We start from the raw sequence: 57,671 nt of genomic DNA on the forward strand, positions 1-57,671 counted from the left end.
GTACAAAAGCAAAAGCACATATTATGGATAAAATTCCAGAAAGTGGTTTATATAATATTGCTAGGCAAGAAGCTTTAGAAGCGATTCATCTCATAGAAAATTTAGTTGAGACCATTGGTTGGAAACTAGATTATACTGCACTGCAAATAGAAGGTAAGCAAGACACACAGTTGTTAGAAAAATAAAGTTTTATGTAGTTATATCTTATGAATATAGAAGATTTTAGAAATTACTGTATTAATAAAAAGGCTGTCACAGAACACTTCCCTTTTGACAATGATACATTAGTATTTAAAGTCTTAGGTAAAATGTTTGCATTAGCCTCTTTAAAGCGATGGGAAAACGGTGAGGGCTTTATTAATCTTAAATGCAATCCAGATTACGCACAAGAACTTCGTGTTGAATATGAGAGTATAAAACCAGGTTATCATATGCATAAAAAACTATGGAATAGTGTGTACATACAAACAGGTGAACTCTCTCAAAATTTTATAAAAGAATTAATAGACCATTCCTATGATATGGTACTTAAAGGAATGCCTAAACGCCTGAGAGATAGTCTTTAGTGTTTTTTAATTTAACACTCTTTTTATTTAAAGAATAATTCTCTCCATTCATCGCTCCAAAAAGTTCACTCGCCGAAAAATAAAAATATCACTTGTAATATAAAGTAATTTTGTAGTGTAATTATTTAATCCTCAATACTATGACTACTTTATTTGTTTTGACAATATTCTTTTTAGGACACCTATGCGTTTTCTTTTGCTTTAAATCTAGCATTCAAAAGCAAAAAATAACTAATGACTATTTAAATAGAAAAGAGTTAACTAAAAATCGCATTTCTGAATTAGAAAATACAGCAATAGACAATAAACGTTTATTACTTAATAAAAACCTTAAACAATTAGAATTTATATCTGAATTTGAAATGTATTTAGAAGACAAAACTCTAGAGAAATGCTCTTTAGAATTTCTTCAAGAATTTAATAAAATTAAGTTAGAAGCTCAATTATCTACACTTAAGGCTACAAACTTGTTAAGCAGTGATTTTAGATTAGTTGCTTAAGTGAATTTTGGCCATTTTACCATTCGTCGATACTAAACTACCATCCGACGATAGATAATACCTCCTAACCGAATTAAATAATTACATGAAAATGATTGGTATATTTTTGTATAATATTTTAAATGATTATCCATGAAGACCCTTAACATTTTACTGATTGAAGATGATATGATTGAAGTAATGAAATTCAATAGAGCAATTAATTCACTTCAACTAAACCATAAGATTACAGAAGCCAATAATGGAGAAGATGCTTTAAAACTTTTAGAGCAAAAAGACAATCTTCCAGATATCATTTTATTAGACCTTAATATGCCTAAAATTAACGGTATAGAATTCTTAAAAATACTTAAGAATGATGAGCGTTTGAGGTATATACCAACAATGATTCTTACAACATCTAGTAATAAACGCGATTTATTGTCTTGTTTTGAAATAGGTATAGCAGGATATATGCTAAAACCGTTAAAATATGAAGATTATGTTTCCAAAATTGAAAAATTATTAGCATATTGGAGCATGAATGAGTTAATTACGGCATAATGAAAGGCATAATCTTTACAGAATTCTTAGATTTAGTTGAAGAAAAGTTTGGCTTGGCAATGGTTGATGAGATTATTGAACAATCCAAACTAGAATCAAACGGAATTTATACTGCTGTAGGGACTTATGAGTTTTCAGAAATGTTACAATTAATTTCGCACTTAAGCGAAAACACAAATATCTCTGTAGACGATTTGCTTATGGTCTACTCAGAGCACCTTTTTAAGGCGTTAATTAAAACGCACCCAAATTTAGTTGAGCACTACAAAGACCCAATGAATTTATTGGCTTCTATAGAAAATCATATACACGTAGAAGTACAAAAAATTTATCCAGAAGCCCAATTACCTACGTTTGTACTCGAAGAAAAAACCGATGATAAAATGACATTGGTCTATAAATCTGAAAGAGCCTTATATATGTTAGGTAAAGGATTGATGTTAGAAACTTTTAAATTGTTTAAAACACCTGTTGAAATTTCTTTTGAAAAAATAAATGATTCAGGTACAGAAGTAAGATTTTTTATTGAGAAAAAATAATGAGTCAAGAAGACATAGAAGTCTATAAAAGAGCTTTAAAAAGAGAAAAAGCTGCTCGTAAAGCTGCAGAAGAAATTCTTGAGCAAAAATCTTCTGAGTTATATGATATATCGCAAGAGTTAAAACAATCTAATTCTAAACTACACAAATTAGTAAAAGAACGCACCACTGAGCTAGAAGGTGTGTTTGAGAATATTATAGACGCCTATATTGTTATGGATTTATGGGGCAATGTTCTAAAAATGAACAAGGCCGCAGAAGATATGCTAGGTTATACTGCAGAAAACCAAGAATTTAACCTTTTTTCTATTACATCTAAGGACGAAATAGACAACATAATGAGCACCTTTGAGCTCTTAATGTCTGAGGGTAATGTAACAGATTTTAAAGTAAAACTTAAAACAAAAAAAGGTAAGTATTTAACAACACAGGTTAATGCTAGCTTAATATACAATGAAGATAATAAACCTGTTGCAGCCCAAGGTATTATTAGAGATATAACCATAGAAAACAAGTATAGACAAGCTATTGAGGCCGAAAAACAAAAGTACAGTCGTATTATTGCAAATATGCATCTAGGTCTAGTTGAATTAGATAGAGATGAAAGAATTGTAATGTCTAATCAAAGCTTCTGTAAAATGATTGGCTACACAGAAGAAGAATTATTAGGCCAAGTTGCAAAAGAATTTTTACCCTCAGAAGAAGATAAAGAATTAGTACACCAAAAAACTTTAGAACGTAGAGCAGGAAAAAGCACTGCATATGAGGCTAGAGTAAAAACCAAAAGTGGAGACATAAGATATTGGTTAATTAGTGGTGCACCCAATTATGGTTTAAATGGAGAAATGATTGGATCTATAGGTATTAGCTTTGATATTACAGATCTTAAAAATCTTCAGCTTCAAAAAGAAAACTTATTACTCAAACTAGAAAAAAGTAACGATGAGTTACACGAATATGCACATATAGTGTCACACGATTTAAAATCTCCTTTAAGAAGTATAAATGCGCTAGTTAATTGGTTGAAAGAAGATAATAAAGGTAAATTAGATGAGGTAAGTATGCAAAACTTTGCCCACATTGAAACTACCTTAGAAAAAATGGAGCAACTCATTACAGACATACTAGAATACTCTAGTGTAGGAGCGGAAGATAAAGAGAAAACAGACGTTAATTTAGACGAAGTTCTACAAGAACTTATTAAAATTCTTTATATACCAGAGCATATTAAAGTTAACATTATCAGTGAATTACCCGTAGTAAAAGGAGATGGAACTAAGTTGCAGCAACTATTCCAAAATTTAATAAGTAACGCGGTTAAATTTATAGATAAACCACAAGGTTTAATAGAAATAAATGTAAAAGAACAAAAAGAATATTTTGAGTTTTCTATAAAAGACAATGGGATAGGAATAGAAAAACAATTTCACGATAAAATTTTTAAGATTTTTCATTCTTTAAATAAAAGAAAAGATTCATCTGGTATTGGATTGTCAATAGTTAAAAAAATTGTGGATTTGCACGAAGGTGAAATTTGGTTAGAGAGTGAGCCAAATATAGGTACCAAATTTTATTTTACCCTTAAAAAATAATTATGAAAACAGTACAATTAATAAAACATAATAATGAAGATTGGACCTATTTAGGTGAAAATCAAAAATTAAATAACCCATTAGTGTTGGTTTTTGGTAACCGTTTTATGTTAGAAGATGCTAATATTTACAACGAAATAAAATCATTATTTCCAGATGGTCATATCGTTTTTGGATCGGCATGTGCAGAAATTTCATCAAGAACTGTTAATGAAAATAGCATAACGATTACGGCTATGGAATTTGAAAAAAGTAGTTTTATAATTAAAACTAGTAATGTTTTAAATACAGATTTAGACAGTTATAAAACAGGTTTAGATATAATAAATCAATTACCAGAAGAAAACTTAAAGTATGTATTTGTAGTATCAGAAGGGAGTTTTATCAACGGAAGCCAACTTACCAATGGTATGAGTTCAAAAAACAAAGACAATTTGCTAATAACAGGAGGCTTATGTGGCGATGATACACGTTTTGAAAAAACACTAGCATCTTACAATGAAAACCCAAAAGAAGGTGAAATAGTAGCCATTGGTTTTTATGGAGATTCCTTAGAAATTTCGTTTTCAATACATGGAGGATGGACACCTTTTGGCCCAGAACGAATAGTAACAAAATCTAAAGGAAACATTCTTTATGAATTAGACAACCAGCCAGCCTTAGACTTATATAAAAAATATTTAGGAGATAAAGCAAAAGACCTTCCTGGAGCAGCATTATTGTACCCTTTAAACGTAAAATCTGTAGATGAAAAACAATCTATAGTAAGATCTATTTTAAATATAGATGAACAAGAAAATTCTGTAATTTTAGCAGGAGACATTAAAGAAAACTCTCAAGTACAACTCATGATGACCAATGTAGATAACATTGCAAATGCATCAGAGCGTGCAGCAAGACAAGCCTTAGAATATAGAGAACACAAACCAGAGGTTGCTATACTAGTAAGTTGTATAGGAAGAAAATTAGTTTTAGATCAACGTGTTGAAGAAGAAATAGATGAGGTTATAGAAATTTTAGGAGAAAATACAACAATAAGTGGTTTTTATTCTTACGGTGAAATAGCACCATTTCATGGAGAAATGTCATGTCAACTACACAACCAAACCATGACAATAACCCTAATTAGTGAATAATGAATTCTTTACTTAAACGGCAAATACGTAAATATTTAAGTGAAGAACTAAAAACTGACAAAAATTTAGAAACTTTTCTCAAAGCTGTTGATCGTTCCTACAATAATTTCGATGAACAATCCGCTATGATTCAAAGAGCTATGTCAATTAGCTCTGAGGAACTATATGCCGCAAATACAAGATTACAAAAAGAAGCAAAAGAACAAAAAGAGCTAATAGAGAAACTTAGAGATGTAATTAACACACTAAAGTTTTATAATTTAAAAGAAGAAGAAAAAGCAGATGCAGTTGCCTTAAAAAGTACAGATTTAGTAGATTTCATAGATAATCAAACCAAAGAGATTATTGAAATGAATAAACAAAAAGAAAAACTTTTAAATGAATTGGCTTATCAAAACCAAGAGCTTAGCGATTACGCACATATGGTTTCTCACGATCTAAAATCTCCACTGCGTAGTATAGACACATTAACCACTTGGTTAAAGGAAGATTACAATAATGCCTTTGATACTAATGGAAATAAAACACTAGATTTAATAAGGACTAATGTAGGTAAAATGGAAGCCTTAATTAATGGAATCTTAGAATACTCAACCATAGGCAAAAACCAATTAGAAATATACGATGTAGACTTAAATAATCTTATCAATAATATCCTAAACATAATAGAAACACCTCAACACATTAGTATTAAAAAGTCTAAATTACCAATTGTTAAAGGTGACAAATATAGATTACAACAACTTTTTCAAAATCTTATAGTAAATGCAATCACCTATAACGATAAAGAAAAAGGACTTATAGAAATTTCAGTAAAAGATAAAGCTAAATTTTGGGAATTTGCCATAAAAGATAATGGTAAAGGAATCGATAAAGTTTATTTTGAAAAAATATTTAAAACGTTCGAAAAATTAGAACACAATATTGAATCAACAGGTATTGGCCTCTCAATAGTAAAGAAAATTGTAGATTTATACGGCGGAAAAATTTGGTTAACCTCAAAATTGCACCAAGGCACCACATTCTTCTTTACCTTAAAAAAACAACCCAATGGAACAACCTAATCTTTCTTACATTCACAGTATGTCTGGTGGAGATAAAGCCTTTGAGCAAAAGTTAATCACCATAATTAAAAAAGAATTTCCAGAAGAGAAATCCATCTATTTTACTAATATTGAAGCTAAAAATTATACACTTACTGCAGAGAACGTTCATAAACTTAAACATAAAATTAGTATTTTAGGCCTCGTAAAAAGTTATGATGTAGCGGTAGATTATGAAAATAATCTTATAGACGGTAATACTGAGGGGAGAATTGAGTTTGAAGCTATTCTTCAAATCATGACAGAATTTTTAGAGACTATATAAGATTTTTATGAATTGTATTATAATTGATGATGAGGCAACAGCTAGGGCTATTATAGGCCAGTTATGTTCAACAGTACCAAGTATAAATGTATTAGAGGAATTTCCAAACGCACTCCAAGCCATAAAATATTTAAATCATAACGAGGTAGATTTAATATTTCTAGATATTCACATGCCAGATTTTACAGGCTTCGATTTTATTGACACTATTAAAAATCCACCAAAAATAGTCCTTACAACATCTGATCCTAATTTTGCAATTCAAGCATTTGGGTACGACTGTATTGTAGATTATTTAGTAAAACCAATTACACCAGAACGTTTTAAAAAAGCTATAGATAAAGCAGAGGCAATTAAGTCAACTAAAACAGTGTCAACAGACAGTAAATCATCAGGGCAGGTAGAAACATCCTCTGGTAACGATTTGTATGTAAATATAGACCGACGTTTAATAAAAATTGATATACCAAGTATTTACTTGGTAGAAGCAAAAGGCGATTATATACAAGTAAAAACCGAAGATAAAAATTATACAGTGCATTCAACACTAAAAAAGATTGAAGAAAAACTTCCAAAAGATTTATTCTTAAAAATTCACCGTTCTTATATTATTAATGTTGATAAAATTATTGATATAGAAGATAATAGTGTACTTATTAAAAAAGATGTAATTCCGGTAAGTCGCTCTAACCGACCAGAATTAATGAAACGTCTTAATTTACTGTAAGTTACAGTTTAATAAAATTAATAAACTCCTTTGTATACAGCTTATACAGGTGTTTTTTATAAAAATTATTAATGTAAGTGAATTCTATTCGTCTATATTTAATCGTATTTCATCTTGCTATAAGTATCATTCAACGAAATAATATTCAATCACTTTATAATACATGTATCTTTGCTGTATAATCATCTGATTAATGGTTATTGATTTATGTTAAATTTAAGGTAGTAAGTTCGCTTGCTACCTTTTTTTTTGCGCCTGTTTTATCTTAATCCGTTTGTGTCTATATAATTGCCATTGGTCTATAGACTCCTTTGTATTAATCGAATAACTTAAAAACCAGTGTCTAAACCTCATAATTTTGTCATGAATAAAAAAATCCCTCATGAAAAAATTATCCCTTATTTTAATAATTATGATTTCTAGTCTTTTAATATTTTCTTGTTCAGTAGAAGATGAAAATTTAATTCTAGATAGCTATAATACAGAATCAATTATGGTAGAATACAAAACCATAGATTTTGAAATATTAGACTTAATTAATATGTATAGAACCACCATTAACTTAGAACCATTAACATTGCTTAATGAAGCCACTAGAGAATCTATTGTACATAACCAATACATGATTAATGAAGGAACAGTAAGTCATGATTTCTTTTATGTAAGATTTCAAAATTTAGTTGAAGCGGTAGAGGCTAAAAAAGTGTTAGAGAATGTCGGTTATGGATTTTGTAATGCAGAATCGGTTGTTAATGCTTGGTTAAATAGCGATGGTCACCGAGCAAACATAGAAAACCCAAATATAACAGAAATTGGTATTTCATCTTCTCAAGATACACATGGAAAATACTATTTCACAAACATTTTTGTAAAACTATAGAATGCTATAAAATTCCGTTTATAATCATTTAAATATTATCGTCTTAAAATAGAATAATGCATAACCCTAAATTAATGCCTGTAGTAATGAAAGGTAAGAGAAAAATCTCTTACCTTTTTTTGTGTTTAAAAAAAAATCTTACAGTTAAAAACCGTTTGACGATACTTAGGCGTCATTGAAGGGCTTTTTTTGTAGGTTTTGACGAAAAATTATTCTTAACGCTTGATAATCAGATATATTTGTTCCGTAATCAAATTTAATGTAGATATGAACCAAATTACCCAAATCAAAAAACACATCTTAATTATGTTATTGGCATTTTTAAGTATTGGAGCACAAGCTCAAAATGATCCATTTAATTGCGATTATAACGCTTATTTATTTCAGTATAATGACGTTTATGCAATTGATTTAGCTTCAGGAAATTCTTACCAAGTAGCTGCTGATGTTACTCCAGGTAGTATTAATGCGGCAGCATACAATCCTGCTGATGGATATATTTGGGGATCTTTAAGCACGCCTGCAAAAACTATTGTAAGAATAGGAAATGATTTTGCAACAACAACTTATTACATAGATGAATTACCTGATAGCAATCGCTATGTTGGTGATGTAAGTTCAACTGGTATTTATTATTTAAAAGGTGGAGGAACAACTTATTATAAAGTAGACTTAAACCCTGAATCTGAAAATTATACACAATTTCAGGCAACAGGTACTTTATCTCAAAACATCAATATACATGATTGGGCTTTTAATGCTGTAGATGGGCAAATTTATGCCGTAGCTAAGAGTTCAAATATTTTATATCGTATTAACCCAGATAATGGGCAAACAACAGCATTGGGTGAAGTACCAATTTTATCTGGATTAAACTATACTTATGGCGCTGTTTACTTTGATAATGAAGGACGTTTCTACATTTCTGCAAACCAAACAGGTACTATTTATGTAATTCAATCTGTACAGACTATTACAACAGCAGCAGATATTGATTCTAACTTATTTGCTTTTGGGCCATCAAGTGCAAGTAACGATGGTGCTCGTTGCCCAACAGCTCCTGTTTTACAAGAAATTTGTGATAATGGTATTGATGATGATGGCGATGGATTAATAGATTGTGAAGATCCTTCATGTTCAGGTTTTGGCATGTGCGAGGTGATTGTTGCACCAACATCGAGCTCTAATAATGGTGGTTTAGAAAGTAATAATAGATTGTCAGAACAAATAAATGCTCGTAATTTTAAAAGAGCAAAAACAGGATATAAATTTGATGTCTCTACTGCACCAAGAGCATTAAGAACAGCAAGTTATGGTAGTAAATCTGCTAATTCAGGATTTACATTACAAGATTTTATTCCTTTAACAACTATTAACGAAGATGAAGCTGTAGAAGCATCGCCTTCAGATTTAATTGGTATTACAAACGCTACAGAAATTTATGCGGTAGATTACTTAAAAAATAGTAGTCCTGTAGCGTCAGTATTAGCCTTAAAAACGGATAATGGCGTTTATGAACATACTAAATATATTTGCGATCGTTTATTAGGTGGAGAATTAGTTAATGTCTCTACAATAGATATTAATGATCAGTCTTTTATTAAAGCGATTATTAAAAATGAAGACGGCACATTTGAGTTTGTCTTAAGCTTATCGGCAAAAGTGGTAAATAATGATGCTAATTTTGCTATAGAAAGCCATTGGAATTTAGATCAGTACGAACAGAATGTTACGTTTTACAATTTTCAAATTTGGTCTAATTCTATTGATGATTTATACTTACTTGGTGAAGAGGTTTTAAATTTATTAAATATTGAAAAACCAATTTCAACATACAGTCTATCTACACCACCAACAGTATTTGTAAAAAGTGGAGGCTATTCAGATGGAGGGTTAGATTTACAAATTGTAAACACCAACGGTACTCAAAGTGTTGTATTTGATGCAGGTTATAGAACAACAGAAACAGAACCTTTTCAAAACTTAAACTCTACTATTAATTTAAATGGTAATTATATTACAAATATTAGAGTAGAAACAGGAAATCTTTTTGATATTGGTTTTAGAATTGGTGATGGTATTGCAACTCCAGATGATTTATTTATGTCAGACGGTCCTTGGGGAATTGATGATTCTCAATCTGGTACTAATGTAAGTTTATACGAAGTAGCCACCAATACTAACACTTTTGAAGCTACAGATTTTCCAATAGAAAGAAATGTTACTTTAAATGCAACAACAGATTCTTACGTTGCCGCTTATAGAGCTTTAACGCCTAGATTTCAAGCCGTAGATGTTTCAGATTATGACATGTTTAAATTTAGTGCTCAAGGTACTGGTGATTTAGAAATCACTTTTGTAAAAGAAAGCATAAGTAATTGGGAACAGCAGTTTAAGACTACTGTAGCATTAACAAGTGTATTACAAGAGTTTTCTATCGCTATTGAAGATTTAGAAAACAATACCTTAGATATACCAGAATTAAATGATGTAGTTACAATTGTATTTACAATGGTAGCTGAAAACGGAACTATGACAACTAAGAATTTCAATTTAAGTCAATTACGTTTTTCTCAAGATGGAGCATTATCGGTTGATGATTATAACTCAGATTTAGGTACCTTAACAGTATATCCTAATCCAATGCATACAACAGCAACAATTAATTTTACCACAGTACAAAATGAAACTGTACAATTTGTAATGTATGATCAGTTAGGTAAACTGGTTTATTCTAAAACTTATGATGCCGTTGCTGGTTTAAATAATATTAATGTAAGTAAAGAAAATTTAAGTTCTGGCTTATATTTTTGTAAAATCGTAAGTAGTCAGACTAATTTTAGTCCTCTAAAATTAATTATTAAGTAAACTCATAATCTATACCTTATAGTAAAAAGGCAAAAGCGAGAGCTTTTGCCTTTTCTTTTTTTAACATTTAATTCTAATAATTCAATTAAACCTTACATAATTTGTTAAGTCTAAAAGCTTATTAACTAAACCATACTAAAATTTCAATGCCAATTCAGAAAATAGTGCAAATACTGTTTTTAGTTTTATTAGTAGCATCTTGCTTAAGTTGTAATAATACAAAAGAGAAGTCTATAGCAACTGAAAACAGTAATGTTAATGATGTTATAGAAGTATATGATTTTAATAGTTTAGAACCTCGCTTATATACGGATTCTAATAAAACATATTTGGTTAACTTTTGGGCAATGTGGTGTGCGCCATGTGTAAAAGAATTACCGTATATAGAGGCTTTGGCTAAAAAATATCCTGAAGTAGAAGTACTTTTGGTTAGTATGGATTTTCCTGAGGATATAGATGTTAAGTTAAAGCCATTTTTAAGAGATGAAAAAATAACCTCTGAAGTGGTTATTTTAGATGATCCAGATTCAAATACCTGGATCGATAAAATAGATTCTAATTGGTCTGGTGCTATTCCGTTTACAATAATATACAATAAGGAGAAACGTTTGTTTTATGAACGCTCATTTGAGAATTTAGAAGATTTAGAAACCGAATTAAATAGAACTTTTAAAAAATAAATTTTATATGAAAAAAATAAGTGTAGCATTATCTATAATTGCCTTGTCTGCTGTAGTACTTGTATCTTGTAAAGAAAAAGGAAGCGATAAAGAAACAACATTAGAACCAGATCGTCATGCGCCTAGACCAGAAGCAAAGCATCATAAAGGTGATCGTAAAGGACCACCTCCAGGAGGAGATAGAAAAGGACCACCGAGAGGAGGAAGCCCAGAGCAAACCAAAACATTAGAAGAAATTGGTGGTTATAAAATAGGAGATGTTGCTACAGATTTTAATTTAAAAAATGTTGATGGTTCTATGGTGTCTTTAGCGAGTATAGAAAATGCTAAAGGTTACATAGTTACCTTTACCTGTAATGAATGCCCTTTTGCTAAATTATATGAAGACCGTTTAATTGAATTGCACAATACCTATGCTCCACAAGGCTATCCTGTAATTGCTATAAATCCAAATAGTCCAGAAAACGAAAAAGAAGGGTATGCCGCAATGCAAACTAGAGCAGAGGAGAAAGGATTTCCATTTGCATATTTAGTAGATGAAGGTCAGAAGATTTATCCTCAATATGGTGCTGTAAGAACACCTCATGTATTTTTATTAGATCACGAACGTAAAGTACAATATATAGGTGCTATTGATGATAATTCTAAGTCGCCTGAAGATGTAAAAGTAAAGTATGTTGAAGATGCTATAAAAGCATTAGAGGCTGGCGAAAAACCAACCATTAATTTAACAAAAGCTATCGGTTGCCCAATAAAAGCAAGCAGAGCTTAAATAATAGAATAGTTTTAGTAAAAAAAAACACAAGTTGATGCTTGTGTTTTTTTGTTTTTATGTATTAAGGTTTATCTCGTAAAAACAGCCTTCTTTAAAAATTGCCATTTAAAGCGTAAGCCTATTTCTGTGAAGGTGAAACCGGCAGCTGTTGCAGAGGCAATATTACTTCGAGTTCCGTAAATATTTAATATGCTTCGTTCTGAGAATCTGTACCCAAAAGCACCTTGTATTCTGTAGGCCGTAATTTTGGGGTCATCTTCTATATATTGGTAACCAAATGCTCCAGTTAAATTGTAAAACCATTCTTTGGGTTTCGCAGCGGCTTCATCTTTAATTAGATTGACAAATACTTCGTAAGCATTAAATTTTTCTGGACTAAAATATATGGTTGGTAATTGGTCTTTAAAGGTAATGTGTTGATAGTTAAAACCAACTTTAACTGATGGCTTTGCTAACAGGTTATAATAAAGCGATGTAAATAATAAATTTCTAGAATTTCCATCGTTTTGTGAGGTGTACATTAATTGTGTAAACCAACCCAAATTAAAGTTTGTGCCTAAATTGTAATTAGCGTAATAGTTATTTTGTACTATTTCTCGGTCTAATAAATCGGCATTAAAACTTTCAATTTGTCTTTTATAACCCACATCTAAAGATTGTAGTTTAAATGATTTAATACTAAAGGAAAGGTCAGTTAATAATTGTGTGTAATCATCTGTTTCAGCCTTTGCAGAGGTTAAACCAGCTGTTCCTTTGAAGGTTATACTTGGTATAAGTTTATAAGATAAACCCAATGACAAATCATTTGAGGTTGCACTATTATTCGTTGTTGAGTTATTAGTTGTACGGTAATTATAGCTTCCTAATAAAGAGAATTTAAGTGATAGCGGAAAAATAACGTTGTTACTAAACGAAAAGGCATTATTATCACCATTATCAAACGTATAGGCAGCTTTAGACTCTAAAGTAGGTGCGAAACTGTTATCTAATTGATTTATAAAGTTAGTTGCATCTTTTTGTTCTTTGTAAAACTTTAACGTGTTTTCTGCAGATGCATAAGCATTTTCTGTGTATCCCAACGCTTTTAAAACGTTTGCTTTTCCTAGGTTACCATCAAAAGAGGTACTGTCGTTTACTAATATTTGGTTGTAATCGTCTAAACTATCTTTAAAATTACTTTTATAAATATTTAGGGTAGCACGCAAGGATAAGACCCAATTTTGGTTTGGGTATTCTATAATTAAATTATCAATTAAAGTGGCGGCTTCATTAAATTTTTTGTTCCAAATTAGTGCTTGTATATAACGTTCTGTAGTTTGCTGTACTATAGATTTATCTGTTTTATCACTTAGACTTTGGTACGCTTCAGTACTAATACCTAATGCTTTTTTTTCTTTACTATTTAAATGTTCTACTAAAGCTAAACCATTTTGAGCAATAATTTTGTGGTCTGGTTGTTCAGCTAAAGTATTGTAAGTTTCTTTTGCTTTATCTAATTGATTCCAAATTAAATATAAGTTTGCTAAATTTAATAACGTGTCTTTATCGTTTTCAAATAGTACTAGGTTTTTCTTTAAGAGTTCTTCGGCTTTTTCGTAGTTCTGCACTTGTTGGTTTTGGTATGCATAGCCTAAATAGATGTATTTTTTTGATGTTAAAGCATTTGGGTTTCCTGGAGAAACTTCTAATGCTGTATTAACAACGTTAAGGGCATTTTCATATTCTTTTAGGTTAGAAAGTGTATTGGCAAAACCTAATTGTGCCGCAAAACTATTTGGGTCTTCAGCAACTAAACTATTATAGTAAACTTTAGCATCTGTAAAATTGTTATTCCATAATAAAGATTCTCCGTAATTTAGTTTTACTTCAAAATCATTTGGATAGTCTGCCAATAATTCTGTAAATAAATTATAAGCTTCTTTAGCTTTTCCGTTTAAACCAATAGCACGCCCGTAACATAGACGTGCTGTTTTATTTTCTGGGTAATCCTTTAATATGGTACTAAAAAAGGTTTCAGCTTCTGCATATTTTCCGGTTTCTAAATAGGTAAAACCTTCTTTCATATCTTGAGCGAAAATCCACTGTACTATAAATAACGCGATTAAAAATATTAACTTTTTAAGAGACATAATGTGTTTAATTAATTACAAGTGCAAGTTAGCCAATAGGTTTAAATCATTAATCTGCAGTAAATGGTTACTGGACTATAGAAACTTTCATTTGGTAATTTATAAAAAGTTTTATACTTCTAATTCTGAATTATTTTATCTGTAATGGATGGCAATTTGTCCTAATTGACCAACAATTTTAACGGAATCTTTCATAGATAATTTAGAACCATCTGCATGAATCCATCTCTTAAGTGGTTGTTCACAGATATAAGAAATTGCTTTTTGCTTTCCGTAATGCTTTCGCATTCTAATGAAGATTTCTACATCAAAAATCCATCGGGTTATAAATTTATCTTTAAAAACAAGATTTGCGATGTCCTTATCCATAATTTTTGCACCACATTGTGTGTCATTAAATGGCATACCTAATATAGTGCGTATAATAAGGTTTATGGTTTTACTAATAATTGCACGTGCAGATTCTTTGGTAATGTCGGCACCCATTCTACTCATTCTAGAGCCACTAACAATTTTAAAATCTGAATTTTCAATGGTTTTTACCAAATCATCAAAATCTCTAAAATCTGTAGATAAATCGGCATCTAAATAACCTATGTAATCTAATTGAGACTGCTGTGCTAAATGTAATACACCTTGTCTTACAGCTTCGGCTTTACCACCATTTTTTTCACAGTCATAGACCATTATATTATTTTCTCGTCCTTGTCTTAAGGAGTTTAAAACTTCTAATGTTTTATCCGTACTTCCGTCGTTTACAAAACATAATAGGTAACCTAAGTTACTATCAATAAACTTTAAAAATTTTTTGCTAGAAAGCCTATCTTCTTCATTGTAACAAGGAATTACAACGCCTACACAACGCTCTTGGAGCATTTGTTCTTTAGTTATTTTGTTTTGTGTTTTATTGGTTTTTATACCAAATATTCTATTTATTCTTACAGTAACCTCATTTAGGGAAACTGGTTTTTTCATATAGTCATCAATTCCTAAATCAAATCCGTCAATGACTGTGTCCTCGTGAGTATTACCAGAGAGTACTAAAATTTTAGTATCTGATTTTTTTTCATTTCTAATTTTTTTTACAACTTCTAATCCAGACATGCCATCCATATTAATATCTACAATTACGATATCTGGTTGAAAGGTGTCAAAAAGTTCTAACCCTTCTTCGCCAGATTGTGCGCATTGGATATTAAAGCCTAAATCGCTAAAGTGTTTTTCTAATGACAGCAATATTAATTGCTGATCATCTATGGCAAGTATTTTAATCATCTTAGTAGGTGTTTTTGGGGTGATTTTTTTGGTAATTGTGATTTAATGTATTGATTTATAGAGACAAATGTAATATAAATTTGAAAGAATTATACTAAAAATTTGATTTTTTTATCGATTAAGTGTTATATTTGCCTGATTAAATGTAATAAATGTAGTCCTGCGATAAATTAAGTTTAGCAGATGAGTACGTATTTTTACTACTAGTTTTAACATGTCGATATTGTTATATCATTCGTCTATAGCAATGTTCTATTGAACGAAATTTTTTCTCCCTCCACTGTTTCAAATTCGATATTTGTATTAAAATAAGTAACAATTTTAAAAATAAGCCATGCAAATTTTAGCAATTTTAAAATCTAAAAAAATTACACCAGAACAACTTTTTATGTTGAGTGTTTTGGCAGTTAATGGAGGGAATTATTTATATAATTTAATTCTAGGAAGAGTTTTAGGGCCAGCTCAATTTGCAGATGCGGCTGTTTTAATCACTTTTTTATTAGTTCTGAGCTTTGCGGCCATGACTTTTCAATTGGTTACGGCAAAATTTTCGGTGCTTTTTGAAAATGACATTTTTGATAGCTTCGTTTCTAAAATTTATAAAAATTCACTTTTAGTAGGTGGTATAATGGGAATCCTTATAATAGCATTTGCTAGTCAGTTACAAAGTTTATTTAATACTTCGTCTTCTAACATGTTTGTAGTATTTGGCTTTGGTGTACCGCTTTATTTTATAATGAGTGTAAATCGTGGTGTGTTTCAAGGTAAGAAAGCATTTAAGTCCTTATCTATTACATATCAAAGTGAAATGTTGAGTCGTTTATTTATTACATTAGGACTTATATTACTATTTAATATTCAATCTTCAGTAGTTATTTCAGTTGGCATATTGGCTTCATTTGTATTTGGTTTATTTCCATTTAAATTTCCTAAGCTTATTTCTAAAAAAGCATTGGTATTAAGTGAAACACATTCTAAAGAAATAAAAACCTTCTTTATTATAACCGCATTTTATGAGTTAACCCAAATTATAATTAACAATAGTGATATTCTTTTGGTGAAGCATTATTTTGAACCTTACGACGCTGGTTTATATGCCTCTTTAGCATTAATTGGTAGAATTGTCTACTTTATTGCATGGATGTTTGTAATGTTATTATTACCAACTGTAGTACAATTAAAAAAAGACGGTAAGGAAACAGCACCTACACTTTTTAAATATGTTGGTTATATAGCAGCAATATCTATATCTATTATTATAGGTTGCCTATTGTTTCCTGAAACTATTATTACCTTATTATTTGGAGATAGCTATATCGCTATGGCACCATTATTATGGCAGTATGCAATTGCAACGTCTATGTTTGCTATTTCAAATATTTTCGCTTATTACTATTTATCATTAGATAAATATATTCCTGTCGTTATTTCTGGTGTCTTTGGTATGCTTCAAATGGGATTGGTGGTATTCTATCATGATAATTTAGAACAAGTTGTACACATGCAAATCATAGCTATGCTATTGTTATTAGTCATTCAGTTAGCATTTTTTAAATACGATCAAATACAATCTAAAAAAGACAGTGTCTAAGGTTAGCTTTTTTAAAATTTATACTCATTTATATTTTAACATAATCAATAACATAATACAAATCAAATCATGAAATTAGCAATCGTAACAGCATATCCACCAAGCAAGGTGACCTTAAATGAATATGCGTATCATTTGGTAAAACAATTTAGAAAAAACAAAAAAGTAACCGAGTTAATTCTGTTAACAGACAAAACTGAAGGTGCTAAGGATATTGAATTTACTGAAGCAGGTTGTAAAATAATAATAAAAGAATGTTGGTCTTTTAATAGTTATAAAAATATACTATCAGTTACAAAAGCAATTAACCAAACAAAGCCAGACTCTGTATTGTTTAATTTACAATTCATGAAATTTGGCGATAAGAAAATCGCAGCGGCTTTAGGCTTAATGTTACCAATGGTTTGTAAAATGAAGAAAATTCCAAATATTGTATTGTTACATAATATTTTAGAGGAAGTAGATTTAGGAAGTGCCGGTTTTACTTCAAATAAATTAATGCAAAGCATCTACGGGTTTATAGGTACAACATTAACAAAATTAATTTTAAAAGCAGATACCGTTGCTGTAACCATGCAGAAATATGTAACTATTTTAGAGAATAAATATGGTGCTACTAATGTAAAACTAATTCCTCATGGTACTTTTGAGATACCAGCAGAACCAGATTATAAATTACCAGAAGGACCTTTACAAGTTATGACCTTTGGAAAATTTGGAACTTACAAAAAAGTAGAAGGTATGATTGAAGCAGTAGAACTTGTAAGAGCATCTACAGGTTTAGATTTAGAAGTAGTTATTGCAGGTACAGATAACCCAAATGTACCAGGTTATTTAGCTAAAGTTGAACAAGATTATAAACATGTACCAAACGTGCGATTTACGGGTTATGTTGAAGAATACGAAGTTCCAATTTTATTTAACGAAAGTGCAGTAGTAGTATTTCCTTATACATCTACAACTGGAAGCTCTGGAGTACTGCATCAAGCTGGTAGTTACGGTAAAGCCGTTGTTATGCCAGATTTAGGAGATTTAGCTTTATTAGTAAAAGATGAAGGCTACAGAGGCGAATTTTTTGAGCCTACAAGCGTAGAAAGTTTAGCCAAAGCTATTGAAGCTATAGTTACTAATGAAGCTTATAGATTAGAATTAGCAAAAACAAATTATAAAGCAGCAACAGCACATCCTATGTCGCAAATAGCTGAATTATATTTAGCAACATTCAATTCTATAATAGAAAAGAAATCTACAAGTATTGCTACAGCTTCTGCTTAATAATAAACATAATTAACTAAGCATATTAGTTTAGTCGCTTAAGGCTATCACTCAATGTGGTAGTTTTATATAAAATCCAATAATTTAATTGCGGTCTGTAAACTGCATTAGGTTATTGGATTTTTTTGCCATTTATTTTAGCTACAATCTCTTTTAGGATGCGACTTCTCAAATACAATATGATTGAATTTTTACGCGATTTTTAGATTAGGTTTCTTGTTGAAATTCAGTTTGTTACTTATTGCTCTAAAATTAAATCGACACTTTCTGTCCATTCGTCTACAGTAAAAGTTGACTTAACGAAATTTCTAAAATTCAGCCATTTAAAGGCTCAAATTTGTAGTGTAATTAATTAAATCTAAGAGTATGAAACTAGCAATTGTAACAGCTTACCCTCCAAGTAAAGTCACTTTAAATGAATATGCTTATCACTTAGTTAAACAGTTAAGACAAAAGGATGATGTAACAGAACTTGTGTTATTAACGGATAGAACTGAGGCAGAAAAAGATATAGATTTTAAGGAGTTTGGTTGTAAAGTAACTGTAAAAGAATGTTGGTCTTTTAACAGCTATAAAAATTTGTTTTCTGTTACTAAAGCAATCAAACATGTAAAGCCAGATGGTGTATTGTTTAACTTACAATTTATGAAGTTTGGAGATAAAAAAATTCCGGCAGCTTTAGGATTAATGTTACCATTGGTATGTAAGTTAAACAACATTCCTACCATTGTCTTATTACATAATATTTTAGAAGAAGTAGATTTAGCTAGTGCAGGTTTTACGTCTAATACATTGATGCAAAAGATTTATGGGTTTATAGGTACATCATTAACCAAATTAATTTTGCAAGCAGATACAGTTGCCGTAACCATGCAGAAATATGTTGATATTTTAGAATATAAGTACTTATCGCCAAATGTAGAATTAATTCCGCATGGCACCTTTGAAATACCTAAAGAACCAGACTATACACTTCCAGCAGGACCATTAAAAATTATGACCTTTGGAAAGTTTGGTACGTACAAAAAAGTAGAAAGTATGATTGAAGCTGTTGAGTTGGTAAGAGAACGAACTAATCTAGAATTAGAAGTTGTTATAGCTGGTACAGATAATCCAAATGTTCCTGGCTATTTAGCAAAAGTAAAAGAAGATTATAAACACGTGCCTAATGTAAGATTTACAGGTTATGTTGAAGAGCATGAGGTTCCAAAACTTTTTAACGAAAGTGCAGTAGTCGTGTTTCCATATACATCTACAACCGGAAGCTCAGGTGTTTTGCACCAAGCAGGTAGTTACGGAAAAGCTGTAGTAATGCCAGATTTAGGAGATTTAGCACTATTAGTAAAAGATGAAGGTTATAAAGGCGAGTTTTTTGAACCAACTAATGTAGAAAGTTTAGCATTTGCCATTGAAGCAATAGTTACTAATGAAGCTTATAGGTTACACCTTTCTAGGTCTAATTATATAGCAGCAACAGCACATCCAATGTCTAAAATTGCAGATATGTATGTAGAGCAATTTCAAGAGATTATAGATAGAAAAACAAACCATAAAGCCTTGTATTCAGCGTAATAAAAGAATATAATTAGAATCCCCTAATTTCTAATTAAAAAGGATACAGAACCGAAGAATCTTTTGCAGATTGGGTTGGATTAAGTAAAGATTCTTCAACTGTATTCTAAAGAAAATAAATTAAATAATAGCACATAAATAAACTCTTTTTGCCCCAAATAAAAAGAACACCTACAACTAATTAGAATCCCCTAATTTCTAATTAAAAAAGGATACAGAACCGAAGAATCTTTTGCAGATTGGGTTGGATTAAGTAAAGATTCTTCAACTGTATTCTAAACTAAAATACAATTAATAATTGTACGTAAATAAACTCTTTTTGCCCCAAATAAAAAGAATACCTACAACTAATTAGAATCCCCTAATTTCTAATTAAAAATGAATGCAGAACTGAAGAATCTTTTAGAAGGTTTGATTAGATTAAGTAAAGGTTCTTCAACTGCGTTCTATTAAATTGTAATTAACGATAAGACTATTTGAAACATCATATTCTTTAATTGAAAGTTTAGAGACAAACCTAAAATTTTAGCATAAAAGCGATAAAAAGAATTACTGAGATTTTTATTTGAAGCTGAAACTAAAATTAATTAGAAATATATTTAAAAGCTGGCTTTTTTGCCCCATTTTTATCAATAAACCCAAAATGCTTTTGAGTGTTTCTACGCCAAGGTCGTCTGCCTACAACGGCTGTTGGCACCTCAGTAAAATCATATAAAGTCCAAGACATAAATTGTAAATTATTTGCAGCAATTTGTTCTTGGATTTTTTTATGGTAATTGGCTTGGTCTTCCTCAGACGACCCAAAAGGTTTCCAAAAACCAGAATAGGAAGACAATCCAAACTCTTGAAGAACCAAAGGCTTATTAGGTATTTCTGTTTTTAATGCTGAAACTGCTGCATCCAAATTTTCTAAATTTTCATAATAATGAAACGATATAAAATCAACTTTATCTTTTAATATTGTAGCACTTTGTGTATTAGACCAGCCAATAGTAACAGGATGAATGCTATCTGTAGCTTTTACTAAATCAATCATATTGTCTAACCAAGCAATAACATTGTCTTGTCCTCGCGATTCAAAATCTAAATTAGGTTCGTTTTTAATATCCCAAGCTAATAAGGCCTTATGGTCTTTTACAGCATTAACAATCGCTTCTGCGTGACGCTGATTTAAGGTCCAATTCATTATAGAATAATCTCCAAAAAAATCAAACAAGGTTAATACTACGTTTAATTGGTTGGCTTCTGCAACATCTAAAGTTCGTTTTAATTTTTCAATTTTTTTAGCATCAACATGTTCCTTTCCAAAGTCTTCATATTGCACAAAAAGACGTACAGAATTTAAACCAGCGTCTTTAATAATTTTAAAATCCTTTGCAATAGTATCTGTAGAGAATTCATCGCCAAACATATCCCAAGGATTTGCTTGTGGATAGTAATTAATACCTTTAATATTTAAACTATCTACGTTTATTTGTTGCGATTCATTGTTATAAATATCTGCACTATCTTTTACTAAATGTCTAATACGCCAAAAGCCGTCTTCTAGTAAAAATACCATTTGATAAGTAGATGTTTCTGTGGTTTCGTGTATGAGTGCTTTAGCTTTATATACACGTTTGTATTCTATAACATTACGGTCTGTAATTACGGCTAATTGACCATCTTGACTAAAATACTCTAACGTAGGATTATGGCTTAAGGTTGTCGCCTCAATACTGATGTCTTGTGCTTTGTTTAAATCTATAAAGGCAAACAAGTTTTCTCTTGCACTGTCTGTATAATAGTCCTTAATTCCCGCCGTTTTATTACTCTTATAGGCAATTTGTTTTACGTACCAAGCATCTAAATAATCATGCTGAATGGCATTTAAGGTTTGGTCGTCCATGGGTCTGCCTTCATTTTGCAAGGGTTCCCAAACCATTTTTGGTGCGTATTGGTCTACCTTTTTAATTTCGGTATGTAGCATGGTGCTGCGGTCGGCTCCTGTATTTAAGTAACTAAATAGTGCGCTTAGACCAGAAATAATTAAGGCTACAATCATAATATATGAGGCAATTAAAATGGTACGTAATATATTTTTGTTAAGACTTACCATAGCTTAATAGATTTAAATTCTTTGGATAAGCCAGCGGTTTCAATCTTAAAATTATAACTGCCGTTTTTATAAATAGCTGGTTTTAGTTTAAAACTAGTATACCCATTAAAAGATGTTTTGGTCAATGTAGTAATAAGTGCATTGTCTTGGTAAATATGTAGTTTTATATGCAATCCATCTGGTATCATTTGTCCCATAAAACTTTGCAAAGGACCTATGCTGATTTGTCGGTTATGTTCTGAAAATTCTACATCAAAATCTTTAACAACTTGTTTGTAGCTAATAGAAATACTATTACTTTCAGACATACCATCTACATAGGCTTTTATACTCCATTTATCCGCAAAATCTGGATGAATAATTTTTGAATTCGCAATACCATCAATCGTGGTTCCAGTGGTTTTTAAAATGTTACCTTTTCCGTTTGTAATAAAAAACGTAACAAATGTACCATCGCTTACCACGTTGTTCTGTTTATCTTTTATTGTTGTAGTCCATAACGTAGTTACCTGATTTCCGTCTGCATAATCGTGCGGTCTTGTTACAGAAATTTTAAAGTCTGTTGGTATGGATGGCATCACATTTATAGTAAATTCTTTAGAATTGATACCTAGACTTTCTGAAGATACCAACATTCTTCCACTTTCTCGTTTAGAATATATATTTCTGTAGGCAATTAAATTTTTAGTGTATATATCAAAGCCTTCTTCTGAATTTAAAAACTGAAATTTGGCATCAACTAAAGTATGTGTTGGTACAGGATTGTCTAAAGAATCCGTTGGTATAACCACCAATGTGGTATAATCTTTTCCGCCTGCTTCAATACTTGGTGGTCCAATATAAGTTTCCATAGTGGCTACTTCTGGTTTTGGTAAGATGTTTAATTTTCCTGAAAGTGATTTGCTGTTGTCCAGTAAAGTCCAGTTAACAGTACCAATTTTTTTAGTGATATTTTCAGGTATAACAAATTCTAAGGTGTTGTTTTTTAAGCTTGAAGAAATAACGGTAGAACCATAACTGTTAGAACAGTATAAATCTAATGGTACATCATTTGAAGTTGAAAATCTAAGCACAATAGGTTGACCAACTTCAAATTTGGTTTGTGTAGAAATTAATGTTATTTCAGTTGAAGCAACTTTAGTGTGTTGCACAACAGCAAACGATGATAATAACATCAACCCTAAAAGTAATAAGTATGTACGTTTTATTTGCATTAATTAGGACTTCCTATATAGGTGTTAATTTCAATTTTAATTCCACTAAAATCGAGATGTTCAATGGGTTGTAATTCCGCATTGGTATGATTTTTAATTCTATTTGGCACTATTTTATCAGAGATATCTTCGTTTGGTAAACCGTTTACAAAGATGTTTTTCATGTCATCGTTTATTATCTTAACATCGCCATCAATTATAATAGGATATTCAAAATGTTGCTTACGTTGTTGTCTCACACCAGCTTTTACAAACATATGGTCTACCCAAACCATGTTTTGGTCGTTATCATAATAGGTTATTAATAATTGAGGAATGGTTATTTCTTGTATACCACTATTAAACAAGTTACCATTAAGCATACAATCTTTAATATTCACATCACTTAATACAACGTTTTTATACAAATCAGAACCAGACACATTGCCAGCCACTTGTAAGTTGAATTTCGTGGGTTGTTCTTCAAACTCAACTGGTGTAAATTCATCTGGATTAAAGGTATCTGGAATAGAATCTTGGGTTTTAGACCAAGCAATGCCTTCAAAATTAATTCTAAAACTACTGGATTCTTTGGGCATTAGTTTGTGCTTTACATGATATTTGGCATTGTAAGTAGCTAATTCTTTGTTGTCATCGTTGTAAAGCGTGCCTTTTAAAATAACATCTGCAGGTACATTATCTATATTCTGAACTTCGCCAATAATAGCATAACTACCATCAAACTGAACTAGTTTTGCTTGTATAACCTCTAAAACGGGTTGTTTTAAAATATCTTCGTGGTGTGTGGCTTCGGTTGTAATTCTACGTCGACCTTGATTAAAATATTTAGTAACGTTATCAGAATACAACTGGTCTGGCGGTAAATCGTTATTTAAATCATCGGGTTGTAAAAACCATTTTCCTTTAATTTTAGACAAGGATTTGTAATCTACTTTTTCAATTTTTTCTAAAGGTGTAATCCATTGGCTGGTCACTTTTGCTGAAACCGTACTATCGTTAAGCGTTGTGATTTCGGTTTCAATAGCATCCATTTTTGCATAACTACTCAATAAACCATCCGTTACCGAAATCTCTAGCATATATTGGGCAATTGGTACATTACTATTTGGGTCAATTAGACTATGGGCTTTTTCAAATTCTTTAAAATCTAACGCATCATAATAGGCTACAATTGCGTTTTCTGGGCTGCGTTGCGAGTCGTTTTTTAGATAGAATAAGTAGATGCCGTAAAATACTATTATGGCTAAAATTATGGACCAAAGGTGTGTTATTCTCAATACATTTCTATTAAACTTGGTGTATGCCGTTGGGAACTTTAGAAAATCTGGTAATGGTTTTATTCGTGTTTTTAATGCTAATACAAATAGCATTTGTATGTTTAGAACAAAGGCCACCAAAACAGTTAAAAATGGCATAATTCCCCAATGAATTTTTAACCATTTCGCCACATCTTCCTTTGGTAAAATAGCAGAAACAGGCGGAATGTTAAGGCGTTCCCAAACCATTATACCGTTTTCTAATTGCCGTAAACGTTGCCAGCCGCAGAAATAGAGTATTGGGTCGTAAAATTTATCGTTAGAGAAAATGTATTTAAGATTGTATTTTTCTGGTGTGGTTAAAAACTGTTGCAACGAGCCAATACCAGCAACACCTTTAAATTTTGAATTTTCTAAGCGTTCAATTGGCCTCGTCGTTAATTCTGGCAAACGCCTTGCAGAATGATAGTTACCATCTACCGTCATAGCATCGGTTTGTGCACTAAGCCATGCCATTTGGTCGCCGAAACCAAGGGTTAAAAATCGCCATTTATCATGGTCATCTTGGTTTAAGAAATTTACAATCGGTAACATTTTTATTTTTTGTGGTTGCGATGGTCTAAAGTAATTTAAACTCATGGTAAACACCACCATAAAAACCGCCAAACCAGCAAGTATGCCACCAATTATTCTGTGATAAACAGCACCAAATTTAGTTTGGATGAGTGTTTTTAAATCGCCTTCCACAAAACGATAGGCAAATTCACCCATTAATGGAATTGATAATATAGAAGCCCAAAGTGTAAAACGGTCTAAGGTTAAGATGTTAAATGCCGTTTCGCCAAGCATTTTTAACGGAATAGGTGTTGTGCCACCAGTTCCTAAAACAAAACATATGGTTACAGATAAGCCAAAAAACAGATAACGTTTACTGTAATACCTATAAAATATATAAGGCAATAATATGAGTAAAATTCCCCAAGGAATTAAAAAGAATACCAAACCTGAAGATGTGATTTCTAAAAAATTATCACGAGAACCATGCGGAATTGGGACTTGTGTTATTGGGTTGGCTTTAGAGTTGAGCCAATACGGAAAAATACAACCAATAATTAATACCAAAGACAGCATCCCAAAACTCACAATACGTTTAAAGAGTTTGAAAAAAGTATTTAAGAATATCTTGAAAGTGACCTCTTTCATGCTATTGACCTGCTCTCTTGAGACATCCATAAGCACCATGCCAATTAAAGGAAAGATAAAAAAGACCATTCCAAAAATTGGGGTAACGTGATGCGAAGTTACAGTAACAGCAATTAGAGATAAGCTGGTGGCTAAATACCATTTACGCCCTGTTTTTAGCCATAAATAGATTTCTGGCAAGGCATGCATTAACACCGAAACACCAACAATACTAGGTAATTGTCCAAAGATGTGAAGGGTTTCTATAAACGACGATGAAAATACAGCTAACAGACAAGCGTAACCTGCAACGGTTTTATTACTGGTCATTAATAAAGAAAAACGATACGTCCCAGTTATAAAAAGTACAATGGCAATTAAGGCCACGCTAAACATACCAAATTTTAATCCACCAATTAAGGACAGTAAACCAATGGACTGATGCACCAAAGGCGGATAACTCTGTACGGTAAAGCCTGTGTACCATTCATAATTCCATGGCTCAAACCAACTGTTTGCATAATGGTCTGCAAAAAACAAGTGGATTAAGGCATCATAAGTAGTTTCTAAAGTAAAAAAGATAGCACTACCATGAAACGCTAAGCCTAAAAGCAGCGCAGAAATTAAGTATTTGTTAGAGGTTTCTTTCAACTGATGGTTTTCAATTTTTCATAGAAAGCATGAGCTTTAATGATCTTGTAAAGATAAATAATTTAAACAGTGGTTCGTTTTTTAATTATCTATAGTAAACTACCATTCATCTACAGTAAATATTGGCTTCAGCTAAAATTAAAAATTTCAGACGTTATCCCAAGTATTTTTGTCCTGTAAATAACGAATAAAATCAAATATTATGAAAGTTTTAGCCATAGATGATCAGCAATTAGTATTACTTCCTTTAGAGAAACGATTAATAGAATTGGGTTATCAAGTAAAAATTGAAACTGACGCTTCTAAAGGTCTAGAATTATACAAATCATTTAATCCAGATTTAGTTATTGTAGATATTAATATGCCAGGAGTTTCTGGTTTAGATATTGTAAAACATATTAGAATAGCTAATAATGACCAAACACCAATAATGATTTTATCTGGTAATACTAAAGATGAAACTATCACTGAGGCTTTTGAATTAGGTATTAATGATTACATGAAAAAACCACTAAGCATAAATGAAATTAGTGCACGTGTAAAACGATTAATTGGTGCTCCATCGGTTAAAAACGTAGTAACAAAAAGTAATGTTATAATTCAAGAACGCTGTGTAGGTGTTGTTATTCCATGTTACAACGAAGAAGAACGTTTATTAAGCGATGAGTTTTTAAATTTTATTGATAAAAATTCTGGTTACCATTTATGCTTTGTTAATGATGGTAGTAAAGATAATACCTTAAAAGTACTTCATAAATTACAAGAAGGAAGAGAAGATTTTATTACAGTTTACGATTGTCGAAAAAACGGTGGAAAAGCTGAAGCTGTACGTTCTGGAATGTTGCATATGGCTACAAAAGATGATTTGGATTACATTGGTTTTTTAGATGCCGATTTATCAACAGATTTAGCAGATTTTGACGATTTAGTAAAAACGATTGAAAATTCAAATTACAAGATTGTAAGCGGATCACGTATTTCTAGAATGGGCGCAAATATTACTAAAGAATCAGCAAGAAAAATAATTAGCTTAACCATTAACTATATTATTAGAAAGATTCTAAAAATGGATTTTAAAGACACGCAATGTGGTGCAAAAATTTTTCATAAAGATGTCATTAATATTGCTTTTGGAGAAAAGTTTGTAACGCAATGGATTTTTGATGTAGAAATCTTTAAAAGAATGAGTATTCACTACGGACTAAAAAAAGCTAAAACAATGCTATGCGAGCAACCATTAAAAAGATGGATACATGCCGATGGTTCTAAATTATCAATGAAAGATTCGTTTAAAATAATATTTCAGTTAGGGCAAATAGCTTGGGTTTATGGCGGAAAAAAACAAAAGAAAGTAAGTGCAAACTCAAACATCTTAACTGTAGTTTAATTATTACCCTTTTAAATCCCCTAGAACATGAAAAACGGTATTATAATTATCTTTCATAATAACGAAAGCCAAATAGATACTTCTTTTTTTATAGATCAAATTAAACAGACATCTAACCTAGAGTTATGCTTTGTAAATAACAATAGTAAAGATAATACTCAAGAAATATTGAACGAAATTAAAGACGCTTGTAGCAATGTTTCAATAGTTAATGTAAAAAAATTTAAATCAGATATGTCAGCTGTAAAGGCAGGTGCAAGGTATATGTTTAATGAGTTTAATTTAAAACATATTGGTTATGTATCTACCAGTATGTTAAAAATAAAGTATCATGGATTAAATGAGTTAATAAAAGTTATTTCAGAAAATCAAGATGCGATTCTTAATTATCGGATGATCTCCTTAAAACGAAAGCAGACACTGTTTCAAAGTTTATTTTCACTTTTAGATTATCTAAAAAAAGTACAGAAAAACAATAAATTTATTAAGCTTCAATTTCAATCTAACGTATAGAATAGTTAAAGTTATGCAATCATATCCAATAAAATTTACACCTATTTTAAAAGAAAAAATTTGGGGAGGAGATAAACTATCTCAGATTTTAAACAAAAAAACAGATTTACAAAATGTTGGAGAAAGCTGGGAAATCTCTGGTGTTGAGGACAATATTTCAATAATATCTAATGGTATTTATAAGGGAAAATCTTTAAATGATTTAATAAAACTCCATAAAAGCGATTTTTTAGGAAAACAGAATATTGATGTTTTTGGAGAAAATTTTCCATTACTAATTAAGTTTTTAGATGCTAAAACTAATTTGTCTGTGCAGGTACATCCAGATGATGAGATGGCTAAAGCAAACCATAATTCTTTTGGTAAAACAGAAATGTGGTACATTATGAATAGCGATGAGAATGCCGAAATTGTTCTAGGCTTAAAAGATAATGCTATAGATAAAAATGTGTTAGGTGATATTAATGCTACTAATGTAGATGCTATTTTTAATACAGAAAAAGTGGCTCAAGGCGATAGTTATTTTATTCCTGCCGGTAAAATCCATGCTATTGGTGCAGGTGTATTGGCAGCAGAAATTCAGCAAACTAGTGATATTACGTATCGTGTTTACGATTGGGATAGAACAGATGACAAAGGAATGCAAAGAGAATTACATACAGAAGCTGCAATAAAAGCTACTAGAACATTCGCCACTAATGGAAAGTGTACTTACCAATTAGAGGAAGCAAAAACAAGTAATCTTGTAGACTGCGATTTTTTTACCACTAATATTTTTAAAATAAAAGCATCGCAAAAAAGAGATTACAGCGATATAGATTCTTTTATCATATTTATGTGTGTAGAAGGCAGGGCAGAAGTTACAGTGAATAATTTAACTGAATTTGTAACTATGGGAGAAACTATTTTGGTACCTGCTAACACAGAATTAGTGGCTTTTAATTCTACAAATGCAAAATTCCTTGAGGTATATATATAAGGAGTAATAAAAACGTTAAAACCCTTTCTTAAAAAGTGATTAAAACTCTAATTTAATTTTACATTTGTATTATAATTAGTTATTAATATGTCATTAGAAAGAGAATTAAAACAACGTAGCGGTTCTAAGTGCGAACTTAGCGGAAGCGAAGAAAATTTAGAAGTTTATATTGTTCCAGATATTAAAGAAAATGGATTAAAAACGGCATTATATGCTTCTAAAACATGTATAGAACAGATGAATGATTCAGAGCTTATTAATCCTAATCATTGGAGATGTCTAAACGATAGTATGTGGAGTGAGCATGATGCAGTTAAGATTATGGCATGGAGAATGCTTAACAGAATTAAAGCAGATTGGACCCAAGATTTGTTAGCTATGATGTATATGGAAGATGAGGTTTTAGAACTTGCAAAAGCCTCTGGAGATGGTGAAGATGAAGCAGATAAATTAATACATAGAGACGTAAACGGCGTTATTTTAGAACATGGAGATTCTGTTGTTTTAATTAAAGACTTAAAAGTAAAAGGGTCTAGCATGGTAGCCAAACAAGGCACTGCTGTTAGAAATATTAGACTAGACCACGAAAACGAAACCTATATAGAAGGTAGAGTAGATGGTCAGCAAATTGTTATTATTACGGAGTACGTTAAAAAGACTTAATCAGAATCTTTCTTATTAAAAAAGTCAAAACTTAATGGTATTAGAAAAACCATGAAGAGATATTTTTCTGTCACTAAACCATAAATGGTGAGTGCAGCTAGTATTACCATTAGTATTATTTTGTACTTGTATTTCATGCCATAAAATTAATCACTTATTTTATTTCTTCAAATTTATTAAAAGTGTTAGAGATAAGGCTAAAATCCTAGTACTGTAATTAATCATTGCGTCATAATTCTAATGAAGCAATGATTTTTTTCTTATGATTGTAGGTTCTGTATAAATTGTGTTGTCTTGTTTATCGCATTAGGACCTATCTGTGCAGGTGGATTTGAAAAACAACTAATATTATCAACACAACTTCTAAGAAAAAGTTCTCGTTTTTACTAAAATTATTCACAAACCAGTGGATTTAAAAGCTCATATATTAAAGCTGAAGACTTAGTAATATATGTCTTAGTTTTTTCTTACAATTACATATAATTTTTTTAACGTATTTTATCGGAAAAATATACATCTTGTTTCTAATTATCCTATCTAAATACGGTTCATCGATTAATTCCTTAAGATCAAAATAATAGGTAGATATTGAAGTTAACCCTCTATCACTATAATACCATTTTACTGATTAATAGCCACAATTAGTATAAACGCTTAAAAATTATTTATTATGGATTTGGAAATAACAAAATTCAATAATCGTTATCAAATAAAGGGCACTTTAAATAAAGTAAATTTGAAGACTTTTAATCTCTACTTTGCTAATATCTTTGAAAAATTAGATGAAGTGTTATTAGACATTGAAGGCGTAGAAAGTATTGATAGAGCAGGTGTAATGGCTTTGGCTAAATTACATAATGAGTCTATTACAAAATCAAAATCATTATCTATTACAGGTTTAGGTTGTAAAGAGTTATACCAACATTTTAAAACCAATACACCACAGCAAAAAACTTCAGAAAATAGAGGTATTGTTGCAAGTAATATTGCAGTTGCATAAAAGTATAATAAAATTAGTTATAAAGTGTTTCTTAAACATTTGTGGTGATAGATGAATGTTTCGGATTCACTTTATTCGTTTATAATAGCTAATGTTTCTACAAGACGAGATTTTTGTATTTAACAAGACATATCTGCAACAATTTTCCAACTACCATTAATCTTTTTAAAGATGATCATAAAAACACCATTGGCATCACCTACTTGGCGACTTAAATGGTATTCGCCCATTACCCAATAATTATCGCCTTCAATTTTAGAGATGTCATTAATTACAAATTTTAGTGTTCCACTTTCTGCAGAAGTAGGATAACTTTTTTTGTAATTCTGTAAAGTTTTGTTCCAGCCTTTTGTTAATCCTCTACTGCCGTAAAATTTTAATTCATCACTTCTCCAATAGCCTTCCATAAAACCTTCTAAGTCATGGTTATTCCAAGCTATTTCTTGGGCTTGCATCACTAGCCTTATACCAGCTTCGGCTTGTGCTTTAGTGTCGTTTGTTTTAGTTGTATCATTTTTTGTTGTTACATCTGTTTTTATGCTTACACAACTAACAGCAAATAATACAGATAATAGAAGAATAAAGCGTTTCATAAGATTGAAGTTTTAATTCAATCTAAAAGTAACAACTAATTATTAAAGAATCCCTTTTTGTTTATTCAAAAAAGCATCCGCTTGGAGTTGCATTAATTCTTTTGCTTTTTTTCGTTTGTAGTTTATTACGTCTTCTTCATCTGCAATTTCAGTATAAACTTTATTATTTATATCGTTATCGGTTTTTAAGAGTAATTCTCGTTCTGCAACTTTTTGTAAAGTCCATGTTTTAATGGTGGTTTCTTGGTCTTGTAATTTATAGTCGTATTCACCTTTAGAAGCTAAAAGTTTTGCAATTATTGGTGAGGTTTCTATAGCTAAAAACAAAAGAAATATAAAGAATGAAGGCAACCAAGGTAATTCTCCCAAAGCTGTAATACGTGCCATTAAACCATCAAAATTATCAATAATGGGTTGAGAAGAGGCTACGTTAGTATTGAAGTTATTTTGTAACTCTAAAATTTCGTCTTCTAACGTTGTAATTTTAGCTTTATTATCCGTTTTTAACTGTTGTAACTCAGCCAAAGCCGCATCATGTTTATCGCGTTTTTCTTTGTAAACTGGTCCTTTCCCTAAAAGTTTAGATCCAGCAGTTCCTTCTGCTTCAGAAATGTACGTATTGTATAAGGCGTTGACTTCGGTTTCCTTTGTATTTATTTGAGACTGCAAGTCTAAGATTTGCTTATTTAATTCATCAATTTTAGGATTGAATTGTTCTGCAATTTGATTTTGATTTGCTAAGGTTAAATCATTCTTTTGCTCTAATAAAACTTGATTTATTTCTTTTTCAAAAATCTTTAATTCTAATGGTTTTGAAATGACAATTGCAATTATCACAGCCAAGAAAATTCTTGGTGTGGCTTGAAGAATTTCGTCAATAATACTATCTCGTTTTTTTATGGTTGATACAATATAGCGATCTAGATTAAAAATGAGTAAACCCCAAACTAAGCCAAAGAAAATGGAAGAATAAAGGTTGTCAAAAACAGTGTATAATGCATAACTTGCTGCAATGGTAGCCATAACAGCTGTGAAGAAAACAGTGGCTCCAATACCAGCATATTTGTTTTGTTCACCAACGGAACAGTCGTTTAAAATATCGGTGTCAGCGCCAGAGCAGAGTATAAAGAATTGTTTTAACATAAAGCGTTCGATTTTTTTGATTGACCTGATAATTCAGATTGATTGATTACTTATAAGAACGCTAAATATTTGGTTTTGTTACACTTTTAATTGAAAATAAAAGCCTTAATGCTGTTTTATAACATTAAGGCTTATGATATGTATACTTTAAATCTATCTATTCTACAATTTCTATAGCGAGTGGTGAAAATTTTGAGCCTTTACCGTCTTTAATATCAAAGATGGTTATATAATCGCCAAGTTGAGCAGATTCTAAATGTTTTAAAGTGATTTGGGTAATTTTGTTGCCTTTTATTTGTTCCGTTTTAATCCCAGGAATTTTAAGTTTAAAAGCAGTTATTTCTCCCTCTGGTAAAGTAAGGGTTAACTTTTTTAGTTCTGTAAATGTCATAGTCATTTCTCCAGATGTTATAGTTTTTCCATTGACAATAGGAAGAGGGTTATCTTTTTTGTTTTTAACAGGTGTACTTAGTTTTACAATATATTTTCCATTCTTATCCTTCTGAGTTAACATTTCTGTGCTTTTACCTTTATTGGTCTTAGCAATATATTTAGCTTTTTCTGCTGAGATTTTTTTACCATCTAAGTAGAAGGTTGCGCCTTGTTTTTCCATGTCTTCTATATATTCTAAGAATGAAGGGCTTTTCGGTGGAGCAGGTGGAATCTCAGGAAAAGCTTCAGATACTTTCTTCTGCTCGGTACTCATTATATTATAGATGTGAGTATACTTATTTAATTCTTTGAGCTTAATAATTTTATTTTTACTTGCGTTTATTTTTTTAGCCCAAGCATTGTATTCTGCTATTTGTTTTGGTGTTGCTTTTTGTTGTGAGGGGCGATTAAAGTTCTTAGTAGGGATAGGAGGAACAGGTAAAATTTTATGTTCTTCCAACTCTTTATTAGTAAACGAATTGTAAATTTTATCAGCTTGAGCTTTTAAAATTTTAAGTTCAGAATTGTCAATTTGATTATCTTGTAAGTAGTTAAAAATTGCATTTGAGTATTTTGTAACAGCTTTGTTATAGCGATTTAATTGCGAGTTTTTATAGGTCGATTTAAAACCATCTTTGGTATATAAATGATATTGATTCGCTTGAGGAAACTTTGTGCTTCGGGCATTTTTATGAACTATTGAGCCAGTTACATGTACAAAATCATTTACTGAATATTCATTTAATACAGAATTTGATACGTGTTTACCGTCAATCCAAATGGCATATTGATTTGCATTTTTAAAAGCTTCATATTGAGATACTGAAGGTTGCCTTGGTTGTGTCTTGGAAAGATTAGGTTGTGGTATTAACCGTGTTGGATATTTTTTTACCGAAGCACGTTGCTCATCCGACATTAATTGGTCATATATTATAACTGCTCGTTCATATTTTGAATAGAAAATAGTATTAGTTTCAGAATACTCTTTTATAAAATCTCGATATTCTTGCATGAGTTTTTCAGAAGCAGCATTCGCGTAAGTCATGTTAAGATTATTGGCTTCATGTAATTCTTTTTTAATGGTAGCTACAGGTTCATTTTTTTTATTTTCAACATATTCTCTTCCTGCAAAACTGTAAAATAAAATGGCAATTAATGGCAGTACTAAAATTGTACTTAACCACATTCTGGTTTTTGATGTTTGTGTTTTCATAACTGTAAATCGTTTTTTGATGGATGAATAATTAATAGCACTCGACATTGATAAGTCTTGAGTGTTAGATGAAAATTGTAATAAAATATTTTGATAAACTTTAGCATCTGAGCCTTGTTTTAAAACAGCTTGGTCAGCTAAAAATTCGTGATTTAGTTTTACGTGGTGTTTGAGTATGTAGACTAGTGGATGAAACCAAAATACTATTTGCAATAACTCTAATACTATAATATCTATACTGTGCAATTGCTTGGCGTGTGTTTCTTCGTGAAGCAAAACTTCAGCAGGAATAGATTCTGTTTCATAACGCTCTTTATTAAAAAATATATATCTAAAGAATGAATGAGGAATTAAGTCTTCATTAAGTAAAATATAAATAAAAGAAGGTTTAGAAATTTGCTTGTTTTTAGAAATACGACGATGCATTTTTAAAAGATTGACTATAAATCGTATTGCAAATAGTAGTACGCCTACACCATAAAAAAACCATAATATATTTACTAAAGTAAAAATAGAAGTTTTGTTTGCAGGTGCTAATTCCATAAACTCTGTTGGAATAAATATTGGAGCGGTTTCAAAATCTGTTACAACAGGTTCTATATATTCTGTTATTGTTAAAGTCGGAATTATTAATGCAATAAAAAAGGCAGCTAATAAATAAAATCGCTTAAACAAATGCATGTTCTGGCGTTCTAGAAATAAAATATATGCCAACCAAAATACTGCTAAGCAAGCCGAAAATTTTAAAAGATACATTTCCATAATTACTTGTTTTTAATTTCTGTATCAATGATTTTTTTTAATGCCTCTAATTCTTCTTTTGTTAAATCTGTTTTACGCGTAAAAAATGATGCAAACTGAGAGGCACTATCATTAAAGAAAGTTTTAATTAGGCCATTAACGTGTTTAGAGAAATAATCTTCTTTTTTTACTAAAGGAAAATACTCTCTAGATTTTCCATAAGTTTTATAATCTATAAAACCTTTACCAATCATTCGTTTTAGTAGCGTAGCAACAGTGGTAGTTGCAGGTTTTGGTTCTGGGTAAAGCTCAAGTAGATCTTTCATAAAAGCTTTTTCAAGCTTCCAGAGATGTTGCATTAATTGTTCTTCGGTTTTTGACAGTTCCATGCTCTACGTTTTTAGAATTAACTCTACAAATGTAGAATATATATTTTTATTCTACAAGTGTAGAGTAAAAAAAGGGATAAAAAAAATCCGCTCACTAAGAACGGATTTGATGTTTGTTGTTATTAACAGTAGGTTGCAACTGCGCTCAACCTAGCCTTAATTTATTTAAAAGATTCTGTGAAATACTTATAAAACCAAGGGATAGTCTCGATACCTTTAAGGTAATTCCATACTCCAAAATGCTCGTTTGGAGAGTGAATGGCATCACTATCTAAACCAAAGCCCATTAAAATAGTTTTACTTTTTAGCTCTTTTTCAAAAAGTGATACAATAGGAATACTTCCTCCACTACGTTGTGGAATTGGTGTTTTCCCAAAGGTCTCTTCGTAAGCTTTAGAAGCTGCTCTATAACCAACGCTATCAATAGGCGTAACATAGCCTTGTCCGCCATGATGCGGTGTTACTTTTACAGTTACAGCTTCAGGAGCAATACTTTCAAAATGAGTTTTAAACAAGTCTGTGATTTCTTCCCAATCTTGGTTGGGTACCAAACGCATAGAAATTTTAGCATAAGCCTTACTTGCAATAACTGTTTTTGCACCTTCACCTGTGTAACCTCCCCAAATTCCGTTAACATCTAAAGTAGGCCTTATAGAATTTCGCTCATTTGTTGTATAGCCTTCTTCGCCATAAACGGCATTTATATCTAATGATTTTTTATAAGCTTCTAATGAAAAAGGTGCTTTTGCCATTTCTGCGCGTTCAGTATCAGATAAGTTTTCTACTTTATCATAAAATCCAGGAATGGTGATATGGTTATTCTCGTCATGAAGCGAGGCAATCATTTTAGTTAAAATATTTATTGGGTTGGCTACTGCACCACCATATAAACCAGAATGTAAATCTCTGTTTGGACCAGTGATTTCTACTTCAACATAACTTAAACCCCTTAAGCCTGTAGTAATTGAAGGTACATCTTTAGCAATCATGCCAGTGTCAGAAATTAAAATAACATCGTTAGTTAGTTTTTCTCTATTGGCAGAAACAAATTTAGCTAGATTTACACTACCAACTTCCTCTTCACCTTCAATCATAAATTTTACGTTACAAGGTAATTCGTTATTAGAGGTCATGTATTCTAAAGCTTTAACATGCATATACATTTGGCCTTTATCATCACAAGCGCCTCTAGCAAAAATGGCACCTTCTGGATGTAAGTCTGTTTTTTGAATAACAGGCTCAAAAGGAGGAGAGTTCCATAAATCTAATGGATCTGGCGGTTGCACATCATAATGACCATAAACTAAAACTGTAGGTAAATTTTTGTCAATTATTTTTTCGCCATATACAATAGGATAGCCTTCGGTTTCACATATTTCTACATGATCACATCCTGCTTTTTCTAGACTTATTTTAATGGCATCTGCCGTTTTTAAAACATCACCTTTGTAAGCAGAATCTGCACTAATTGAAGGGATTTTTAATAAATCTATAAGCTCATTTAAAAAGCGGTCTTTATTGTCTTGAATATAAGTTTTTATGGATTGCATAAATTAGGTTTGATTTATATCAAAAATATGAATTTAAACAGGAATATTTTGGTTAGAACGTAACTTTAAGAAATGATTAATAATTCTTAAAAAAATCTTATTTGTATATTCAAACTATTGTTTATATTTGCAACCCAATAATTATTGGAAAGTTGCAGGCGTGGTGGAATTGGTAGACACGCTAGACTTAGGATCTAGTGCCGCGAGGTGTGAGAGTTCGAGTCTCTCCGCCTGTACAAAGAAAAAGCTAACTTGTAAAAGTTAGCTTTTTGCTTTATAAAGAATTGTATTTAATCTGCTTTTAATATTTGGTCCATTACCCAAGCTGTTTTTGCAGCTGTTTCTCCGGTTGAAGGATGAATAAATTCACTTTCTAAATGCTTTTTTATATTTTGAACATGATATAATTGAATGTTTTTGGGATGTTCAATGACTAAACTTTTATGTTTTTCCCCATTTTCTAAAACAATAGGTTGCTCATTAAATACTGAAAATTTAATCTTTCCTTTACTTCCAAAGATTTCTACATTATCCTCTCTTTTTTCTGTTCCAAAATTCCAACTTCCAGTACCAGTAATACCTGAATGATGGAGCCAATTAGCAGTAACAGCATCTTTTGCAGAATACAAGCCTTGTTGGTTGGTTGCTATACCAATTGCTTTAGAAATATCTCCTAACAAGTAAGCAAATAAATCTAAGCCATGAGAAGCTAAGTCATCAAAATAACCTGCAGGTGCAATTTTTGCATCTGTGCGCCAGTTGTAAGCTTTAGACGTGTCAATGGCATTGGCTGGTTTGGTTAAAATCCAATTTATATGTCTTATTTCTCCAATACTATCAGCATCAATCCAAGATTTAATTTTATCAAATCTTGGTAGTGAACGTCTGTAATACGCTACAAACAGTGGCAGGTTTTTAGCTTTAAATGCCGCATTAATAGTCAAACAGTCATGGTGTGTAGGTGCCATAGGTTTTTCAATGCAACAAATTTTACCTGCTTTAGCAACTTTTAAAGCATAAAAGGTATGTGTGTCTGGTGGTGTGGCAATATAGATGGCATCAATTTCAGGGTTATTAATTAGTTGGTCTGCATCACTGTAAAATTTCGGAACATTGTGCCTCTTAGCATAATCCTCTGCTTTTTCAGCATCTCTTCTCATTACAGCTGTTAACTCAAAACCTTCTGTTTTTTGATATGCTGGTCCGCTTTTAACTTCTGTTACCTTGCCACAACCAATAATTCCCCAATGATATGTTTTCATGTTTATGATTTACTTTTTATTTTATGTCCCCAAATTGCAAAAAATAATATAATCGCGTAACATGGTATTAATATCCAATAACTTTGAGTTGATGCTGTTGCTAATGCTTCTGTTTCATTAAGTCCAGAGGAAATAAGTTCTAATTTGTTGTTGTCTACAATTTTTCCGTAAAGTGGTGGAATAATAGCACCTCCAGAAATGGCCATAATTAATAATGCCGAAGCTGTTTTAGTATGTTTACCTAAACCATCAATAGATAGTGGCCAAATAGCAGGCCAAACTAAAGCGTTGGCAATTCCTAAAGCTGCGACAAATAAAACTGATATAAATCCTGTAGTAGATAAAATGAGAACACTAAATACAATACCTAAAACAGCACTTGCAACTAAAGCTGTTTTTTGATTAATGTATTTAGGTATTAAAAATACACCTAAAGCATAAGTTGCTACCATGGCTAGCAATGTATACGTTGTAAAATATTTCGCTTCTTCACCTGTGAAACCTAACGAAATTCCATAAGCAATAATAGTATCACCAGCTATTACTTCTGCTCCAACATAAACAAACAGTGCAATTACACCTAGCCACAAATGTGGAAATTGAAATATGGTTTTGTTAGCAGAACTATTTTCTATTGTAGTTTCGTCTTCTGTTGGTTCAACATGTGGTAAAGGTGCTTTTCTAATTAAAATTGCTAAAATAATTAAGACAGAAGCCATAATTATATAAGGTATAAAAACACTATCTGCCATAGTATCTAAAAGTGCAGCCTTTTCAGATTCTGAAGCCATTGCAACTTGTTCTTTTACGGCATCAATACCAGAAAGAAGAATGGCGCCAAAAATTATAGAACCTAATGCACCTGCTACTTTGTTGGCTATTCCCATAATAGCAATACGTTTTGCCCCACTTTCAATAGGTCCTAAAATAGTGATATATGGATTAGAAGCTGTTTGTAAAATAGTCATGCCTAAACCTTGAATAAAAATACCAGTTAAAAATACCCAGTAAGTTCTTGCTTCAGCTGCCGGAATAAATACCAATGCACCTATGGCCATAATAAATAAACCAAGCGACATACCTTTTCTATAACCAATTTTATTTAATATATAAGATGCAGGTAAAGCCATTACCACAAATGAAATATAAGATGCTGATGCTACTAAATAAGATTGGGCATCTGTGAGCTCGTTAATGGTTTTCATAAACGGAATGAGTGCGCCATTTATCCAAGTTACAAAACCAAAAATAAAGAAGAGTCCTGCAATAATAAGAATTGGGATTACGTTGTTTTGAGGTTTTACACTCGTGCTCATAAGCTTAAGGTTAGTTGTTTTTTATTTAGAATTCTATTTACATTGGTTGAACTACCAACTGATTATATAGAATGCTGTTGTAACAAATATATTAACTTTAGTGTTTGAAATAGAAATCTGCTAGCATAAATACATGCTTGTTTATAATTTGGCAACTATTTCTTAAGTACTCAGAGCAAAGCAGTTTGAAAAAGCAAAAAGGAGCTTCCATCACAAGAAACTCCTTTTTAATAAAACAAACACTCTATTAATTATTGTTTAATCAATTTTGAAGTTAACATTTGGTCATTTTCATTTTGAACTTTCACCATATATATACCAGAATTTAATGTGGAAATATTGAAGCTGTCAGTATTAGTAAAATTGCCGTTGAATGCTTTAACTAACTTGCCAGTTAAGTCATAAATTTCAACATTTGAAACATTCGTATTAATATGAAACGCTGTTTCCGTTGGATTAGGATATAAACTAAACCCTGTTAATGTTTCATTTTGAACACTTAATGCGTCCGAAGACTGATTTCCTAGAATTCTAAATTGACCAGCAGGAATAGAAATTGTAGTTGTAGAATTTGCTATAGTTGTATTTCCTGTTGGATCCATTAAATCGTACCAAGTTGATGCAATCCCACTTGGAAAATTAGTGTTTATAGTTTGGGTAGTTACATCAAAATTTGCAAGAATTATAACATAATTTAATTCTGTACTTGGTATAGCACTATCAAATACATCTATTCTAGGTGTATAATCACCAGATGAAATAGTGTAATCACCTTCAAAGACAGCTTCTTCTATTTTTAACTTGTGTAGCTTTGACCAGTCTTCATAAATTTGAGCCCTTAAAGCCTCAGACAACCAGTTTTCTGTCCATTGTGGTTGTGGCTTTGTATCTAACTTACAGCCATCGTTGTTATAACTTCCATCGTTACAAGTGAAAATTGAATTATCCATACCGAGTTCACCAAAGTGCCAAATCATTTTTGGACCAGGTACCATGGCAGAAACAGCTCCTAAGGCTGACATTCTGGATAATGCCACATTTAATTCTTGAACATTATGAGAAGCGTTACTCGTATTACCATAAGCAATGTTTTTATACATTAGACGTTCCTCATCATGACTTTCTGGGTAACCAACCACTCGTGGCCCATTAAAACCAGTATGCGCATTATGGCCAATTCTATCAATGTTTTTATCGCCATTTTGTCCCATGGTTAACTCATTGTAAGGGTCTGTCATTTTTCCCCACATCATTACGCCTAAGCCTTCATCTAAGCGATAATTAGCCCATTCTTTCTCTTCTGTATCAGAACCTAAATGTTCAAAAATAACATAATGGTCAGCATCTAAAGACCAAGAATAATCAGCATAAGCTTTTAAGATATCTACACGATCTTGCTGGTAGCTATTAGTACAGTTTTCGTCGCTAGATGTACAATTTTGTGTAAATCCTTTGGTTAAATCCCAACGGAATCCATCAATGTTAAATTCATTTATCCAATAGTCTACCGTACGTTTTACAAAATCTTGGGTTCTAGGATTAGAATGGTCAAAATCTTCTCCTACACTATAACTATGTAATGCTACTTCGTTAAAATATGGATTTTCAGAACTTGGAGTGCCCCAACCATCACCATCTGGATCATTCATCCACATTCTTACCATTGGATTTCTTCCAAATGCATGATTAAATGCTATATCTAATATTACAGCAATTCCGTTTTGATGGCAAACATCTACTAATTCTTTAAACTTATCTTTAGTACCATAGTATTTGTCTAATGCCATATGAAATGATGTATTGTAGCCCCAACTTTCGTTGCCTTCAAATTCCATTATTGGCATTAACTGAATGGCATTAATGTTAAGGTTTTTAAAATAGTTGATTCTGTCTATAATATCTTGATAGTTTCGGTTAGCATCAAAATCTCTTATTAAAACTTCATAAATGACTAAATCTTCTTTTTTAGGTTTATTGAAGTTAGTTACTTGCCAGTTATAATCGGTTTGTCCAGTTTCTAAAACAGTAACCTCTCGTTCTTGACCTGTAGGATATGTAGGTAAGTTAGGGTAGGTTGTAGCAGAAATATAAGGGTCATCATAAGGTGATAACACTAAAGTAGAATAAGGGTCTGCAGTTTTTACTAATGACGGAGAATTGGTAAGTGGTGTTTTATCTACAATCCAATATTGGTAGGTTTCTATTTGTCCTGGTGTAAGACCTGTTAATTCAATCCAGAATTTATTGTTTCTAGTTGGGTCTTTTTGCATGGCATAAGTTGTGTCTGGTTGCCAATTGTTAAAACTTCCAGCAACGTATACAAAATCTTTTCCGGTAGCATATAATACTAAAATTGCTGTATTATCATCTATGTATGTAATTCCGTCTTCATAATTAGTTGGCATTATTGCAATATTTGTACCTGGATCTACGAGAACATTAAATGATTTTGTTATGGAAGTACCATTTAGCTCTGCGGTTAAGACATAGTTTTTATTAGTTGTTATGTTGGTGTCTGTAAAACTATAGCTATTGGTTGAGATATTTGTGTCTATTATGTTGCCATTTGCCGTAAGTGTATAACTTGCATTTCCACCAATATTTGTAGCTGAAATGGTTAAATCTTCTCCAGAATTTAGAATAGTTGTATCATTTGAAGGGCTAGATAATGTAACTTGAAACGTACCTACTTCAAAAATAAAATCACTACAACCACTTGCTTTTAGTTCTTGGGAGCCATCTTCATTTCTAAAAACCATTCCCATTTGTATAACATTGCTAGCTTCTGTTGTTGTTAAACTATAATAAGTTTCTGGTGTTATTGTAATACTATAAATTCCGGCGCCTTGATTAGTCATTTCTCCTATGCCATCATCTTGTCCCCAATTTCCAACAACGCTTATACCAAAAGCATTAGATCCATCGCCTACACCAGAATGCATGTATACCTTTGAAGGATTACTAAAGCCGTTACAATCTGTGTCGCTACTATTTATATCTAAGGTGATTGTTATGCTTTCATCTATTTCAAAAGGATTTGGTGCGATTGTAACTTGTGCGAAAGCAAATAACGATACACTTACACATAAAAGTGCTAAGTAAATTTTTTTCATAAGTTTTTGTGTTTAAAAAAAGGGCTGATAAAAATCAGCCCTTTTAGGTTATAAGGGGTTAATCTTATTTATTGAATTTGGTATAATGAATATGTACCATTAGCAACATCCATTTGTACTCTGTATAAGCCTGCTGTAACAGCGATATTATCTCCTCCTGCATCTAATGTCCCGTCTGCACCAGTATCACCAAAATCTGATGCCCAATCGTTATTTACTCTAAATTTAATTTCGCCATCTAATAGGGTTACAATATCACCATAATAAATATCTGGTTGAACTTGTGTTAAGGCAAAATCTGTTGTGGCACCCCAATCATTAAATCCTGAACCTACAATTCCCCAAACATTTGCAGCTTCAATAGTGTAAGTACTTGCATTAAAATCTAAAGTAATTTCATAATGTCCGGCAGTAACTAAAATATTATCTCCACCAGCATCTAAAGTTCCGTCTGCACCAGTATCACCAAAATCAGTGGTCCATTCATTATTTTGTCTAAATTTAATTTCACCATCAACTAATTGAACCCCTACTTTAAAAGTGTCAGTAGTATAGTCATAATAGAATTTTGCATCTGGTGTAGCACCCCAATCATTATATCCAGAACCTACAACACCCCAAGAAAATTCTTCAATGGTGTAAGTTGCTGCTGCAGTATTTAATGTTATTTTATAATTACCTGCAGATACGGCAATGTTTGCGCCACCTGCTTCGACGGTCCCGTCAGCATCATTATCACCTAAATCACTAGTCCATTCGTTGTTTTCTCTAAATTTAATTTCACCATCAATTAATGATACATAAGCTACATAAACATCTGTTTCAGACGTCGTGTAGAATTGCCCATCTGGGCCTGCACTTCCCCAATTATTGTAACCAGAACCTACTACACCCCAAGTAGCTAGTTCAATACCAGAACCACCACCTGTAGTTTCTTCTAATAAAGTAACATTGAGTTGCTGTGTAGCTGTAAACATTTCTGTAGTAGAAGAGGTGTCACCAGGAAAAGCTCTAACTCTAAAATTTAGTACTCCTGAAGCTGGTGCTTCTATACCATAATCCTCAGCCAGTGATTTTAAAGTACCAATAGATACTTCTATTTGGTTATTAGCATTAGATAATGTAGAAACCTCTGTTGCATCTGTAAAATCACCTAGAATTGAAGATTGTAACTCGTAAGATACATTTGTTTGTACATCAAAATCTGCTTCATTAAAAGAGAAAATCGCTCCAATATTATTGTTAGTTGTAGATTCTGCTGGTAAAATATATTCTGAAAGGAATGTATTGTTGAATTCGAAATCACCTTGAGGAACAGCAGTAAAGATTAAATCATCATCTGTATCACAAGAAGAAAAACTCAATAATAGCATAAACGAAATTGCGAATGTTTTTATAATATTTTTCATGTTTATTTAGTTTTATTAATAGCCTGTATTTTGCGTTAAATTAGGATTAGAAAGAAGGGTATTTGAAGGAATCGGAAATAAGTTTCTAAAATCTGAAACAGAGGTTCCGTTTGCAGAGTTTCCTTTAAAAGGCCATAGATAACTATTGGTAGTAAAATAATTGTATCTTACTAAATCTGTTCTTCGTTGCCCTTCCCAATAAAGTTCTCTTGCTCTTTCATCCAATACAAAGTCTAATGTTAAATCAGCCTCTGTAATATTACCAGAAGTGTCGCCATAAGCTCTTTCTCTAAGTTCATTTATTAAACTTACAGCTGTAGTACTGCTTCCGCCTCCACCTCTAAGAGTTGCTTCTGCATAATTAAGATAAATTTCGGCTAGTCTTATTAATGGTAAATCTGTATCTGCAAAATTTCCAGATGCATCTACACCTTGAACACCTTGAGACGTAAGATTAGAGAATTTTGTAATAGCATAACCATCTGTAAAAGAAGTTATATCTGAAATTTCTAAGCTTTGACCATCTGTATAAAACATAGCGCGCGAATCTCCTGAGCCCATTTTGTTAACTAAAGCACTAGTGGTTCTGTTGCCTGCCCAGCCACCATTTACTCCATAAGCGCTAGCATCCATACTTCCGCCTATAGCAGCATGTACTAAAAATGTTGATCCGCCATAGGTTTGGCTGTTGAGACCATCGAAATTTGCAGTAAAAATAAATTCGTTTTGAGCTCCATTGGTATCATTATCAGCTAAAAATAGCTCGTCATATGCAGAACCATTTCCGTTAACGTCTGTTGTATTAATACTGTAAGAAGAACTAATTACAGCTTCCGAATAGGTTACAGCTTCATTGTATCTTGAAGTTTCTGTCCATACTTCTGCATTTAAGTATAATTTTGATAATAATGCCCAAGCTGCTACTTCATCTACACGACCATATTCATTAGAACCGCTACTAGCAAGACTATTTTGAATGTCTAATAATTCTGATTCTATAAAGTTAAAAACCTCTTGTCTGGTACTTTGAGAAGGTAAGGTTGTTGCTATTTGAGTAACTAAAGGAACATCTCCATATAAATCAATTAGGTTGTAGTAAGAATAAGCTCTTATAAATCTTGCTTCTGCAATGTATTCTGTAACAACAGCATCGCTTAAATTTGACGCATTTTCTATAAAAGAGTTTGCAAATGATACTGTTTGTGCTAATCGGTTATACATGGCATCTGTAAAATCGTTACTTGCTGTCCAGTACATACCGTGTAAATCTTGCAAGCCTGCATCACCCCATGCAACTACTGCATTGTCTGTGGTAAGCTCGTTGAGATTAAATAACATTCTAGTAAATTGAGAGAAACCTTCATCTATATTTGATAAATCAGGTTGTCCAGCAGGACCTTCTTGCCCAGTGAGAGCTAAACTTGCATATACTTTTGCAAGTGCGCTTTTGGCTTCTTCTGCATTTGCAAAAACATCTTCTTCTGTAAAACTATCTGGGTCAATTGGAGATTGATCCAAGTCATCGTGGCAACTAACCGCAAATAGTATTACAGTTAGTGGAAGGATTATATTTTTTAATATATTTTTCATTGTTTTCTTTTTTAAAAATCAAAATTAACACCTAATACAAAAGATCTTGGTCTAGGATAAAAATTGTTATCGATACCACCAGTAATTTCAGGGTCAATGCCACTGTAATCTGTAAATAAAGCTACATTTTGTAAAGAGCCGTAAAATCTTGCATTGATACCTTTTAAAATTTCATTTGCATTATAACCTAACGTTATATTATCTATTCTAAAGAAAGAACCATCTTCTACAAAGTGATCACTTAAGGCATTAGTTTCTTCAATGTTAACAAATCCGGTATTGTAATAGTCAGATACAATATTGCTTAAATAGTTGTTTGTAGTGGGTACTACATTACTTAATATACCTTTAGAGGCATTAACATCGTTATATACGTAATTACCAATACTAGCTCTAGTTACAACTGCTAAGTCCCAATTTTTATATCTAAAATCAGTGTTTATACCCATTGTAACATCTGCTAAAGCATCTTTATAGAGGTATTTATCATCATCATTAATAACATTATCACCATTTAAATCTGCAAAAGCACCTTCAATTGGTTTGCCATTAACATCGTAAATTTGTTTGTATACGTAAAAACTGTATGGTGATTCACCTTCGCGGTTAACTTGAACATTGTTTCCAGTACCTGTAGAAATTCCTCCTGTCGGTTGGTCATCAGGTAGGTTTGTTACTTCATTGTCATTAAAAGCTACATTATAACTAATATTCCATTGGAAATCTTCAGTTTTAACTGGGATTACATTTAATGCAAATTCTAAACCTCTGTTTTCCATATCACCTATATTGGCTTGAATAGTATTTGAGAAGTTAGTAAATGGATCTACTGTTGATGTTGCTATTAGATCTTCAGTTTTTCTAATATAAGCATTAAATAAACCAGATACGCGATTGTTAAATAGACTAAAATCTAAACCTAAGTTTATTGTTCTACCCACTTCCCATTTTAAGTTGTCATTTACGGCTTCTGGTCTATACGTTTGATAGAAACCTGTGCCAAATTGATAACCTGCAGTATCTGTACTACCAGTATAACGCGTTAAGAATAAGTAATCACCTAAACCATTAACGTTTCCAATTTCACCATATCCAAACCTTAATTTTAAGTTGCTAAAGAAAGAATTATCCATGAAATTTTCATTGGTAATATTCCAAGCTAAAGCTAAAGAAGGAAAATATCCCCAACGATCATCCGGATTTAATTTAGATGATGCATCAGCTCTTAAACTTGCTGTTAAAAGGTATCGACCATCGTAATCATAATTTAAACGTCCAAAATAAGATAATAATACATTTTTAGATTTGTCTATAAATTCAAACTGATTACCATCTTCTTGATCTTCACTATCAAAACTGTAATTGTCGTACTCAAATGATTGGTATGAGTAACCTGCTACTGCATTTACGTTGTGAATATCTTTAAATGAGTGCGTATATGTTAAATAAGCATCAAATAATTTGTTAGTCGCTTCTTGAGTATATTTAGTATAAGAACCATTCCAGTCTATGTCTGAAGATGATAAATATTGAGAAGTAATGGTTCTGCCATGACTATTAGATTTATCTAAACCAACATTAACTGTTGCTGTAATATCCTCAAAAAATGGTAATTTATAATCGAATTTAGCATTTCCTAAAAAACGTCTAACTTCAGCTGTATCATCAACCAAGTTTAATAAAGCCACTGGGTTTGTTGGAGATAATGAAATTTGTGTATAACCAAGTGGTGCACTAGCATTTTCAATTAACCAGCCAGAATAGCCTCCAAAAGGAGAAGAACTGTCATAAACTGATTGTGTTGGGTCATAAACAATGGCGCTTCCTATAGCATCTCGGTTCGCAAAATCATTTTCAGTATAACTAGCTTTTGCATTTAATTCTACTTTTAAATGCTCATCTAATAATTGTGGTGTAAAACTTAAAGCACCAGTAATACGTTCAAAATTATCACCTTTTAAAATACCATCGAAATTAGAGTAAGAAACAGATGCTCTCATTGGTACGCCAAATGCATTTCCTCTAGCACTAAAACTATGATCTTGACCAAATGCATCTGTATAAATTTCATCTTGCCAATTTGTATTAGAAGATCCTAAAAGGCTTGATGTAGTAGCATCGTAATTAGAGTCTAATGTAATGATATCTCTAAATTGATCTGCATTTAATACATCTACAGTATTTGTGTAAGTTTGAACAGTTGTTGACGAACTAAGGTTAAATGTAAATTCTCTGTTTTTACCTTTTTTGGTTGTAACTATAATTACACCATTAGCACCTCGAGAACCATAAATAGCTGCTGCTGATGCGTCTTTTAAAACTGTGATACTTTCAATATCGTTTGGGTTAATTAAATTTAAAGGGTTACGCGTTCCGCCAACACCATCACTATCAATTGGCACACCATCTATAACATATAGCGGTGAACTATTTAGACTTAGAGATCCCGTTCCTCTAATTCTAATATCCTGACCTTCTCCTGGCGCTCCACTACTAGAGGTTACAGAGACACCTGCAATTTTACCACTAATAAGTTGTTGAGCAGAGACAATTGGTCCATCGTTAAAATCCTTTTCAGTTACAAGATCAACAGTACCTGTTAAGTCTTCCTTCTTTACAGATCCATAACCAATTAATACTACTTCATCTAATTGTGAAGCATCTTCTTCAATAGCAACATTAATTGGGGATTGTCCATCAAAAATAATTTCTTGTGTAGTATAACCTACATAAGAGAAGACTAGGACTTCACCTTTATTAATCTCTATTGAATATTTACCATCAAAATCTGTTGAGGTTCCTCTGGTAGTACCTTTAATTATAACATTTACGCCTGGTAAAGGCATCGCATTTGCTTTATCTGTAACTGTACCTGTCGCAGTAGATTGCGCCATCAAAGTTGCAGGAAGCAAAATGAGACAGAATAGTAAAGCATTTAAAACTGTTTTCATAAAGAGTTATTAAGTTAATTACTTAGTTTATTTAATTATATTTTCACTTCTCGGGTTAAATCTATGTAAATTTAATAGGATTGTTATGTTAATTATTATGACGAAAGTCACGAAAACGTTTGCGTGTTAAAAACTTTTAAATAAAAATGATATTATTAAGAAAATAATGGAAAAAATAAAGGATTTTTACTTTTTAGAATTAATTTTAGGATATCAATAATTTTTAATAAGAATTTACGTTCCAAATTTGTTTCAAATTTTAAGATAAAATGAGAAAAAAAATCACTTTAAAGCAAATAGCAAGAGAATTAGATGTATCTATTTCTACCGTATCAAAAGCTTTAAAAAATAGCAAGGAAATTAGTGCAGATACTATTCAAAAAGTGCAAGCTTTTGCTAAATTGTATAATTATAGACCAAATAATATTGCACTTAGTTTAAAAAATAAAAAAACTAATACAATTGGGATTATAATACCAGAGATTGTTCATCATTTCTTTTCTAAGGTTATTAGAGGTGTAGAATTGGTGGCTAATAACAGAGGGTATAATGTAATAATTGGTTTGTCTAACGAGTCTTTTTCTAAAGAAGTCATTAATATGGAAATGCTTGCTAATGGCAGTATAGATGGGTTTATTCTTTCCATGTCTAAAGAAACGTTACAACAACAAGATTATCATCATTATAACGAGACTATGAATCAAGGTATGCCTATTGTTATGTTTGATAGAGTAGTGTCTGAAATTAAATGTGATAAAGTTATTGTTGATGATTTTAATGGCGCTAAAAACGCCGTACAAAAATTAATATCTAATAAATGCAAACATATAGCGCTTATTACCACTAGAGACTATGTTAGTGTTGGTAGATTAAGAACACAAGGGTATTTGCAGGCCTTAGAAGAAAATAAAATTACACCTCAGGCAGAGTTAATTCTAAAAATGGATGATACCCTAGATTATGAGGTACATTTAGAGAAATTAGAAGGAGAAATTGAGCAACTTTTTATGGCTCATAAAGAGATAGATGCTGTATTTGCAGTAAATGAACTCTACGCATTATCCGCTATGAAAGTAGCAAGAAGAATGGGATTAAATGTACCAAACGATATACAGGTTATTGGTTTTACAGATGGTGTATTGTCTAAGCATTCAACACCTAGTTTAACTACAGTTAGTCAGCACGCACAGTTAATGGGAGAACGCGCTGCAGATTTGTTAATTGATAAAATTGAAAAAGAATTTGAAACTGAAGAAGAACAATTTCAAACCGTGGTAATTAATACCGAATTAGTAGAGCGAGATTCTACCAAATAGAAATTTATCATTGTTGTATTAAAATCTTTTATATCTTTGTGCAATAATCAAAACTTATATTTTCACTTCTCATAAATAAGTTTTGATAAGTTAAGCTTATCAGAATAGTATTAATTTTAATATACTATTTAATGGAAAAGCGTAAATTAAGTTTCTGGCAAATCTGGAACATGAGTTTTGGATTTCTGGGAATACAGATGGGTTTTGCCCTTCAAAATGCTAACGCAAGCAGAATACTTCAAATTTTCGGAGCAGATGTTCATGAACTTTCATGGTTTTGGGTTATTGCACCGCTTATGGGACTTATTGTTCAGCCAATTGTTGGTCATTATAGTGATAAAACTTGGGGAAAACTAGGTAGAAGAAAGCCTTATTTTTTGGTTGGTGCTATATTAGCGTCTATTGGTTTAATATTAATGCCACAAGCAGATATGTTCATTGCGTTTTTACCAGCACTATGGGTTGGAGCAGGAATGCTTATGATTATGGATGCTTCGTTTAATATTGCCATGGAGCCATTTCGTGCATTAGTAGGTGATAATTTAAGAACAGACCAACGTACTGCTGGTTTTAGTATACAAACAGCATTAATTGGTTTTGGTGCCGTAATTGGGTCTTGGTTACCTTATGCTTTAACAAACTGGTTTGGAATTTCAAACGAAACAGTGGCAGGAGTTGTTCCTGCAAATTTAATTTGGTCCTTTATTATAGGTGCAATTGTTTTAATTGTATCCATCTTAGTGACAGTTATAACGACAAAAGAATATTCTCCTGAAGAGCTAAATAGTTTTGAGAATAATCCAAATTCAAAGGATTCAGACGTTATTGTTGAAAAAGAATCAAGCTTGTTTGATATTTTTGAAGACTTTAAAAAAATGCCTGCAACTATGCGTCAATTAAGTTGGGTGCAATTCTTTTCTTGGTTTGGGTTATTTGGCATGTGGGTTTTTGCAACACCTGCTATTGCTCAACATATTTATGGCTTACCTTTTACGGATAGTAGTAGTTCTACTTATCAAGATGCTGGTGATTGGATCGGTATTCTTTTTGGAGTCTATAATCTTATTTCAGCATTTTATGCCTTCGCATTACCTTATATAGCAAAAAACATTGGGAGAAAACGAACACATGCAATATCTCTAGTTATTGGAGGTTTAGGATTGCTATCTATTTATATTATGCCAGACAAAAATTGGCTAATTGTTTCAATGGTTGGTGTTGGTATTGCTTGGGCAAGTATATTAGCTATGCCTTATGCAATTTTAGCGGGTTCTATCTCACCAAAAAAGATGGGTGTTTATATGGGAATATTTAATTTTTTCATTGTAATTCCTCAAATAATTAATGCCTTAATAGGTGGACCACTTGTAAAATATGCGTATAATAATCACGCTATTTACGCTTTAGTAATGAGTGGTGTTAGTTTTTTAATTGCAGCAGCCTTAGTCTCAAAAGTAAAAGACGTCGATGACGTTGTTCAAAAGTAATAAAAATGAATAAAAAAGGATTTATATTCGATTTAGATGGTGTCATTGTAGATACTGCAAAATATCACTTCTTAGCCTGGCAACAACTAGCTAAGAGTTTAGATATTGAGTTTACAGAAGAAGAAAACGAACAATTAAAAGGGGTAAGTAGAGTACGCTCTTTAGAAAAAATTCTGGCTTGGGGAAATAAAACCATTTCTCAAGAACTGTTCGATGACCTTATGGCTAAAAAAAACGAAGAGTATTTAGGGTATATCGCAGAAATGGATGACAGGGAAATGTTACCAGATGTACCAAGAGTTTTAAACTTTTTAAAAGCACATAAGCAGCCTATTTCATTGGGTTCGGCAAGTAAAAATGCCAGAACAATTTTAGAGCGTATCAACATTATGTCAGATTTTGATGCTATTGTAGATGGCAATGATGTTACCAAAGCAAAGCCAGACCCAGAAGTGTTTTTAATAGCAGCCAAAGAATTACACATGTCGCCAGAAGATTGTATTGTGTTTGAAGATTCGGTTGCTGGTGTTACGGCAGCAAATACTGCAAATATGATTTCTATTGGTATTGGTAGTAAAGATGTTTTAGGCCATGCACACTATGTATTCAATGATTTCACAGAAATATCAGATGATTTTATTAAATCCTTAATAGAAAAATAATAAACAATTAAATGATTGGATTGTGTCTTCGAGGTACTTTAGAGATATTAAAAAATAATACCGAACAAAATCCAATAAATAAACCATTACAATGAACCTAGATTACATCATACCAAATAATTGGTCAATCATAGAAGAAGGCTTTAATCCAGACCAAGTAAAAGCCTCAGAAAGTTTATTTAGCATAGGAAATGGTGCTATGGGACAACGTGCTAATTTTGAAGAAAAATACTCAGGACCAACATTTCAAGGAAGTTACATTGCAGGTGTATATTATCCAGATAAAACCAGAGTTGGTTGGTGGAAAAACGGTTATCCAGAATATTTCGCAAAAGTATTAAACGCACCAAATTGGATTGGTATTAATGTTACTGTTAATAACGAAGAACTCGATTTGTACACTTGTAAAGCGGTGAAAAACTTTAGAAGAGAACTCAACATGCAAGAAGGTTGGTTGTCTCGTAGTTTTGTAGCTACACTGCAAAATGATATAGAGGTTGAAGTACAAACCACAAGATTTCTAAGTTTAGATTTAGATGAAGTTGGTGCAATTGATTTCAAAATTACACCACTTAATTCAGATGCAGAAATTACGTTTCAGCCGTATTTAGATTCGGGTATTACAAACGAAGATACCAACTGGGACGATAAGTTTTGGGACACACTAAATGTAAGTCACGAAAATAACCAAGCGTTCATTCAGGCAAAAACCATGAAAACAGATTTTTACACCTGCACTTTCATGGAATCTCAGGTATATATAGATGGAAAATCGGTTGTAACTGAACCTGCTTTTTCTTCAGATTCAAATTTAGCTTCATTTAGTTATACATATAGCGTTAAGCAAAATGAAACGTATGCAATTCATAAATTTGGTGGTTATACAGTAGACCGCAACCATAATAAAAATGAATTAATTACCGCTGCAAAATCGAGTTTAAGTAAAGCAACAACAGCTGGATTTGTACAATTATTAGAAAACCAAAAGCAAGCTTGGGCTAAAATTTGGGATATGGCAGACATCACTATAGAAGGCGATGTAAAAGCACAACAAGGTATTCGTTTTAATATTTTTCATCTCAACCAAACATACTCAGGCAAAGATGCTACATTAAATATCGGGCCAAAAGGATTTACTGGCGAGAAATATGGAGGAAGCACGTATTGGGATACCGAAGCCTATTGTATTCCTTTTTACATGGCAACCAAAGACCAAGAAGTAGCCAGAAACTTATTAACTTACAGATATAATCACTTAGAAAAAGCCATTGAAAATGCCGAAAAGCTTGGCTTTAAAAATGGTGCGGCACTATACCCAATGGTAACCATGAATGGTGAAGAGTGCCATAACGAATGGGAAATTACCTTTGAAGAAATCCACAGAAATGGAGCCATTGCCTTTGCCATTTTTAACTACTACAGATATACAGGAGACTTCAGTTATATTCCAGAAATGGGACTCGAAGTATTAATCGGAATTGCACGTTTTTGGCACCAGAGAGCCAATTTTTCTGGGCAAAAAAACAAGTATGTGATTCTTGGTGTAACTGGTCCTAATGAATACGAAAACAATATAAATAACAATTGGTACACTAACTATATTGCTAAATGGTGTATTGATTATACTGTTGAAACGATACAAAAAGTTAAAGAAGGTTACGGCGATGATTATAAGCGAATAGCTGGAAAAACAAAAATCTCACACGAGGAATTAGCGCAATGGAAAAAAGTAGCAGACAACATGTATTTTCCATATTCCGAAGAAAAGAATGTATACCTACAACAAGATGGTTTCTTAGACAAAGAATTAATTACGGTTGCCGATTTAGATAAATCACAACGACCAATTAATCAAAAATGGTCTTGGGACAGAATTTTACGTTCGCCATATATAAAACAAGCCGATTTGCTTCAAGGTATGTATTTCTTTGAAGATAAATTTACAACTGAAGAACTAGAGCGTCATTTCGATTTTTACGAGCCATTTACAGTACACGAAAGTTCATTATCGCCTTGTGTACACAGCATACAAGCAGCTAAGTTAGATAGAATGGAGCAAGCCTATACCTTCTATTTAAGAACGTCGCGTTTAGATTTAGATGATTATAACCACGAAGTTCACGAAGGTTTACACATTACCTCAATGGCTGGTACTTGGATGAGTATTGTTGAAGGTTTTGGTGGTATGCGTGTAAAAAATGACACCTTATCTTTTGAACCTAAAATCCCAGAACAATGGAAAGGCTATTCATTTAAAGTAAATTTTAGACATCAAATTATTACAGTAACGGTTAATCAAAATGAAACTCAATTTAAACTAGAAGGTGATAAAGATTTAACCATTTCTGTAGATGGAAAAGCTGTAACTATAAGCCCTAACCTATTAGTTACTATTTAAATAAATAACAATTGCCTGTCGAGTTGTCTAGCTCGACAGGTTTACTTTTTTAGAATTATGAATTTAGCACTTAAACACATTTTAATTTTATTTGTCCTCATTAATGTGTCGTGCAAAAGAACATTAGCAGAGGAGCAAGATGCAACAGCACCTGTAACCGAAATCCAAAACGATATTGAAAAAGTGGAGCCACCACATTGGTGGATTGGTTTCAAAAATCAAGATTTGCAATTATTGATAAAGCATCCTAATATTGGGAAAGCCACAGCAAAAATTAATTATGCTGGTGTTAGCTTAGTAAAAACACATACAGCAGATAGTCCAAATTATCTGTTTTTAGATTTAGAGATATCTGAAACGGCAAAAGCAGGGCAATTCAATATTACATTTCAGCTTAAAGATGATTCAGAATTAATTCAAACGTACGAGTTAAAATCAAGAGAAAAATCAGCAGAAGATTATATCGGTTTTAATAGTAGTGATGCTATTTATCTCATCACACCAGACCGTTTTGCTAATGCCAATCCAGAAAATGATGAGGTTAAAGGTTTGTTGCAACAAGGCATTGATAGAACCGATGGATATGCAAGGCATGGAGGCGATTTACAAGGAATTACAAATCATTTAGATTATATAGAGAATCTTGGCTTTACGGCAATTTGGCCTTGTCCTGTGTTAATAAATGATATGCCAAAAGGTTCTTATCATGGTTACGCAATGACTGATTTTTATAAAGTAGACCCACGATTTGGAACTTTAGAAGACTATAAAAAATTAGCGTCAGAGTTAGATTCTAGAGACATGAAACTTATTATGGACCAAGTTGCCAATCATTGTGGTTTAGAACATTGGTGGATGAAAGATTTACCATTTAAGGATTGGGTGAATTACCAAGAAAATTACGAGAAAAACATCGATAATTGGGATAACAAAACCACTATAACCTCTAATCACAGACGAACGTCTAACCAAGATTTATACGCTTCTAAAAAAGATAATGAAGGTATGACGGATGGTTGGTTTGTATCTAGTATGCCAGATTTAAATCAGCGTAATCCATTTATGGCTAAATACATTATACAGAATAGTATTTGGTGGGTAGAAACTTTAGGATTAGGAGGCATTCGTCAAGACACGTATCCGTATCCTGATAAAGATTTTATGAGCAATTGGGCAGGTTCAATAATGGCAGAATATCCTAATTTTTCTATCGTAGGCGAAGAATGGAGTTACAACCCTTTACTTATTGCGTATTGGCAAGATGGTCACAAAAACGCAGATGGCTATGATTCTAATTTAAAATCAACCATGGATTTTGCGATGCAAAGAACCATTGTTGAAGCTTTAAATGAAGAAGAATCTTGGGATAAAGGTCTCATAAAAATGTACGAAGGTTTAGCAAACGATTTTGTGTATGCGTCGCCAAAAGACATTATGGTGTTTCCAGATAATCATGATATGAGTAGAATTTTTACACAATTAGATGGTAACATTACTAATACTAAAATGGCGTTAAGTTACCTTTTAATGCTACCTAGAATACCACAAATTTATTACGGAACAGAAATTTTAATGGATGATTTTGATAAACCTGGAGACCATGGATTGATTCGTACTGATTTCCCAGGAGGTTGGGAAGGTGATACCGTAAATGCCTTTACAGGTGAAGGGCTTTCTAATGACCAAAAAGACATGCAATTGTATTTAAAGACAGTGCTCAACTACAGAAAATCAAGTAAAGCGATTCACCAAGGAAAAACTATTCATTTTGCACCTATCAATGGAATTTATGTTTTAGCAAGAGTTACCGATAACGAAACTGTTGTGCATATTATTAATAAAAATGAAACCACTCAAGACTTAGATTTATCTCGATTTGAAGAGTTAGGCTTAAGCGGAAAATCACTGTCTAATATTATTACAAAAGAAACAATGATTTGGAATTCTAGCTTAAAATTAGAGGGAAAAGGAAGTACTATTTTAACCACAAAAACGCTATAACATGAAACCTATTTTACTACTATTATGTGTTAGTTTTTTAATGTTTTCATGTAAAAATGAAACAAAAACGGAAGAAGTAACTTCACCTGAAACAGTAGTTATTGAGGCACCATTAAATTTTCAACATTTTAAAAGTGCCACACTTTATAAAGGTGAAATTCATAGAATAGATAGTTTCCCATCAAAGTATATTGCACCAAGGCCAGTGGATGTTTGGTTACCAGAAAGCTACGTAGAAAACAAAACCTATAATGTGTTGTATATGCATGATGGTCAAATGCTCTTCGATTCACTAACTACATGGAATGAACAAGAATGGAAAGTAGATGAATGGGCTTCAGTGCTAATGGAAGAAGGGAAAACCAAGGATTTTATAGTGGTCGGTATTCATAATATAGCAGCATTGCGTTGGCAAGATTTGTTCCCTCAAAAGGCATTCAATTATATAAACGAAGCTGCTAAAGATAGTTTGAAAGACCTCTCAGGTTCAACAAATTTTAAACTTAATGGCGATAATTATTTAAAATTTATTGTAGAAGAATTAAAGCCTGTAATAGATAAAACCTATGCTGTTCACACCGACAAAGCACATACATTTGTAATGGGATCAAGTATGGGAGGCTTAATGTCTATGTATGCTATTTCTGAGTATCCAGATGTTTTTGGAGGTGCTGCATGTTTGTCAACACATTGGCCAGGTGCTATGCCAATGGAAAATAATCCGTATCCAGTTGGCATTTTTAAATACATGGATGCCAATTTACCAACAGCAGATGAGCACAAATTGTATTTCGATTATGGAAATGAAACCTTAGACCAATATTATCCGCAATATGCACCAAGAGTTGATGCGGTTTTAAAAGCCAAAGGCTATACAAGTTCAGATTCTAAAAACTTATTTTTTGAAGGCACCAATCATTCTGAAATCTCTTGGAACCAAAGGTTAGACCAACCTTTAGTCTTTTTGTTAGGACAATAATGGTCTCAAATTATCAAGACCTAGCAGATTTTTAAAATCTTGCAGGTCTAAACATCTAAATAGATACATATGCTGCAAGGTTTTAAAAACCAGACAGGAATAAATTTAACGAACATGAAAAACAAAATTTTATTCATTATAACCCTATTTTCATTTGTTTGTATTCA

General features: G+C 31.8%; 45 protein-coding genes and 1 tRNA gene (2 of these 46 cut by a window edge). 30 read left to right on the top strand and 16 right to left on the bottom strand.

The features are described from left to right. From GN138_RS09635 to GN138_RS09700, 14 genes are all read left to right on the top strand, one after another. A protein-coding gene (locus GN138_RS09635) for a DUF4230 domain-containing protein (RefSeq protein ID WP_157363588.1) crosses the window boundary here: on the top strand, positions 1-185 show its 3' portion. Its footprint begins 430 nt before the window's first position; 185 of the gene's 615 nt are visible here — the last part of the coding sequence; its start codon lies beyond the left edge, outside the window; the stop codon is at positions 183-185. A gap of 21 nt (positions 186-206) precedes the next feature. Continuing rightward, complete coding sequence (locus tag GN138_RS09640) at positions 207-566, top strand: MmcQ/YjbR family DNA-binding protein (protein ID WP_157363589.1); 360 nt, start codon at positions 207-209, stop codon at positions 564-566. 140 nt (positions 567-706) lie between these two features. Continuing rightward, positions 707-1,066, top strand: a complete 360-nt coding sequence (locus tag GN138_RS09645; protein ID WP_157363590.1) for a hypothetical protein — start codon at positions 707-709, stop codon at positions 1,064-1,066. A 132-nt stretch (positions 1,067-1,198) separates the two neighbouring features. Next, positions 1,199-1,609 carry a response regulator gene (locus GN138_RS09650; RefSeq protein ID WP_157363591.1) on the top strand — a complete coding sequence of 137 codons (411 nt, stop codon included), beginning with the start codon at positions 1,199-1,201 and terminating at the stop codon, positions 1,607-1,609. Beyond that, complete coding sequence (locus tag GN138_RS09655; RefSeq protein ID WP_157363592.1) at positions 1,609-2,148, top strand: heme NO-binding domain-containing protein; 540 nt, start codon at positions 1,609-1,611, stop codon at positions 2,146-2,148. The genes GN138_RS09650 and GN138_RS09655 overlap by 1 nt, the downstream gene beginning before the upstream one ends. Further along, positions 2,148-3,740 (top strand): sensor histidine kinase, encoded by a 1,593-nt coding sequence (locus GN138_RS09660; protein WP_157363593.1) that lies wholly within the window; start codon positions 2,148-2,150, stop codon positions 3,738-3,740. Before GN138_RS09655 ends, GN138_RS09660 begins: the two co-directional genes overlap by 1 nt. 2 nt (positions 3,741-3,742) lie before the next feature. Next, positions 3,743-4,876, top strand: coding sequence for an FIST signal transduction protein (locus GN138_RS09665; RefSeq protein ID WP_157363594.1), 1,134 nt, complete (start codon positions 3,743-3,745; stop codon positions 4,874-4,876). Next, a complete protein-coding gene (locus tag GN138_RS09670; protein WP_157363595.1) occupies positions 4,876-5,940 on the top strand; it encodes a sensor histidine kinase in 1,065 nt (354 codons plus the stop codon). Before GN138_RS09665 ends, GN138_RS09670 begins: the two co-directional genes overlap by 1 nt. Next, positions 5,927-6,244 (top strand): Hpt domain-containing protein, encoded by a 318-nt coding sequence (locus GN138_RS09675; protein WP_157363596.1) that lies wholly within the window; start codon positions 5,927-5,929, stop codon positions 6,242-6,244. The genes GN138_RS09670 and GN138_RS09675 overlap by 14 nt, the downstream gene beginning before the upstream one ends. A gap of 7 nt (positions 6,245-6,251) precedes the next feature. Then, positions 6,252-6,971, top strand: coding sequence for a LytR/AlgR family response regulator transcription factor (locus GN138_RS09680; protein WP_157363597.1), 720 nt, complete (start codon positions 6,252-6,254; stop codon positions 6,969-6,971). A gap of 382 nt (positions 6,972-7,353) precedes the next feature. Further along, complete coding sequence (locus tag GN138_RS09685; protein ID WP_157363598.1) at positions 7,354-7,851, top strand: CAP domain-containing protein; 498 nt, start codon at positions 7,354-7,356, stop codon at positions 7,849-7,851. A gap of 267 nt (positions 7,852-8,118) precedes the next feature. Then, on the top strand, positions 8,119-10,719 hold the full coding sequence (locus GN138_RS09690) for a T9SS type A sorting domain-containing protein (RefSeq protein ID WP_157363599.1): 2,601 nt from the start codon (positions 8,119-8,121) through the stop codon (positions 10,717-10,719). Between the two features lie 146 nt (positions 10,720-10,865). Then, positions 10,866-11,399: a TlpA family protein disulfide reductase gene (locus tag GN138_RS09695; RefSeq protein ID WP_157363600.1), complete on the top strand. Its 534-nt coding sequence runs from the start codon at positions 10,866-10,868 to the stop codon at positions 11,397-11,399. A 7-nt stretch (positions 11,400-11,406) separates the two neighbouring features. Further along, complete coding sequence (locus GN138_RS09700; RefSeq protein ID WP_157363601.1) at positions 11,407-12,171, top strand: thioredoxin family protein; 765 nt, start codon at positions 11,407-11,409, stop codon at positions 12,169-12,171. 71 nt (positions 12,172-12,242) lie between these two features. Here GN138_RS09700 and GN138_RS09705 read toward each other — a convergent pair whose 3' ends face one another. Next, complete coding sequence (locus tag GN138_RS09705) at positions 12,243-14,303, bottom strand: tetratricopeptide repeat protein (protein WP_157363602.1); 2,061 nt, start codon at positions 14,301-14,303, stop codon at positions 12,243-12,245. 135 nt (positions 14,304-14,438) lie between these two features. Then, complete coding sequence (locus tag GN138_RS09710; RefSeq protein ID WP_317162736.1) at positions 14,439-15,575, bottom strand: response regulator; 1,137 nt, start codon at positions 15,573-15,575, stop codon at positions 14,439-14,441. Positions 15,576-15,912: 337 nt separating this feature from the next. On the opposite strand from GN138_RS09710, the gene GN138_RS09715 reads away from it, so the two are divergent. The 3 genes from GN138_RS09715 to GN138_RS09725 all read left to right on the top strand — a co-directional run bounded on the left by GN138_RS09715 (position 15,913) and on the right by GN138_RS09725 (position 20,016). Continuing rightward, positions 15,913-17,169, top strand: coding sequence for an oligosaccharide flippase family protein (locus tag GN138_RS09715; RefSeq protein WP_157363604.1), 1,257 nt, complete (start codon positions 15,913-15,915; stop codon positions 17,167-17,169). Positions 17,170-17,238: 69 nt separating this feature from the next. Further along, complete coding sequence (locus GN138_RS09720) at positions 17,239-18,444, top strand: glycosyltransferase (RefSeq protein ID WP_157363605.1); 1,206 nt, start codon at positions 17,239-17,241, stop codon at positions 18,442-18,444. Positions 18,445-18,810: 366 nt separating this feature from the next. Continuing rightward, a complete protein-coding gene (locus GN138_RS09725) occupies positions 18,811-20,016 on the top strand; it encodes a glycosyltransferase (protein ID WP_157363606.1) in 1,206 nt (401 codons plus the stop codon). Between the two features lie 583 nt (positions 20,017-20,599). On the opposite strand, the gene GN138_RS09730 is transcribed toward GN138_RS09725, so the two are convergent. From GN138_RS09730 to GN138_RS09740, 3 genes are read right to left on the bottom strand one after another with little or no spacing between them, the layout of a single operon-like run. Beyond that, complete coding sequence (locus GN138_RS09730) at positions 20,600-22,114, bottom strand: glycoside hydrolase family 2 TIM barrel-domain containing protein (protein WP_157363607.1); 1,515 nt, start codon at positions 22,112-22,114, stop codon at positions 20,600-20,602. Continuing rightward, positions 22,108-23,328 (bottom strand): hypothetical protein, encoded by a 1,221-nt coding sequence (locus GN138_RS09735; protein WP_157363608.1) that lies wholly within the window; start codon positions 23,326-23,328, stop codon positions 22,108-22,110. Before GN138_RS09735 ends, GN138_RS09730 begins: the two co-directional genes overlap by 7 nt. Beyond that, complete coding sequence (locus GN138_RS09740; protein ID WP_157363609.1) at positions 23,328-26,417, bottom strand: hypothetical protein; 3,090 nt, start codon at positions 26,415-26,417, stop codon at positions 23,328-23,330. The genes GN138_RS09735 and GN138_RS09740 overlap by 1 nt, the downstream gene beginning before the upstream one ends. 202 nt (positions 26,418-26,619) lie before the next feature. Between GN138_RS09740 and GN138_RS09745 the strand changes: the two genes are divergently transcribed. The 5 genes from GN138_RS09745 (at position 26,620) to GN138_RS16035 (ending at position 30,959) form a co-directional block, all read left to right on the top strand. Next, on the top strand, positions 26,620-27,804 hold the full coding sequence (locus tag GN138_RS09745) for a response regulator (protein WP_157363610.1): 1,185 nt from the start codon (positions 26,620-26,622) through the stop codon (positions 27,802-27,804). 27 nt (positions 27,805-27,831) lie between these two features. Then, positions 27,832-28,317 (top strand): glycosyltransferase, encoded by a 486-nt coding sequence (locus tag GN138_RS09750; protein WP_157363611.1) that lies wholly within the window; start codon positions 27,832-27,834, stop codon positions 28,315-28,317. A 13-nt stretch (positions 28,318-28,330) separates the two neighbouring features. Further along, on the top strand, positions 28,331-29,296 hold the full coding sequence (locus GN138_RS09755; protein ID WP_157363612.1) for a type I phosphomannose isomerase catalytic subunit: 966 nt from the start codon (positions 28,331-28,333) through the stop codon (positions 29,294-29,296). A gap of 87 nt (positions 29,297-29,383) precedes the next feature. Further along, positions 29,384-29,959, top strand: a complete 576-nt coding sequence (locus tag GN138_RS09760; protein WP_157363613.1) for a PhnA domain-containing protein — start codon at positions 29,384-29,386, stop codon at positions 29,957-29,959. 670 nt (positions 29,960-30,629) lie between these two features. Beyond that, on the top strand, positions 30,630-30,959 hold the full coding sequence (locus GN138_RS16035) for a hypothetical protein (RefSeq protein WP_197429338.1): 330 nt from the start codon (positions 30,630-30,632) through the stop codon (positions 30,957-30,959). Between the two features lie 119 nt (positions 30,960-31,078). Here the strand turns inward: GN138_RS16035 and GN138_RS09770 are convergent, their stop codons facing one another. The 5 genes from GN138_RS09770 to GN138_RS09790 all read right to left on the bottom strand — a co-directional run bounded on the left by GN138_RS09770 (position 31,079) and on the right by GN138_RS09790 (position 37,020). Continuing rightward, positions 31,079-31,552 carry a YybH family protein gene (locus GN138_RS09770; protein ID WP_157363614.1) on the bottom strand — a complete coding sequence of 158 codons (474 nt, stop codon included), beginning with the start codon at positions 31,550-31,552 and terminating at the stop codon, positions 31,079-31,081. Between the two features lie 42 nt (positions 31,553-31,594). Then, the gene (locus GN138_RS09775) at positions 31,595-32,695 is read right to left on the bottom strand and encodes a DUF4407 domain-containing protein (RefSeq protein ID WP_157363615.1); all 1,101 of its coding nucleotides are present in this window, start codon (positions 32,693-32,695) and stop codon (positions 31,595-31,597) included. Between the two features lie 157 nt (positions 32,696-32,852). Continuing rightward, complete coding sequence (locus tag GN138_RS09780) at positions 32,853-35,102, bottom strand: M56 family metallopeptidase (RefSeq protein ID WP_157363616.1); 2,250 nt, start codon at positions 35,100-35,102, stop codon at positions 32,853-32,855. Positions 35,103-35,104: 2 nt separating this feature from the next. Beyond that, positions 35,105-35,470, bottom strand: a complete 366-nt coding sequence (locus GN138_RS09785) for a BlaI/MecI/CopY family transcriptional regulator (protein WP_157363617.1) — start codon at positions 35,468-35,470, stop codon at positions 35,105-35,107. Positions 35,471-35,631: 161 nt separating this feature from the next. Then, positions 35,632-37,020 (bottom strand): dipeptidase, encoded by a 1,389-nt coding sequence (locus GN138_RS09790; RefSeq protein WP_157363618.1) that lies wholly within the window; start codon positions 37,018-37,020, stop codon positions 35,632-35,634. Positions 37,021-37,174: 154 nt separating this feature from the next. On the opposite strand from GN138_RS09790, the gene GN138_RS09795 reads away from it, so the two are divergent. Then, positions 37,175-37,256: transfer RNA gene (locus GN138_RS09795), tRNA-Leu, on the top strand. A gap of 54 nt (positions 37,257-37,310) precedes the next feature. Here GN138_RS09795 and GN138_RS09800 read toward each other — a convergent pair. The 6 genes from GN138_RS09800 to GN138_RS09825 form a co-directional block, all read right to left on the bottom strand. Continuing rightward, positions 37,311-38,282 carry a Gfo/Idh/MocA family protein gene (locus GN138_RS09800; RefSeq protein ID WP_157363619.1) on the bottom strand — a complete coding sequence of 324 codons (972 nt, stop codon included), beginning with the start codon at positions 38,280-38,282 and terminating at the stop codon, positions 37,311-37,313. A 2-nt stretch (positions 38,283-38,284) separates the two neighbouring features. Next, entirely contained in the window at positions 38,285-39,598 is a 1,314-nt protein-coding gene (locus GN138_RS09805) for a sugar MFS transporter (RefSeq protein ID WP_157363620.1), read from the bottom strand. Between the two features lie 251 nt (positions 39,599-39,849). Further along, positions 39,850-42,711, bottom strand: coding sequence for an alpha-amylase family glycosyl hydrolase (locus GN138_RS09810; RefSeq protein ID WP_157363621.1), 2,862 nt, complete (start codon positions 42,709-42,711; stop codon positions 39,850-39,852). 68 nt (positions 42,712-42,779) lie between these two features. Then, the gene (locus tag GN138_RS09815; protein WP_157363622.1) at positions 42,780-44,120 is read right to left on the bottom strand and encodes a SusE domain-containing protein; all 1,341 of its coding nucleotides are present in this window, start codon (positions 44,118-44,120) and stop codon (positions 42,780-42,782) included. Positions 44,121-44,135: 15 nt separating this feature from the next. Beyond that, positions 44,136-45,710, bottom strand: a complete 1,575-nt coding sequence (locus GN138_RS09820; protein ID WP_157363623.1) for a RagB/SusD family nutrient uptake outer membrane protein — start codon at positions 45,708-45,710, stop codon at positions 44,136-44,138. An 11-nt stretch (positions 45,711-45,721) separates the two neighbouring features. Further along, positions 45,722-48,661, bottom strand: a complete 2,940-nt coding sequence (locus GN138_RS09825) for a SusC/RagA family TonB-linked outer membrane protein (RefSeq protein ID WP_157363624.1) — start codon at positions 48,659-48,661, stop codon at positions 45,722-45,724. 269 nt (positions 48,662-48,930) lie between these two features. Between GN138_RS09825 and GN138_RS09830 the strand changes: the two genes are divergently transcribed. From GN138_RS09830 to GN138_RS09860, 7 genes are all read left to right on the top strand, one after another. Continuing rightward, positions 48,931-49,977 (top strand): LacI family DNA-binding transcriptional regulator, encoded by a 1,047-nt coding sequence (locus GN138_RS09830; RefSeq protein WP_157363625.1) that lies wholly within the window; start codon positions 48,931-48,933, stop codon positions 49,975-49,977. 131 nt (positions 49,978-50,108) lie between these two features. Beyond that, on the top strand, positions 50,109-51,464 hold the full coding sequence (locus GN138_RS09835) for an MFS transporter (RefSeq protein ID WP_157363626.1): 1,356 nt from the start codon (positions 50,109-50,111) through the stop codon (positions 51,462-51,464). A 5-nt stretch (positions 51,465-51,469) separates the two neighbouring features. Continuing rightward, complete coding sequence (gene pgmB / locus GN138_RS09840) at positions 51,470-52,126, top strand: beta-phosphoglucomutase (protein ID WP_157363627.1); 657 nt, start codon at positions 51,470-51,472, stop codon at positions 52,124-52,126. A 91-nt stretch (positions 52,127-52,217) separates the two neighbouring features. Then, positions 52,218-54,524: a glycoside hydrolase family 65 protein gene (locus tag GN138_RS09845; protein ID WP_157363628.1), complete on the top strand. Its 2,307-nt coding sequence runs from the start codon at positions 52,218-52,220 to the stop codon at positions 54,522-54,524. Positions 54,525-54,581: 57 nt separating this feature from the next. Continuing rightward, positions 54,582-56,525, top strand: coding sequence for a glycoside hydrolase family 13 protein (locus GN138_RS09850; protein WP_157363629.1), 1,944 nt, complete (start codon positions 54,582-54,584; stop codon positions 56,523-56,525). 1 nt (position 56,526) lies between these two features. Continuing rightward, on the top strand, positions 56,527-57,504 hold the full coding sequence (locus GN138_RS09855) for an alpha/beta hydrolase (RefSeq protein WP_157363630.1): 978 nt from the start codon (positions 56,527-56,529) through the stop codon (positions 57,502-57,504). A 114-nt stretch (positions 57,505-57,618) separates the two neighbouring features. Next, on the top strand, positions 57,619-57,671 hold the 5' portion of the coding sequence (locus GN138_RS09860) for a TIM-barrel domain-containing protein (protein WP_157363631.1). The gene runs 2,335 nt beyond the window's last position; the window shows 53 of its 2,388 coding nt (coding positions 1-53); it begins with the start codon at positions 57,619-57,621; its stop codon lies beyond the right edge, outside the window.

Origin of the sequence: Winogradskyella endarachnes, assembly GCF_009741275.1 — a bacterium.
Classification (GTDB): Bacteria; Bacteroidota; Bacteroidia; order Flavobacteriales; family Flavobacteriaceae; genus Winogradskyella; species Winogradskyella endarachnes.

Coding starts and splice junctions, on each gene's coding strand:
- GN138_RS09800 (WP_157363619.1), bottom strand. CDS start 38,282: ATGAAAACATATCATTGGGGAATTATTGGTTGTGGCAAGGTAACAGAA.
- GN138_RS09655 (WP_157363592.1), top strand. CDS start 1,609: ATGAAAGGCATAATCTTTACAGAATTCTTAGATTTAGTTGAAGAAAAG.
- GN138_RS09805 (WP_157363620.1), bottom strand. CDS start 39,598: ATGAGCACGAGTGTAAAACCTCAAAACAACGTAATCCCAATTCTTATT.
- GN138_RS09690 (WP_157363599.1), top strand. CDS start 8,119: ATGAACCAAATTACCCAAATCAAAAAACACATCTTAATTATGTTATTG.
- GN138_RS09665 (WP_157363594.1), top strand. CDS start 3,743: ATGAAAACAGTACAATTAATAAAACATAATAATGAAGATTGGACCTAT.
- GN138_RS09680 (WP_157363597.1), top strand. CDS start 6,252: ATGAATTGTATTATAATTGATGATGAGGCAACAGCTAGGGCTATTATA.
- GN138_RS09830 (WP_157363625.1), top strand. CDS start 48,931: ATGAGAAAAAAAATCACTTTAAAGCAAATAGCAAGAGAATTAGATGTA.
- pgmB (WP_157363627.1), top strand. CDS start 51,470: ATGAATAAAAAAGGATTTATATTCGATTTAGATGGTGTCATTGTAGAT.
- GN138_RS09845 (WP_157363628.1), top strand. CDS start 52,218: ATGAACCTAGATTACATCATACCAAATAATTGGTCAATCATAGAAGAA.
- GN138_RS09760 (WP_157363613.1), top strand. CDS start 29,384: ATGTCATTAGAAAGAGAATTAAAACAACGTAGCGGTTCTAAGTGCGAA.
- GN138_RS09820 (WP_157363623.1), bottom strand. CDS start 45,710: ATGAAAAATATATTAAAAAATATAATCCTTCCACTAACTGTAATACTA.
- GN138_RS09695 (WP_157363600.1), top strand. CDS start 10,866: ATGCCAATTCAGAAAATAGTGCAAATACTGTTTTTAGTTTTATTAGTA.
- GN138_RS09850 (WP_157363629.1), top strand. CDS start 54,582: ATGAATTTAGCACTTAAACACATTTTAATTTTATTTGTCCTCATTAAT.
- GN138_RS09640 (WP_157363589.1), top strand. CDS start 207: ATGAATATAGAAGATTTTAGAAATTACTGTATTAATAAAAAGGCTGTC.
- GN138_RS09670 (WP_157363595.1), top strand. CDS start 4,876: ATGAATTCTTTACTTAAACGGCAAATACGTAAATATTTAAGTGAAGAA.
- GN138_RS09825 (WP_157363624.1), bottom strand. CDS start 48,661: ATGAAAACAGTTTTAAATGCTTTACTATTCTGTCTCATTTTGCTTCCT.
- GN138_RS09700 (WP_157363601.1), top strand. CDS start 11,407: ATGAAAAAAATAAGTGTAGCATTATCTATAATTGCCTTGTCTGCTGTA.
- GN138_RS09785 (WP_157363617.1), bottom strand. CDS start 35,470: ATGGAACTGTCAAAAACCGAAGAACAATTAATGCAACATCTCTGGAAG.
- GN138_RS09735 (WP_157363608.1), bottom strand. CDS start 23,328: ATGCAAATAAAACGTACATACTTATTACTTTTAGGGTTGATGTTATTA.
- GN138_RS09815 (WP_157363622.1), bottom strand. CDS start 44,120: ATGAAAAATATTATAAAAACATTCGCAATTTCGTTTATGCTATTATTG.
- GN138_RS09720 (WP_157363605.1), top strand. CDS start 17,239: ATGAAATTAGCAATCGTAACAGCATATCCACCAAGCAAGGTGACCTTA.
- GN138_RS16035 (WP_197429338.1), top strand. CDS start 30,630: ATGGATTTGGAAATAACAAAATTCAATAATCGTTATCAAATAAAGGGC.
- GN138_RS09750 (WP_157363611.1), top strand. CDS start 27,832: ATGAAAAACGGTATTATAATTATCTTTCATAATAACGAAAGCCAAATA.
- GN138_RS09675 (WP_157363596.1), top strand. CDS start 5,927: ATGGAACAACCTAATCTTTCTTACATTCACAGTATGTCTGGTGGAGAT.
- GN138_RS09810 (WP_157363621.1), bottom strand. CDS start 42,711: ATGAAAAAAATTTACTTAGCACTTTTATGTGTAAGTGTATCGTTATTT.
- GN138_RS09715 (WP_157363604.1), top strand. CDS start 15,913: ATGCAAATTTTAGCAATTTTAAAATCTAAAAAAATTACACCAGAACAA.
- GN138_RS09730 (WP_157363607.1), bottom strand. CDS start 22,114: ATGGTAAGTCTTAACAAAAATATATTACGTACCATTTTAATTGCCTCA.
- GN138_RS09790 (WP_157363618.1), bottom strand. CDS start 37,020: ATGCAATCCATAAAAACTTATATTCAAGACAATAAAGACCGCTTTTTA.
- GN138_RS09685 (WP_157363598.1), top strand. CDS start 7,354: ATGAAAAAATTATCCCTTATTTTAATAATTATGATTTCTAGTCTTTTA.
- GN138_RS09650 (WP_157363591.1), top strand. CDS start 1,199: ATGAAGACCCTTAACATTTTACTGATTGAAGATGATATGATTGAAGTA.
- GN138_RS09775 (WP_157363615.1), bottom strand. CDS start 32,695: ATGTTAAAACAATTCTTTATACTCTGCTCTGGCGCTGACACCGATATT.
- GN138_RS09770 (WP_157363614.1), bottom strand. CDS start 31,552: ATGAAACGCTTTATTCTTCTATTATCTGTATTATTTGCTGTTAGTTGT.
- GN138_RS09645 (WP_157363590.1), top strand. CDS start 707: ATGACTACTTTATTTGTTTTGACAATATTCTTTTTAGGACACCTATGC.
- GN138_RS09705 (WP_157363602.1), bottom strand. CDS start 14,303: ATGTCTCTTAAAAAGTTAATATTTTTAATCGCGTTATTTATAGTACAG.
- GN138_RS09745 (WP_157363610.1), top strand. CDS start 26,620: ATGAAAGTTTTAGCCATAGATGATCAGCAATTAGTATTACTTCCTTTA.
- GN138_RS09855 (WP_157363630.1), top strand. CDS start 56,527: ATGAAACCTATTTTACTACTATTATGTGTTAGTTTTTTAATGTTTTCA.
- GN138_RS09725 (WP_157363606.1), top strand. CDS start 18,811: ATGAAACTAGCAATTGTAACAGCTTACCCTCCAAGTAAAGTCACTTTA.
- GN138_RS09780 (WP_157363616.1), bottom strand. CDS start 35,102: ATGGAAATGTATCTTTTAAAATTTTCGGCTTGCTTAGCAGTATTTTGG.
- GN138_RS09755 (WP_157363612.1), top strand. CDS start 28,331: ATGCAATCATATCCAATAAAATTTACACCTATTTTAAAAGAAAAAATT.
- GN138_RS09835 (WP_157363626.1), top strand. CDS start 50,109: ATGGAAAAGCGTAAATTAAGTTTCTGGCAAATCTGGAACATGAGTTTT.
- GN138_RS09660 (WP_157363593.1), top strand. CDS start 2,148: ATGAGTCAAGAAGACATAGAAGTCTATAAAAGAGCTTTAAAAAGAGAA.